General features: G+C 61.8%; 50 protein-coding genes and 1 pseudogene (2 of these 51 running past the window's edge). 26 read left to right on the top strand and 25 right to left on the bottom strand.

The window, feature by feature from the left end:
* Nucleotides 1-28 carry the beginning of a sulfite exporter TauE/SafE family protein gene (locus tag H9642_RS07090; RefSeq protein ID WP_251835718.1) on the bottom strand. 755 nt of this gene lie to the left of the window's left edge, so the window shows 28 of its 783 coding nt (coding positions 1-28); it begins with the start codon at nt 26-28; its stop codon lies off the left edge, out of view.
* Between the two features lie 157 nt (nt 29-185).
* On the opposite strand from H9642_RS07090, the gene H9642_RS07085 reads away from it, so the two are divergent.
* The 3 genes from H9642_RS07085 (at nt 186) to H9642_RS07075 (ending at nt 2,815) form a co-directional block, all read left to right on the top strand.
* Entirely contained in the window at nt 186-932 is a 747-nt protein-coding gene (locus H9642_RS07085; RefSeq protein ID WP_251835717.1) for an NRDE family protein, read from the top strand.
* A gap of 227 nt (nt 933-1,159) precedes the next feature.
* Nucleotides 1,160-1,441, top strand: coding sequence for a hypothetical protein (locus H9642_RS07080; protein ID WP_251835716.1), 282 nt, complete (start codon nt 1,160-1,162; stop codon nt 1,439-1,441).
* Between the two features lie 168 nt (nt 1,442-1,609).
* Entirely contained in the window at nt 1,610-2,815 is a 1,206-nt protein-coding gene (locus tag H9642_RS07075) for a GGDEF domain-containing protein (RefSeq protein WP_251835715.1), read from the top strand.
* Here H9642_RS07075 and H9642_RS07070 read toward each other — a convergent pair.
* The 7 genes from H9642_RS07070 to hslO all read right to left on the bottom strand — a co-directional run bounded on the left by H9642_RS07070 (nt 2,812) and on the right by hslO (nt 12,453).
* The gene (locus tag H9642_RS07070) at nt 2,812-4,122 is read right to left on the bottom strand and encodes an NTP/NDP exchange transporter (RefSeq protein WP_251835714.1); all 1,311 of its coding nucleotides are present in this window, start codon (nt 4,120-4,122) and stop codon (nt 2,812-2,814) included. The genes H9642_RS07075 and H9642_RS07070 overlap by 4 nt on opposite strands.
* A gap of 40 nt (nt 4,123-4,162) precedes the next feature.
* Nucleotides 4,163-5,083 (bottom strand): aldo/keto reductase, encoded by a 921-nt coding sequence (locus tag H9642_RS07065; protein WP_251835713.1) that lies wholly within the window; start codon nt 5,081-5,083, stop codon nt 4,163-4,165.
* 125 nt (nt 5,084-5,208) lie between these two features.
* A complete protein-coding gene (gene dsdC / locus H9642_RS07060) occupies nt 5,209-6,150 on the bottom strand; it encodes a DNA-binding transcriptional regulator DsdC (protein WP_251835712.1) in 942 nt (313 codons plus the stop codon).
* Between the two features lie 64 nt (nt 6,151-6,214).
* On the bottom strand, nt 6,215-7,567 hold the full coding sequence (gene dsdA, locus H9642_RS07055) for a D-serine ammonia-lyase (protein ID WP_251835711.1): 1,353 nt from the start codon (nt 7,565-7,567) through the stop codon (nt 6,215-6,217).
* Nucleotides 7,568-7,779: 212 nt separating this feature from the next.
* The gene (locus tag H9642_RS07050) at nt 7,780-9,714 is read right to left on the bottom strand and encodes a RecQ family ATP-dependent DNA helicase (RefSeq protein WP_251835710.1); all 1,935 of its coding nucleotides are present in this window, start codon (nt 9,712-9,714) and stop codon (nt 7,780-7,782) included.
* A gap of 115 nt (nt 9,715-9,829) precedes the next feature.
* Nucleotides 9,830-11,371 carry a phosphoenolpyruvate carboxykinase gene (locus H9642_RS07045; RefSeq protein WP_251835709.1) on the bottom strand — a complete coding sequence of 514 codons (1,542 nt, stop codon included), beginning with the start codon at nt 11,369-11,371 and terminating at the stop codon, nt 9,830-9,832.
* Nucleotides 11,372-11,559: 188 nt separating this feature from the next.
* On the bottom strand, nt 11,560-12,453 hold the full coding sequence (hslO, locus tag H9642_RS07040; protein WP_251835708.1) for an Hsp33 family molecular chaperone HslO: 894 nt from the start codon (nt 12,451-12,453) through the stop codon (nt 11,560-11,562).
* Between the two features lie 336 nt (nt 12,454-12,789).
* Between hslO and H9642_RS07035 the strand changes: the two genes are divergently transcribed.
* From H9642_RS07035 to H9642_RS06970, 14 genes are read left to right on the top strand one after another with little or no spacing between them, the layout of a single operon-like run.
* Nucleotides 12,790-14,142 (top strand): UDP-glucose dehydrogenase family protein, encoded by a 1,353-nt coding sequence (locus tag H9642_RS07035; protein WP_251835707.1) that lies wholly within the window; start codon nt 12,790-12,792, stop codon nt 14,140-14,142.
* Entirely contained in the window at nt 14,139-15,209 is a 1,071-nt protein-coding gene (locus tag H9642_RS07030) for an NAD-dependent epimerase (protein WP_251835706.1), read from the top strand. The genes H9642_RS07035 and H9642_RS07030 overlap by 4 nt, the downstream gene beginning before the upstream one ends.
* 14 nt (nt 15,210-15,223) lie before the next feature.
* The gene (locus tag H9642_RS07025) at nt 15,224-15,970 is read left to right on the top strand and encodes a sugar transferase (protein ID WP_251835705.1); all 747 of its coding nucleotides are present in this window, start codon (nt 15,224-15,226) and stop codon (nt 15,968-15,970) included.
* 37 nt (nt 15,971-16,007) lie between these two features.
* The gene (locus H9642_RS07020; RefSeq protein WP_433962678.1) at nt 16,008-16,679 is read left to right on the top strand and encodes a CpsD/CapB family tyrosine-protein kinase; all 672 of its coding nucleotides are present in this window, start codon (nt 16,008-16,010) and stop codon (nt 16,677-16,679) included.
* 23 nt (nt 16,680-16,702) lie between these two features.
* Nucleotides 16,703-17,701 (top strand): polysaccharide biosynthesis/export family protein, encoded by a 999-nt coding sequence (locus H9642_RS07015; RefSeq protein WP_251835704.1) that lies wholly within the window; start codon nt 16,703-16,705, stop codon nt 17,699-17,701.
* 2 nt (nt 17,702-17,703) lie between these two features.
* A complete protein-coding gene (locus H9642_RS07010) occupies nt 17,704-19,296 on the top strand; it encodes a GumC family protein (RefSeq protein WP_251835703.1) in 1,593 nt (530 codons plus the stop codon).
* Nucleotides 19,269-20,375 carry a glycosyltransferase family 4 protein gene (locus tag H9642_RS07005; protein WP_251835702.1) on the top strand — a complete coding sequence of 369 codons (1,107 nt, stop codon included), beginning with the start codon at nt 19,269-19,271 and terminating at the stop codon, nt 20,373-20,375. Before H9642_RS07010 ends, H9642_RS07005 begins: the two co-directional genes overlap by 28 nt.
* A gap of 2 nt (nt 20,376-20,377) precedes the next feature.
* On the top strand, nt 20,378-21,748 hold the full coding sequence (locus H9642_RS07000; RefSeq protein WP_251835701.1) for an O-antigen ligase family protein: 1,371 nt from the start codon (nt 20,378-20,380) through the stop codon (nt 21,746-21,748).
* The gene (locus H9642_RS06995; protein ID WP_251835700.1) at nt 21,745-22,710 is read left to right on the top strand and encodes a glycosyltransferase; all 966 of its coding nucleotides are present in this window, start codon (nt 21,745-21,747) and stop codon (nt 22,708-22,710) included. Before H9642_RS07000 ends, H9642_RS06995 begins: the two co-directional genes overlap by 4 nt.
* The gene (locus H9642_RS06990) at nt 22,703-23,839 is read left to right on the top strand and encodes a glycosyltransferase family 2 protein (RefSeq protein WP_251835699.1); all 1,137 of its coding nucleotides are present in this window, start codon (nt 22,703-22,705) and stop codon (nt 23,837-23,839) included. The genes H9642_RS06995 and H9642_RS06990 overlap by 8 nt, the downstream gene beginning before the upstream one ends.
* 9 nt (nt 23,840-23,848) lie before the next feature.
* Nucleotides 23,849-24,853 carry a polysaccharide deacetylase family protein gene (locus tag H9642_RS06985; protein WP_251835698.1) on the top strand — a complete coding sequence of 335 codons (1,005 nt, stop codon included), beginning with the start codon at nt 23,849-23,851 and terminating at the stop codon, nt 24,851-24,853.
* Nucleotides 24,850-26,172 (top strand): lipopolysaccharide biosynthesis protein, encoded by a 1,323-nt coding sequence (locus H9642_RS06980; RefSeq protein WP_251835697.1) that lies wholly within the window; start codon nt 24,850-24,852, stop codon nt 26,170-26,172. The genes H9642_RS06985 and H9642_RS06980 overlap by 4 nt, the downstream gene beginning before the upstream one ends.
* Nucleotides 26,151-28,073 carry a hypothetical protein gene (locus H9642_RS06975; protein ID WP_251835696.1) on the top strand — a complete coding sequence of 641 codons (1,923 nt, stop codon included), beginning with the start codon at nt 26,151-26,153 and terminating at the stop codon, nt 28,071-28,073. Before H9642_RS06980 ends, H9642_RS06975 begins: the two co-directional genes overlap by 22 nt.
* Nucleotides 28,070-28,744, top strand: a complete 675-nt coding sequence (locus H9642_RS06970) for a GNAT family N-acetyltransferase (RefSeq protein WP_251835695.1) — start codon at nt 28,070-28,072, stop codon at nt 28,742-28,744. The genes H9642_RS06975 and H9642_RS06970 overlap by 4 nt, the downstream gene beginning before the upstream one ends.
* 13 nt (nt 28,745-28,757) lie before the next feature.
* On the opposite strand, the gene H9642_RS06965 is transcribed toward H9642_RS06970, so the two are convergent.
* Nucleotides 28,758-29,927, bottom strand: coding sequence for a GNAT family N-acetyltransferase (locus H9642_RS06965; RefSeq protein ID WP_251835694.1), 1,170 nt, complete (start codon nt 29,925-29,927; stop codon nt 28,758-28,760).
* A 358-nt stretch (nt 29,928-30,285) separates the two neighbouring features.
* Between H9642_RS06965 and H9642_RS06960 the strand changes: the two genes are divergently transcribed.
* Nucleotides 30,286-31,410 (top strand): GNAT family N-acetyltransferase, encoded by a 1,125-nt coding sequence (locus H9642_RS06960; protein WP_251835693.1) that lies wholly within the window; start codon nt 30,286-30,288, stop codon nt 31,408-31,410.
* Entirely contained in the window at nt 31,407-32,177 is a 771-nt protein-coding gene (locus H9642_RS06955; protein WP_251835692.1) for a ChbG/HpnK family deacetylase, read from the top strand. The genes H9642_RS06960 and H9642_RS06955 overlap by 4 nt, the downstream gene beginning before the upstream one ends.
* Here the strand turns inward: H9642_RS06955 and H9642_RS06950 are convergent.
* Nucleotides 32,171-32,563, bottom strand: a complete 393-nt coding sequence (locus tag H9642_RS06950) for an RNA-binding S4 domain-containing protein (protein WP_251835691.1) — start codon at nt 32,561-32,563, stop codon at nt 32,171-32,173. The two genes, H9642_RS06955 and H9642_RS06950, sit on opposite strands and share 7 nt — an antisense overlap.
* 253 nt (nt 32,564-32,816) lie before the next feature.
* On the opposite strand from H9642_RS06950, the gene rimB reads away from it, so the two are divergent.
* Both rimB and rimK read left to right on the top strand, forming a co-directional pair.
* Entirely contained in the window at nt 32,817-33,284 is a 468-nt protein-coding gene (gene rimB, locus H9642_RS06945; RefSeq protein ID WP_443198328.1) for a retropepsin-like aspartic endopeptidase RimB, read from the top strand.
* Nucleotides 33,281-34,186: a 30S ribosomal protein S6--L-glutamate ligase gene (gene rimK / locus H9642_RS06940; protein ID WP_251835690.1), complete on the top strand. Its 906-nt coding sequence runs from the start codon at nt 33,281-33,283 to the stop codon at nt 34,184-34,186. Before rimB ends, rimK begins: the two co-directional genes overlap by 4 nt.
* 14 nt (nt 34,187-34,200) lie before the next feature.
* Here the strand turns inward: rimK and H9642_RS06935 are convergent, their stop codons facing one another.
* Nucleotides 34,201-35,514, bottom strand: coding sequence for an ATP-binding protein (locus H9642_RS06935; protein ID WP_251835689.1), 1,314 nt, complete (start codon nt 35,512-35,514; stop codon nt 34,201-34,203).
* 85 nt (nt 35,515-35,599) lie between these two features.
* Complete coding sequence (gene ompR / locus H9642_RS06930; protein ID WP_251835688.1) at nt 35,600-36,337, bottom strand: osmolarity response regulator transcription factor OmpR; 738 nt, start codon at nt 36,335-36,337, stop codon at nt 35,600-35,602.
* A gap of 219 nt (nt 36,338-36,556) precedes the next feature.
* Between ompR and H9642_RS06925 the strand changes: the two genes are divergently transcribed.
* The 4 genes from H9642_RS06925 to putA all read left to right on the top strand — a co-directional run bounded on the left by H9642_RS06925 (nt 36,557) and on the right by putA (nt 45,185).
* Nucleotides 36,557-38,875 carry a Tex family protein gene (locus H9642_RS06925; RefSeq protein WP_251835687.1) on the top strand — a complete coding sequence of 773 codons (2,319 nt, stop codon included), beginning with the start codon at nt 36,557-36,559 and terminating at the stop codon, nt 38,873-38,875.
* A 2-nt stretch (nt 38,876-38,877) separates the two neighbouring features.
* Nucleotides 38,878-39,267, top strand: coding sequence for a PaaI family thioesterase (locus H9642_RS06920; RefSeq protein ID WP_251835686.1), 390 nt, complete (start codon nt 38,878-38,880; stop codon nt 39,265-39,267).
* A 153-nt stretch (nt 39,268-39,420) separates the two neighbouring features.
* Nucleotides 39,421-41,004: a glutamate--cysteine ligase gene (gene gshA / locus H9642_RS06915; RefSeq protein WP_251835685.1), complete on the top strand. Its 1,584-nt coding sequence runs from the start codon at nt 39,421-39,423 to the stop codon at nt 41,002-41,004.
* Nucleotides 41,005-41,213: 209 nt separating this feature from the next.
* Nucleotides 41,214-45,185, top strand: a complete 3,972-nt coding sequence (gene putA, locus H9642_RS06910; protein WP_251835684.1) for a trifunctional transcriptional regulator/proline dehydrogenase/L-glutamate gamma-semialdehyde dehydrogenase — start codon at nt 41,214-41,216, stop codon at nt 45,183-45,185.
* Between the two features lie 201 nt (nt 45,186-45,386).
* Here putA and H9642_RS06905 read toward each other — a convergent pair whose 3' ends face one another.
* The 4 genes from H9642_RS06905 to H9642_RS06890 form a co-directional block, all read right to left on the bottom strand.
* The gene (locus H9642_RS06905; protein WP_251835683.1) at nt 45,387-46,013 is read right to left on the bottom strand and encodes a LysE family transporter; all 627 of its coding nucleotides are present in this window, start codon (nt 46,011-46,013) and stop codon (nt 45,387-45,389) included.
* Nucleotides 46,014-46,165: 152 nt separating this feature from the next.
* Nucleotides 46,166-46,927 carry a TerC family protein gene (locus H9642_RS06900; protein ID WP_251835682.1) on the bottom strand — a complete coding sequence of 254 codons (762 nt, stop codon included), beginning with the start codon at nt 46,925-46,927 and terminating at the stop codon, nt 46,166-46,168.
* A 4-nt stretch (nt 46,928-46,931) separates the two neighbouring features.
* Entirely contained in the window at nt 46,932-47,510 is a 579-nt protein-coding gene (locus tag H9642_RS06895; RefSeq protein ID WP_251835681.1) for a mechanosensitive ion channel family protein, read from the bottom strand.
* A complete protein-coding gene (locus tag H9642_RS06890; protein WP_251835680.1) occupies nt 47,507-49,414 on the bottom strand; it encodes an ATP-binding cassette domain-containing protein in 1,908 nt (635 codons plus the stop codon). The genes H9642_RS06895 and H9642_RS06890 overlap by 4 nt, the downstream gene beginning before the upstream one ends.
* 197 nt (nt 49,415-49,611) lie before the next feature.
* Between H9642_RS06890 and H9642_RS06885 the strand changes: the two genes are divergently transcribed.
* Complete coding sequence (locus H9642_RS06885; RefSeq protein WP_251835679.1) at nt 49,612-50,094, top strand: TIGR02444 family protein; 483 nt, start codon at nt 49,612-49,614, stop codon at nt 50,092-50,094.
* A gap of 20 nt (nt 50,095-50,114) precedes the next feature.
* Here the strand turns inward: H9642_RS06885 and H9642_RS06880 are convergent, their stop codons facing one another.
* From H9642_RS06880 to H9642_RS06840, 9 genes and pseudogenes are all read right to left on the bottom strand, one after another.
* Entirely contained in the window at nt 50,115-50,774 is a 660-nt protein-coding gene (locus tag H9642_RS06880) for an AlgP family protein (RefSeq protein WP_286010240.1), read from the bottom strand.
* Between the two features lie 117 nt (nt 50,775-50,891).
* On the bottom strand, nt 50,892-51,368 hold the full coding sequence (gene rsd / locus H9642_RS06875) for a sigma D regulator (protein ID WP_251835678.1): 477 nt from the start codon (nt 51,366-51,368) through the stop codon (nt 50,892-50,894).
* Between the two features lie 257 nt (nt 51,369-51,625).
* Nucleotides 51,626-52,117, bottom strand: coding sequence for a disulfide bond formation protein B (locus H9642_RS06870; protein ID WP_251835677.1), 492 nt, complete (start codon nt 52,115-52,117; stop codon nt 51,626-51,628).
* A gap of 123 nt (nt 52,118-52,240) precedes the next feature.
* Nucleotides 52,241-53,464, bottom strand: a complete 1,224-nt coding sequence (locus H9642_RS06865) for a heme biosynthesis HemY N-terminal domain-containing protein (protein ID WP_251835676.1) — start codon at nt 53,462-53,464, stop codon at nt 52,241-52,243.
* Nucleotides 53,461-54,585, bottom strand: a complete 1,125-nt coding sequence (locus tag H9642_RS06860) for a uroporphyrinogen-III C-methyltransferase (protein ID WP_251835675.1) — start codon at nt 54,583-54,585, stop codon at nt 53,461-53,463. The genes H9642_RS06865 and H9642_RS06860 overlap by 4 nt, the downstream gene beginning before the upstream one ends.
* A gap of 16 nt (nt 54,586-54,601) precedes the next feature.
* Nucleotides 54,602-55,363 carry a uroporphyrinogen-III synthase gene (locus H9642_RS06855; protein WP_251835674.1) on the bottom strand — a complete coding sequence of 254 codons (762 nt, stop codon included), beginning with the start codon at nt 55,361-55,363 and terminating at the stop codon, nt 54,602-54,604.
* Nucleotides 55,360-56,298, bottom strand: a complete 939-nt coding sequence (gene hemC, locus H9642_RS06850) for a hydroxymethylbilane synthase (protein ID WP_251835673.1) — start codon at nt 56,296-56,298, stop codon at nt 55,360-55,362. Before hemC ends, H9642_RS06855 begins: the two co-directional genes overlap by 4 nt.
* A gap of 226 nt (nt 56,299-56,524) precedes the next feature.
* A complete protein-coding gene (locus tag H9642_RS06845; RefSeq protein WP_251835672.1) occupies nt 56,525-57,271 on the bottom strand; it encodes a LytR/AlgR family response regulator transcription factor in 747 nt (248 codons plus the stop codon).
* Nucleotides 57,268-57,671: pseudogene (locus H9642_RS06840) on the bottom strand (sensor histidine kinase); it runs 666 nt beyond the window's last position. The gene H9642_RS06845 and the pseudogene H9642_RS06840 overlap by 4 nt, the downstream one beginning before the upstream one ends.

Below are 57,671 nucleotides of genomic sequence, written 5' to 3'. Positions count from 1 at the left end.
CAAGTACGAGATAGAGCGCGAATACCATGACAGCCCCCACGACGAAAGCGGCATGGTAGCGAACCCATGACGGGCTGACCACGCGAATGAAGAGATAGAAGGTTAATCCGCCCTGAGCGCGAACGCGCTTGCCGGCACGCCTCGGCTGCCATAGCGTGTAGGCGTCTCTCACACTGGAACCTGTCATGTGCCTGATCGTATTCGCCTGGCGCCCCGGCCATGCCTTGCCGTTGCTGGTCGCGGCCAATCGCGACGAATTCCATGCTCGTCCGAGCCTGCCGCTGGCCCGCTGGGAAGACGCGCCGAGCGTGTACGCCGGGCGCGATCTGGAAGCCGGTGGCACCTGGCTGGGGATCGGCGCTGGGGGTCGCTTTGCCGCGCTGACCAATATCCGCGACCCCGACCAGCCACAGGGGCTGCGCTCGCGCGGCGAATTGACCGCCACCTTCCTGAAGGGCGACCAGTCGCCGCTGGACTATCTGAACGGCTTGGCACGCCAGGCCACCCAGTACTCCGGCTTCAATTTGCTGGTCGGTGATCCCCGGCAATTGTGCTATTTCAATTCCCGCGAGGGCGAACCCCGTGTGTTGCCGGCCGGCATATACGGCCTGTCCAATGCCCGCCTGGACACGCCCTGGCCAAAACTGCAGCGTGCCAAACAAGCCCTGACCGAGTGCCTGGATGCTGCCGATAGCGAGCAGCTGTTGAAATTGCTGGCCGATCCACAGCCCGCTGCCGACGCCCAGTTGCCAGACACCGGTGTCGGCCTTGCCACCGAACGCTTGTTATCCAGTGTGTTTATCGCTGGCGCTCACTACGGCACGCGGGCCAGCACCACCTTGCTGGTAGCTGCCAACGGCCAGAGGGAAATGCGTGAGCGCAGCTTTGGGCCGGCTGGCGCTCACCTGGGTGAAGTCCGTCTCCAGCTGTAGGCCCCCGCGCAAGAAGCCTCAGCAGTTACCAACAGTTTTCCGGGAGAAATCTGTGGATAAGCTGTTGGATAAGCCCTTCAGGGCAGCGCTCATGCGGCCTCGCTGGCCTTAGGTCTTTTTCAGCCAACCCGTTGGTGCGTATGTTTCTCCATACCTGGGCAAAAAGCTGTGGGCCAGCGGTCAGCGCAGCGCTGTAGCCCTTGACTCCATCGGGTTACGACGGTGCGATGAGTTTTGACCAAGGTGGCGATTATCCCCTCGCATCCGTGATACAGGCCCGGTACGCGCCTGTTGGCAAGCCATCCCCAGAAGCCGTGGATCACCCTGTGGATAAGCTGTTTGTGGGCGGGCGAAATGCAGTCGTCACGCAGTCTGGCAGTCACTGGTGGGGAATTGACCAGCCGCTCGACCAGGCCCGGAACACAGTTGAACAACATAACCGTCAAGCGCTCGCCGGATTAACCGCGAAGAAGCCAATGGCGGATGGTTGCAGTAATTATCAGTATTGATCTGGAGCAGTAACCGGCCCGCACAAACATGCCAAGGTTCTCCCCCTCTTCCACGTAGACCGGGCAACGCGGAACGTTCGCGGCATGCGCACCTGCAATTGAGCAGCATGCTTTGGGCAGGCTCCGGCAGCCCACATTACCTAGGGATACCTCGGGTCAATAACAACAATGACGACTCTTTTTGTGGCGCTTAGCAAGCGCTTGTCTTCGCTACTTCCCAGCGAGCTTCATGCGAGCGAAATGCCTCAGTTGCTCCTGCCACAACGGCATTCGCTGTTACTCAGCCAGCGCCGAGCGATGATGATCATCAATCGGGTGCGGTTATTCGCCTTTCTGTTCGCGGTACTCACGCCATTGTGGAGCATCGTCGACTTCATGGTCTTCAGTTACCCGTTATGGACCGGCCTGGCCATGTTCCGCCTCCTGGCCTGCGGGGCCTTTGCCAGCGTGTTGTTTATGTATCGGCCCAGCGGCCGTCTGACAGATGCCTACCTGGCCATCGCCATTCTGTTCGCCATCCCCACCTTGTTTTACATCGCCTCGCATACGTTGCTGCGCGGACACGAGCTGACCCAGTTCTCCGCAGCAGTGGCCACCGGCTACGCATTCTTGCCCTTCGTGCTGATGGCGGGATTGGCAATATTCCCCCTGACGCTGCTGGAAAATCTGCTGCTTGCCACCCTGCTGCTCATCGCCCAGGGGGTGGCCGGCTATATGAACTGGTCGACGTTGAACTGGCCGTCGTTTGCGGGTGGTTTCTGGCTGCTGATATTGATCGCCGGGGTGACGGCCTTGGCATCCATGAGCCAGTTGGCCTTCATGATCGCCCTGGTGCGTCAGGCCATCCGCGATCCGCTGACCGGCATCCTGTCCCGCGGCAGCGGAGAAGAAATTCTCGACCTGCAATGGAACCTCGTTGATCGCAGCAATGGCACCCTGGCGCTGGCCTTCATCGACCTTGACCATTTCAAGAGCATCAATGACACCTATGGCCATGAAGCCGGCGACCGCACCCTGCGCAACTTCACCGAGACCTTGACCGCCAAGCTACGCAGCTCCGACAGCCTGCTTCGCTGGGGAGGTGAAGAGTTTCTACTGCTCATGCCCAATACTGACCTTGCTCAGGCCAACCGTGCCTTGCAGCGCATCGTGAGCAACGGCCTTGGTCAGCGACCCGATGGCAAGCCGCTGACCGCCAGCATCGGGTTGGCCGAGCGCTGTCATGACCGTATCCGGACGCCTCAGGAGTTGCTCGAACGGGCCGACCAACGCATGTACTTGGCCAAAAGCAACGGGCGCAATCAAGTGGTGTGCAGCGACTCGCCAGAGACACAGCAGGCAACCGACGCACCTGCGCTCACCGCCAGCGTCTAACGGGCTACGGTTACAGCCGCCTTGCCCGCCGTGCGATCGGCACGCCCACCCAGGTACCAACCCAGCACGCCCCATACCGCCGCACACACCGCACCGACCAGGGCGATCAGTGTCGTGCCCTGGCCCAGCGTATCCAGCGCGCTCTTGACCCAGGCACTGAGCACGTCACCGCCGCGATAAACCACGGTGTCGATGACGTTTTTCGCCTTGTACTTGCTCTCGGCGTCCAGCGGTGCGAAGAGCATTTCCCGACCGGGTCGGATAAAGGCGTATTCGCCGATGCGCCGTACAATCATCAGCCCCGCCAGCATGGCAAATACCGGCGCCAGCGCCAGACCGAGAAACCCCAGGCACACCAGTGCCGGCACGGCCGTCAGCAGCACCCTGATGCCCAGCTGCTGGGCAACCCGTCCGGTAACGAACAGCTGTGCCAGTAATGCACCGGCCTGGACAGTGAAATCAATGGCGCCGAACACCCGCACTTGGGTATCCCGCTCAGGGAACAATTCAGCCACCAGGCGTGCCTGCTCGAAATACAAAAACGTGGTGACCGTGGCCAGCAGGATCACGAAGCTAGAGATACCCAGCAAGTAGCGCGAGCCAAGCACGCGAGTCAGGCCACTGAACGGATTGCCCGGCACCGGCTTGCGGGTATGTTCCGTCTGGGGCGCACCCGGGCGCCCGGCGCCGCCGCGCTCTCGCCACCCCATCAGGTAATGCTTGAACCCCACCGCCAGGAGCAACAACGCGGCAGCCAGGGCCATCAGCCCGGCTTCGCCCAGCGCGCCGATCAGCAGCGCGCTGAACGCCGGCCCCGCCAGCCCGCCGACACTCGCCCCCGCGGCAATGAACGCAAACAGCCGCTTCGCCTGGCGAGCGTCGAACACATCGGCCATCAGGCTCCAGGCCACCGACACCACGAACAGGTTGTACACCGAGATCCACACGTAAAAGGCGCGCGCCAGCCAGACGCTGTCGCGCAGCACGGCGAACAGCCCGGCAAACAGCAACAGGTTCAGGCCGAAGAAGCCGTACACCCAATCGATGTAGTGAATGCGCGCCACCGTCGAGTTGAGCCAGGCAAACACCGGCACCGCCAGCAACATGGCCACGAAGGTGGCGGTAAACAGCCATTGCAGGTTTTCCACCCCACCCTGAATGCCCATGGATTCGCGGATCGGCCGCAGCATGAAATACCCGGCGAACAGGCAGAAGAACAGTGCAAAACCCGCCAGCGCCGGCCAGAACTCACCCGCTTCGGCGTTGATCAGACGCGCCAGGCGTGATGGTGACGTAGCGTCAGGCATGCAGTCGCTCCCAAAGCCCTAGCGGTCAGTGCGTGGCACCTTATGCAAACGCCTCGACGATCCGCGCCCGCTGCTGTGCATCCGGCAAGCGGCCCTGGCCGGCCAGCAGGTTGTCGGCCATGTAGCGCGGAGTGGACGTGGCCGGGATGACCGCGGTGACCGCCGGCTCGGCAAGGATGAATTTGAGCAGCAGCTGCGCCCAGGAGGTAGCATCGATCTCGATTGCCCAATCCGGCAGCGGACGGTCCTTGACCCGCGACAGCAGATTGCCGCGCGTAAAGGGTCGGTTGATCAGCGTGGCGATGCCATGGTCCGCGCAATACGGCAGCAGGCGCTTTTGCGCATTGCGCTCGGCAACTGAGTAATTGACCTGCATGAAATCGATACCCGGCTCGCGCTGCAGCACGGCCAACAGCTCATCATGGGCCGACTCGCTGGAATGGGTAATGCCCACATAGCGCACGCGGCCTTGCTCTTTGAGTTCGCGCAGCATCTGCAGCTGAGTGGTAGTGTCCTGCAGGTTGTGAACCTGGATCAGGTCGATCTTATCGGCCTGCAAGGCCTTGAAGCTTGCCTCGACCTGGCGGCGCCCCGCTTCGCGCCCCGTTGACGACACCTTGGTGGCGAGAAATACCTTGTCGCGCGCCGCCATTCGCTGCACCAGCTCGCCCGTCACGCGCTCGGCGTTGCCGTAGCTGGGCGCCGTGTCAATCACCCGCGCCCCGCCGTTGACCAGGGTTTGCAGCACCTCGATCAAGGGCTGCAGATCATCATCGTCGAGACCCACGTTATGGGTACGCGAGGTGCCCAGGCCGATCACTGGCAGCATCTCACCTGACGAGGGAATCTTGCGCTGCAGCAGGCCCTGCTCGGCCACTGTAGCGGCTGACAGCCACGGCGGCAGAGCGGCCAGCGCTGCGGCAAGGGCGCTGTACTGGAGAAAGTGACGACGCTTGTGCATGGAAACCTCCGGTGTGTGGCCCACGGACTCCTCGCAGCCCGTCCAATACAGCACCGACACACGTGCGCGCGTAGCGTTCCGTGAGCCGTTAACTCACCGGAAAAACACCCGACCCGTTGCGCCATTTATGCAGTAGCTTCTGCGCATTTCTTCAGCCAATCAATTACCACCTGCACCCGCTTGGGCATGGGTTCGCGGTGCGGGTGGACGAGGAAATACTCGTAGCGGCCCGGCTGGGTAAAACCGCCCAGCGGAAGCACCAGCTCGCCGTGATCCAGATGCCGTTGCACCAGGCGCTGTCGGCCCAGTGCGATTCCGGCACCCTGCATGGCGGCGCTTACGCACAGGTCGGAGCGATCAAAGGTCAGGCTTTTGGCAGGCAACCCATCCAGCTGGCCGTTATGGTGTGCCCATAAGCGCCACTCTGCATCGAACGCCGCATTTTCCCAGGCCTGAGAATCGTGCAGCAGTGTGCAGTCACGGAGATTTTCGGGTTGTTCCAGCAAGCGGTGCTTGCGAGCGTAGGCCGGGCTGCAGATCGGCGCGATACGCTCATCCATCAGCCTCTGGCTGACCAGGCCTGGGAACTCGCCGTTGGCATACAGCAAAAGTAAATCGACCGTCTGCGTACGGAAATCAATGCGGTCGTTGCCGACACGGATATCCAGTGCGATCTGCGGGTAGCGCTCGTGAAAGTCGGCCAAGCGGGGAACCAGCCAGCACGCCGCGACCGACGGGTGGGAATACAGCGCGACCGAACCGGACACCTCGGAGCCCGGGGACTGCTGCACGGCCTCGCTCAGCTGGTCGATGACCCCTTGCAGGATCAAGAAGACGCGCTCCCCTTCCTCGGTGAGCCGCACCTTGCGTGTCAACCGCTCGAACAGGCGCAGCGACAGGGCCTGCTCTAGCCGACGGATGCGGTGACTGACAGCGCTTGGCGTAAGACACAGCTCCCGGGCGGCCAACGCGAAACTCAAGTGTCGTGCGGCCACCCAGAACGTATGCAGGTTGGCAAACTGCGCACTGTTGAGACTCGCGCCCAATCGGGGAGGCAGGTTCAGCATCGCTTGAATTCTCCGCTAGCGGCACGTGCGATCCCGTACGCAGGGGCCAAGCCGGACGATGAAGTTACCGCTCAGCCAGAAGTGCTCGGCCCTTTTCCAGGTAGGCGTTCATTTCCTCGCGAGGCACCATGCTGCCCCCGGTTCCCCAGATCAGGTGAGTGGCATTGGCCAGACGGCGCTCGGATAGCTGCAGGCGTTCCCGGTAGCCCTGCCGCTCCGTTAAAACCCGAATCATTCCCGGCACGCCGGCCACCGCAGAAGGCTCCAGCCTGATGCCTTCGGTCGACTCGAGCAACGCCAGCAGGCGGTACAACTCATCGTCGTCAACGGTGTAGTAGCCATCGATCAGGCGCTGCATGGATCGGCCCACGAAGCCGGAGGGGCGGCCCACCGCCAGACCATCGGCAGCCGTGAGGTTATCGATGCCGAAATCGTACACGGACACGGCATCATGCAACCCGGTATAGACGCCCAGCAGCATGCAAGGCGAGTGGGTCGGCTCAGCAAAGATGCAGTGCACGGCGTCGCCAAAAAGGTGCTTCAAGCCGAAGGCGACGCCTCCCGGGCCGCCACCGACACCGCAGGGCAAATAGACGAACAACGGGTGCTCTTCATCGACGCGTACGCCTGCGGCCGTCAGTTGCTGCTGCAGACGTTCGGCCGCGACCGCATAGCCGAGAAAGAGGTTGACCGAGTTTTCGTCATCCACAAAGTGGCAACGCGGGTCGGCTTCGGATTGCTTGCGGCCCTGTTCAACCGCCACGCTGTAGTCGGACTCATATTCCATGACGGTCACGCCGCGCGCGCGCAGTTCGTCCTTCTTCCATTGTCGCGCGTCAGCCGACATATGCACCGTGGCCTGAAACCCCAGGCGCGCACTCATGATCCCGATCGAGAGCCCGAGATTGCCGGTCGACCCGACCGCAACGCTGTACTGGGAAAAGAAATCCCGCGCTTGCTGGCTGTCCAGTTTCGCGTAATCGTCGCCAGGTTTGAGCAGGCCGGCGGCCAGTGCCAGATCCTCGGCGTGCTTGAGCACTTCATAGATACCCCCGCGCGCCTTGATCGAGCCGGAGATGGGCAACTGGTTATCGGCCTTGAGCCACAGCGCGCCACCTGACGGCACGTCATGGCCGGTCGTCAGCGCGGCCTGCAGCGTGGGCAGCGGAACCAACAGGGATTCGATGATGCCCTGGTGTTCACGGGTTTCCGGAAATACGGAACGGATATAAGGCGCGAAGCGTTTCAGCCGAGCGCTGGCGTCTTCGATATCGGCGGCGCTTACCGGCACATCGGCCAAGGCATCGGCGCTGGCTGCCAGTGCGGGGTTGAACCACGTGGTTTCTTGCAGGTTGATCAACTCGGCGATCAGGGGATGGCTTTGGCACCATTGAGCAATCGTTTTATCCAGGATCATGAGGGGTACTCCAGACAATTGAGTTGGCCTTCATATCACCGGGCCGGAAACGTTATTCTGGCGCAGGATTTCACCCGGTGACGGTCGATGCAGGCGATTAAGCACCGCGGACTCGCCCGTTACAAACGATGTTTTTAGACCCCTATGGATGATCCAGCGTCATCCGTAGACCTGATTGCCCAAGGAAATGTTCTACCGTTTCAGGCTGACGTTTAATCCCACTGCAGCTTTTCTACCGCTTCCCGCACTTGCGCGTAGGGGTAGTTCTCCAGTGCCCCGAAGCCCGCGATCCCCTTGGCCTTGAGCGTGGTAAACAACGGCACGCTGATGCCGACGAGAAAGCGGGTCAGGCATTCGCTGCTGGGCTTACCGCCTTTCGCGGCCTGATAGCGCATGCGGAACGGGCCGCTCACACTGGGCAGCGCGTAATCGCTCAGCGGCTGCAACGGCGGCGGCTCCGGCAACTGCGCAATGTGCCCCTGACACACTGAACAGTGCCCACAGTGGTGCGGTGCGGCCAGATCGCCAAAATAACCAGCCAGACGCTGGCTCAGGCACTGCTCGCTGGCGAACAGATCGAGCATGGCGCGAATACGGTCGATTTCGCTGGCTTCGTGTTGTTTGAAATAAGCATGCAGCTCGCCACTCAATGCAGCGGTATCGAAACGGCTGTCGAGCACGGCGTAGACCTCGGTCATCTGCTTGCTTTCCAGCTCGATCCAGCCCTTCTCCTGAAACCAGTCCAGCGCCTTGACCACCCGACTGCGTTCAGCGCGATGTTGGTTGTAGAGCTGCTCGAAATCCACCGTGCACCAGGTTCGTGCCCGCTGCGAGGTGCTGATGATGGCCTCGACGAATTGCCGGCGCTCGCCGTCGAAGTTGGCCAGCAGCGCCTCGGCGTCGATCAAGTACTTGAACCGGTAGTCGGCAAAGTAGGCGTAACGCGGGGTAATGATGCCGCGCAGCTCCAGCTGAACCAGCAAGGTTTTCAGCGGCAGCAGGCGGATATTGCTCTGGGTGGAAAGCGTGTTGAGCATCAGCTCCCACTCGCCGTCCGACGCAGCGCGGCGAATCTCTTCCAGCACGAACTGAATGCCCTCGCGCTCCGGCGTATCGCCATAGACGAAGTTCTCCAGCACGTTCAGGCTGTCGCGGTTGGCCAGTACCAGGCACTCGGACGGCAAACCGTCGCGCCCGGCGCGGCCGATTTCCTGGCTGTAGTTTTCGATGGATTTGGGCAAGTCGAAATGCACCACGTTGCGGATATCGCTCTTGTCGATACCCATGCCGAACGCGATGGTGGCCACGATGCAGCGGCTCTGTCCGGCCATGAAGCCGCGCTGAATCGCCTCGCGCCGCTCGTGGGGCAGGCCCGCATGGTAAGCCTGGGCTGTGATGCCTTGCTGGCTCAGGAACTCGGCCACCTGTTCCGCGGTTTTTTGTTGAGTGACGTAGACGATACTCGCTTGTTCACGACGTGCCGACAGCCAGTGGCCGAGCCAGGACAGCTTGGCGCGGCCGGCCAGTGGCTCGATGCGCAGGTTGAGGTTGGGTCGGTAAAAACCGGTGGTGACCACGTCCGCCTCAGCGATGGCAAATTTGCCACGCATGTCGGCAATCACCGGTGGCGTGGCGGTGGCGGTCAGCAGCAGCACCTGGGGTATGGCGAACTGACGCTGGTAGTCCGGCAATTTGAGGTAATCGGGGCGAAAATTATGGCCCCATTCGGAAATGCAGTGCGCCTCGTCGATGACCAGCAGGGAGATCGGCACCTGCTGGATAAAACTACGGAAGCGCTCGTTCTTGAGCCGCTCGACCGAAATCATCAGGATCTTCAGCTCACCGGCCTTGGCCTTGGCCATGGTCTCGCTGACCTGTTCGCGGCTTTGCGCCGAATCGATGCTGGCCGCACTGATGCCGTGCCTGCGCAAAAAAGCCAGTTGGTCCTGCATCAGGGCCAGCAAGGGCGAGACCACCAGGGTCAGGTGCGGCAGGCGCAACGCCGGCAACTGGTAACACAGCGATTTACCCGAGCCTGTGGGGAAGATAGCTGCCGCCGAGCGACCTGCCAGCACCGCACCGATCGCAGCTTCCTGGCCAGGGCGAAATTGCACATAACCGAACACGCGCTCAAGCGTTTGATACATAGCTGTCACTCCGAGGACTCAACGAGGCCGATGACCATAGCCCAGGGTGGGGTCCTGAGAGGCTGAAACGCAAAAGCCGCCCGAAGGCGGCCTTTGCGGAGCGCGAAAATCACGCTTAGAGCTGCGGACCCGCTGCCTTGATGGCGTCGCTGACGTCGAACTTCTTGAAGTTCTCGGTGAACAGCTTAGCCAGGGACTTGGCAGCTTCGTCGTAGGCAGCCTTGTCAGCCCAGGTGTTGCGCGGGTTGAGCAGGGCGGTTTCGACGCCGGCGACAGCCTTCGGCACGTCCAGGTTGATGATCGGCAGGTGCTCGGTCTCGGCATTCACCAGCGCACCGCTCTGGATCGCTGCGATCACCGCACGGGTGGTGGGGATGTTGAAGCGCTTGCCAACGCCGTAACCGCCGCCGGTCCAGCCGGTATTGACCAGGTACACCTTGGAGCCGAAGGCCTGGATACGCTTGATCAGCAGCTCGGCGTAGACGCCGGCCGGACGCGGGAAGAACGGCGCGCCGAAGCAGGTGGAGAACGTCGACTTGATGCCGGCGCCCGAGCCCATTTCGGTGGAACCGACCAGGGCGGTGTAGCCGGAAAGGAAGTGGTAAGCCGCCTGCTCGTTGTTGAGGATCGACACCGGCGGCAGCACGCCCGTCAGGTCGCAGGTCAGGAAGATCACTGCATTGGGCTCGCCGCCCAGGTTCGCTACAGAACGCTTCTCGACGTGTTCCAGCGGGTAGGCGGCGCGGCTGTTCTGGGTCAGGCTGTCGTCGGCATAATCCGGCTCGCGGTTTTCGTCGAGGACGACGTTTTCCAGCACGGCACCGAACTTGATCGCCTTCCAGATCACCGGCTCGTTCTTCTCAGACAGGTCGATGCACTTGGCATAGCAACCGCCTTCGATGTTGAACACCACACCTTCGCCCCAGCCGTGCTCGTCGTCGCCGATCAGGAAGCGGCTTTCGTCGGCGGACAAGGTGGTCTTGCCAGTGCCCGACAGACCGAAGAACAGGGTGACGTCTCCCTCTTCGCCAATGTTGGCGGCGCAGTGCATGGGCAGCACGTCTTTTTCCGGCAGCAGGAAGTTCTGCACGGAGAACATGGCCTTCTTCATCTCGCCGGCGTAACGCATACCGGCGATCAGCACTTTTTTCGCTGCGAAGTTGATGATCACGCAACCGTCGGAGTTGGTGCCGTCACGCTCGGGCACGCACTCGAAGTTGGAAACGTTCAGCACCTGCCACTCGGCTTTGCCGGTCGGGTTGTAGGTTTCCGGGTTGATGAACAGCTGGCGGCCGAACAGGTTCTGCCAGGCAGTGGCAGTGACCATCTTCACCGGCAGGTAGTGCTCTTCGGCAGAGCCGACATGCACATGGGATACGAAGTGATCCTGGGCATTGTTGAAGGCTACAACGCGGTCCCACAGGGCATCGAACTTGTCGGCCGGGAACGGACGGTTGATGGCGCCCCAGGCAATCTGGTCCTGGGTGCTCGGCTCTTCAACGATATAGCGATCAGCCGGGGAACGACCAGTACGGTGACCGGTGCGGACAACCAAAGAACCATTGGCGGCCAGTTCACCCTCGCCGCGGCGAAGGGCTTCTTCGACCAGCTGCGCAGTACTAATGGCGGTGTACACGGTATTGTTGGTTTGCGTCATGTGTCTTTGTCGGCAAGCGCCGAGCCCTCTCTATGCATTATGTAGTGGACCCCGAGACCCACTACAGAGAAAAAAGTGCGGTGGATTATGCCAGACATGCAGCATTTTAGGGAGCGCCCAGCTGTGCACGCACTCCTGCGACCCTGGCTGACAAGATCCCCAACACCAGCCTGGCCTACCTGCCCCAATCAGTGACGAGTATCTGACGGCGCCTGACTGCCTCCGCCGGCAAACAGCTGGGCGAGGTCGGCGGCATCGAAGACATAATGCTGGTTGCAAAACTGACAATCGATCGAGACCTGTCCGCCCTGCTCCTCGATCAGCCGGCGCAGATCCTCTTCGCCCAGGCTGATCAGTGCCTTGGCCGAACGCTCACGCGAGCAACTGCACTCAAAGCGCAACGCGTTTGGCTCGAACACGCGCACGGTTTCCTCATGATAGAGGCGATGCAGCAAGGTTTCGTTGTCCAATCCGAGAAGCTCCTCGGTGGTCAGTGTATCCGCCAAGGTGGTCAGGTGCTGCCAACTGTTGGTCCGTGCCTCCGGATCCTTCAAGCGGTCGGCCGGCAGTGCCTGCAACATGAATCCGCGCGCACGGCGTGTATCGGCCTTGAGCCAAAAACGGGTCGGCAACTGCTCAGAATTGGCGAAATAAACGCTCAGGCACTCCGCCAGATCAGCACCTTCAAGGGCAACGATCCCCTGATAACGCTGACCTTCGCGGGGGTCGACTGTCATGGCCAACACACCTTCAGGCATCAATTCGCGCAGGCCCACATCAGGCTCGATCTGATCGGCGTGAAAACGTGCAATACCGCGTATCTCGCGCTCGCTGGAGCACTCCACCATCAGCAGCGGCACAGCGCCGGAAGAACGCGCCTGCAGCACCAGCAAGCCGTCGAACTTCAAAGTACCCACCAGCAGTGCCGCCGCTGCCATCAGCTCACCGAGCAGGAGTGCAACCGGCTCCGGATAGGCATGCTTGGCCAGCACATGCTGATAGCTGTCGTTCAGGGCAACCATCTCGCCGCGAACATCGGTGTCATCAAACAAAAAACGTTGACTGAAATCTGGATCGTGCATACGGGCCACGCGAAAAAGGGCAGCGACCAGCGCTACGCGATGAACTTGAATCAACAGCAAAGTCACGCCGTTGGAGAAACGTGAATTCTAGGGAGAAATTCCCATGCTTCCAAGCGGACGCCGACCCGAGATCGCTCGGTTACCGCCTGTCGGAACTCAATTCGAGAAAATACGCCCCAAATCGGGAACTGACTGGCTAGATCCGGCTTTTTTGCGTCCCAGTCAGCCTGCGAGGAGAAATTTAAGTGCGCGAAACCCAGGGGCTTCCTTGACAGGTTCAGGGACCTATCGCCTATACCTGTACACGCAACAAACCTGCCGAAGGGGCGCTCTAACATGGATGTAAGCGTTTTCGGTACCGGCTACGTGGGATTAGTCCAAGCCGTTACCATGGCCGATGTCGGCCACCGTGTCGTATGTGTCGATATCGACGCGAACAAAATCAAACAGCTGCAACGCGCTGTTCCCACCATTCACGAACCCGGCTTGTCCACTCTGCTCGAGGACAACCTGAAGGCTGCTCGCCTGTCCTTTACCACTCAGGCCAGCGACGCGGTCGCCCATGGTTCGCTGATCTTCATCGCTGTCGGCACGCCTCCAGACGAGGACGGCTCAGCGGATTTGCATCATGTCCTCGACGTAACACGCACCATCGTCGGGCTGATGAACGAAGACCGCACATTGGTGATCAAGTCCACCGTGCCGGTGGGCACCGCACGGCAAGTTGAACAAACTGCACGCGAAGAGCTCTCCCGCCTGGGCAAGGCGCACCTTTGCGTGCGCGTCGTTTCCAACCCCGAATTTCTCAAGGAGGGCAGCGCAGTCAGTGACTGCATGCGTCCCGACCGGATCATCGTCGGCACCGAGGACGAGCTTGCGCGAAGCCAACTGGCTGAGCTGTACGCCCCGTTCTGCCGTAATCACGACAAGCTCATGCTGATGGACAACCGCAGCGCCGAGCTCACCAAATACGCTGCCAATGCGATGCTGGCGACCCGCATCAGCTTCATGAACGAGCTGGCCAATCTGGCCGAGATACTCGAGGCCGACATCGAAGCGGTGCGCAAGGGAATAGGCTCCGATCCGCGCATCGGCTATCACTTCATCTACCCCGGCTGCGGCTTTGGTGGTTCCTGCTTCCCCAAGGATATACGCGCCTTGCTGCACACCGCCGAGCACAACGGTCTACCGCTGCGCCTGCTGCAGACCGTCAGCGACATCAACGACGCTCAGCGCCATGTGCTGTTTCGTAAGCTGCAGCAGCACTTCCCAGATGGCCTGGCCGGCAAATCCATCGCCGTTTGGGGGCTGGCCTTCAAACCCAACACCGACGACATGCGCGAGGCGCCCAGCCGCTACCTGATGGAGGCCTTGTGGCGCGAAGGTGCCACCGTGCGCGCCTATGACCCGGAAGCCATGTCTGAATGCCGCCGTCTCTATGGTTACCGCGAGGACCTGGTGCTCTGTCCGACGCGCGATGACACCCTGCTCGATGCCGATGCCCTGGTGATCTGCACCGAGTGGAAAACCTTCCGTGTGGTCGACTTCGACTGGCTGGCCAGCAAGCTGCGCGCTGGCCTGGTCATTGATGGACGCAATCTGTACAACCCGCAACAGCTCGCCAATGCCGGACTGCTCTACCAGGGCATCGGTCTGCCGCAGATTGCGCCGCAAGCGAGCCAATCATGAAAATCCTACTGACAGGCGCCGCCGGTTTCATCGGTGCGCATTGTGCCTTGCGCTTACTGCGCGAGGGACACCGGGTAATCGGCGTAGACAATTTCAATGACTACTACGATCCGACTCTGAAAGAGGCGCGGCTTGACTGGGTACGCCAGGAGGCAGGCGACTTTCCGCTGCTGCGCCTTGACCTGGCTGATGCTGAGGCCGTGACGTCGGTCTTTGAAGACAGTCGGCCCGACGTCGTCATTCACCTTGCAGCGCAAGCCGGTGTGCGCTATTCGCTGAGCAACCCGCGCGCCTATGCCAGCAGCAACATCGACGCCTTCTTGAATATTCTCGAAGGTTGCAGGGCTTACCCGGTGCAACACCTGCTGTACGCCTCGTCCAGCTCGGTGTACGGCGCCAACCAACGCACCCCGTACTCGTTGCGCGATAACGTCGACCACCCACTGTCGCTTTATGCCGCAACCAAAAAAGCCAATGAACTGATGGCTCATACCTATAGCCATTTGTTTGGTATTCCCTGCACGGGGCTGCGCTTTTTCACGGTATACGGCCCTTGGGGCCGTCCGGATATGTCGCCCATTCAATTTGCCCAGGCCATCGTCACGGGAGAGCCGCTGCAGCTGTTCAATCATGGTCAGCATCAGCGCGACTTCACCTACATCGATGACATCGTCGAAAGCCTGGCCCGCCTGCTGGACAAAGCTCCACTGCCCAACCCGGACTGGGATCGCGAACACCCTGATCCGGCTACCAGCATGGCGCCTTGGCGTCTGTACAACATCGGCGGGCAATCCCCGGTGGAGCTGCGTGACTATCTCGCCGTGCTGGAAAAGCACCTCGGCCAACGGGCGCGAATCGAGTTGTTGCCTCTGCAGGCCGGCGATGTATTGGCTACCTGCGCGGACGTCAGCGACTTGCAACGAGACATCGGTTTCCACCCCCGAATTAGCCTGGACGAAGGCATTGCCCGCTTCGTTGCCTGGTTCCGCGATTACTACCACAGGGATCCATCAGCGGCGCAACAGGAAGTATTGCCCATGCAGATGACCTTCCCCCTACCCAGCTAAGGAGATTGATCGGCATGACCGCTTCTCATAGCAACTCGTTCCAACAGGGAATGACACGGGAGAAACGCCTGGACCCGCTGCTGCGGGGCCAGATAGGTGAGCATTTGTGGGTGCAAAATCGAGGTTGGATAACCAAGCGGCCTGGCGGACGGCCCTGGAATCTGTCGCGCAGCAAACGTTGCCTGGATGCCATCGGTGCCCTTTGCTTACTGGTCATCCTTTCGCCGTTATTGCTGGGTATCGCGCTGCTGATCAAGCTCGCCAGTCCCGGGCCTGTGCTGTTCGTCCAACAGCGCACCGGCTATCGCGGCCGCCGTTTTGGCATGTACAAATTCCGCAGTATGGTGACCAACGCCGAAGCGCTCAAGGAATCGCTACGCCACCTGAACAAGCACGGCGCCGACGCGGTGGATTTCAAAATCGACAACGACCCTCGGGTCACGCCTATAGGTCGCTGGCTGCGGCAAACCAGCCTGGATGAGTTGCCCAACCTGATCAATGTCGTGCTCGGTGACATGCGTCTGGTCGGCCCTCGTCCCACCTCCTTCAATGCCGCGCGCTACCGCCCCCATCACCTGGGGCGCCTAAGCACCTATCCCGGAATGACCGGCCTCTGGCAGATCTCCGGACGCAGCGATGTCGACTTCGACGATCGCGTCACGCTGGACATGCAGTACATCAAGCAACAGGGGCCGCTGCTGGATCTGATGATCCTCATCAAAACCCCCGTCAAAGTGCTCTCCGGCCACGGGGCCAGCTAATCCTGGCAATGACCTCTTTCTATTTGGAGTAGCCGTAATGAACATGTTCCGCGTCAACCAGATCGGGCTTCTCCTGGAGCGCGACAAACAGATTCTTGAGGCCAGTGAGAGCAATCTCACCACCACGGTTCTCAACCCGGAATGCCGCACCCTGCTGATTACCGGTCCCAGCAGTGGATGCGGCACCAGCACCAGTGCCCTGTCACTGGCCCGGCAACTGACCCTATCGAGCGCAGGCAAGGTCTTACTCGTGGATGCCAGCCCCTCCCCGCAGGGTTTGACCGCTTCATACAAGATGGGTGGCGCTCCGGGATTGCTCGACCTGCTGGTCAGCTCAACCCCCCACGAACAGCTGTCCGAATGTGTACAACAGCACCCCGACCTGCCCTTTGATCTGCTGCCGCTGGGCCTTCCGAGCAGCCAGAGCAAATACTTGCTTCATGAGCAGATCCAGCGGCTCTTCGAAGCCCTCGGCCATCATTACCGCTTCATCGTGATTGATGGCGAGGCCGTCTATTCGAGCAGCTATAGCCTCAGCTTGGCGGCCATGGTTGACGGCGTGATCTTGGTGGTGCGCGGCGAACAGACCCGCTGGGAAGTTGCCCAGGCCGCGGTGCAACGTTTGCGCCAGGCCAACGCCAACTTGCTCGGCAGCATATTCAACGCGCGCCGTTACTACACGCCAAAATGGCTCTACCGCTACCTCTAATGGAACGACCAAGGATGATTGCCATGAGAAGCCTGACCCTTCTGTTGCTGGCGGTTCTGGCGGGTTGCAGCAGCAACTCTGAACGCTCCATACCTGCCCGCATTCTGACCGCGCCGGACGCTCTGGCCGGACGCACCGAAATCCTGCCGGTCCAGCAAGTGCTGCGGCCCATGGATGTGCTGGAAGTGATCTATCACATCGATCTTGACTCGGACGCCGCCTACCGAATCCAGAACGGCGACCAACTGGAGCTCAACTTCGTCACCGCGCGCGGCCTGAACAGTTCCAAGACGGTCATGCCCGACGGGACCGTAAACCTGGAATATGCCGGCACGGTGAAAGTAGCCGGCCTGACGGTCAAGGAAGCCGAACAGAAAATCACCGAGTTGTATTCGCAGACCCTGCGCAACCCGATCATTTCCGCTTCGGTACCCCGCGCCCAAAGCAATCTGCAAAGCCTGCGCGATACCTTGTTCAGCCCGGGCGGCGGCATGAGCAGGGACATCACTATTGGCCCCGATGGCCGCGCCACCTTCCCGATGCTCGGCAACATGCCGCTCACGGGCGTCACCCTGCAAGAACTGGAAAAGGCCCTCAACCAGCGTTATGCCAGGGAAGTGGGGCCTCTACGAGTCGATGTGCTGCTCAAGAGCAGCATGCCAAACGAAGTGTTCATCCTCGGTGAAGTGGGCCAGCCGGGCGCTTATCCAGTGCGCCGGCCAATTTCGGTCCTTGAGGCACTCACTCTGGCGCGCGGCCACACCCCGCGCTCGGACTTGCGTGAGGTCATGATCGTCAACCGTCAGGGCGATCAAGTTGTCGCCCGCACCTACAACATCAAGGCCGTACTTGACGATGACGCCAGTAGCCTCGCCTACCTGCAACCGGATGACCTTCTTTTTATCCCCAAGACCGGGCTAGCCAAGGCCGGCGACACCATGAAGCAACTGGCTGATGTAATTCTCTTCGGCGGCTTCAACTTCGGCTTCAGCTATCAAGTCGACAGCAAGGACAGCAATTGACCATGAACCAGAGCGAAAATTACCTGCATGAGTTTTTCCGAATTTTTTTCGCCAATCGACAGCTGATCAAGCGAGTCTTCTTGCTGTTTGCCGTACTTACATTGCTGATCCCCGTGTTCGCCAAGCAGACCTTTGAGATCACTGCAGAAGTTCTCGTGCAATCCAAAAAGTTGCCCCAGGTGGATGCCAGTGGTGGGGCATTGGCTCCGCTGAACGACGTCTTCGTGCCGTTGACACTGATCGACATGGAGACCGAAAGCAACATCCTGCGCTCGCCCGCGCTCATTCGGCGCACCGTTGAGCAACTGTATGCGGAAGGCTTTTGGCAGGCCGAAGAAACCTTTCTGCAACGCATGATCACCACGCCACTGCGGATCCATGTCATCGACCCACTGCGTGAACATGTGATCTATCCGGCCCGCGAACTGCTCGGTCTGGAAGTCAAGCCGGTGCGCGACACGACGCTCGATGCCCTGACCCTGCAGATTCTTGAAGACCTGGAGATCCAGACGATTCCCGGCTCGAACGTCATCTCGGTGGTGTACACGGCCAAGGACCCGGCCCAGGGCACCTTGCTGACCAACCGGCTGCTCGATACCTACCTGGTGCATCGCCACGACTTGCAGTCCAACGATCTGCCCGAGGGCTTTTACGAACAGAAGAAAGCTCAATATCAGGAACGCCTGAACACCCTGGAACAACAACGCCTATCGCTGCTGGGAGGGGCCAAAGCGGCCAATCCCGATGAGGAAATCACGTTTCACTTGAACGCCATCAATCAGGAAGAACAGGCGCTCAACCAGTACCGGGACCGTGAACTTGAAGGCAGGCGCTGGTTGGAATACCTGCATAACAGCCTGGAGGTGGCACGTAATGCCAAACTCAACGACTACAGCTTCCCCTATACCTTTTCCAGCACGTTGGAAAACACCACATACGATGACCGCGAGATTCGTCAATTGGGTGATCGACTGATCGAACAGGTCAGCCAGTACGGTCTGGAAAGCGATATTTTCCAAGCCGACAGCGCCCCAATGCAGACGCTGCGGGCGCAAATTCAGCGTACCCGGCAGCAGTTTTTGCGCGTAGTGGGCAATCGCATCAGCGAGCGGGAAAAATCTCAGGAAATCATTGCCGGCGTGATCGCACAGAAGTCCGCGCGCATCGACGAATACAAAGAGCGCATTCGCCAACTCCAGGGCATCCAATCAACGCTGCGCCAGCTCAATACCGAAACTGAAGCCCTGCACCAGGCATTTTTTGCCTATACCCAGCGCTTCGAGGAAAGCCGCTCCAGCGACCTGCTCGGCGCCCTGTCCAACGCACGCATCCTCAGCCGCCCTATCGAACCCACAACGGCCAGTTTCCCCGTGCCCAGCAAGGTAATTCCTCTGGGTCTGCTCACGGGCCTGCTGCTGGCCATAGCATTGGGTTATATCCGGGAATTTTTCGATCATCGCTTCAAGCATCCGGCCCAGATCTCCCAACAGCTTGGTCTGCCGGTACTCATGACCATCGACGCGGATAATCCCGACCTCGCCAACCCGCACAAGACAGGAAGTCTGCCATGGATTCGGCACTGGGCTACCAACTGACGGGAACCCAGGAAACGCCGCTGCAAATTCTTCATCTACTCAGCAGCGGCGGCTTCTACGGATTGGAAAGAATGCTGCTTGATCATTGCCAACACACGCCCGGCCACCATCAGGTGCTCCTGCTGGATGGCCCGCAGAGTCTTGCCGACCGATTCCTTGACGCCGGCGTGCAACTGCACCGCAGCCCGGACCGACGCAGCCTGTGGCGGCGTCTTCAGTCTGCTGAAGGTCCGCTGCTGATCAATGGGCATGGTTTCAAGGGACTCGTCTTGGGCTGGCTGGCGGCCTTGCGCTTTGGCGTGCCGATGATCACCACACAGCATGGTTTCACGCCAAGCAACCGCAAGCAGCGCCTGTATACCTGGCTCAGTCTGCAACTCTGCCGCACACCCCAGGTGCGCGCCGTAGCGTGTGTCGCCGAAAGCATTGCCCGCCTGCATCAACAGGCCGGCGTGGCCCGGCACAAGTTGCATGTGCTCCCCAATGGACTGCCGCCAGCGCAGGTGCCCACCCTTGTGCGCCCCGCCTCAGCCCCGGCGGCGCCAGTGATCGGTTTTGTCGGCCGCCTCAGCCATGAAAAAGGCCCGGATCGGTTTGTGGAGCTGGCCATTCAATTGTGTCGCCGGCATCCCGAACTCTCAGCAGTGATGCTCGGTGAAGGGCCTATGCGAACCGAGCTGGCCGCTCGCATCGAGGCCTGCGGCCTGCAGGAAAAAATTCTCCTGGCTGGTTACCAGGCGCAAATGGATGGCTGGTTGCGCAGTCTCGATGTCCTGGTGCTGAGCTCGCGCACGGAAGGCACCCCCATGGTGCTGCTCGAAGCCATGCAGGTCGGCACGCCGATTGCCAGCTTCGCCGTGGGCGGCATTCCCGATGTGCTTTGTCATGAAGACTCCGCCTTGCTCAGCCCTGCTGACGATCTCTCCTGCCTGACCCTTCAAGTCGAACGGCTGCTGTTGGATCCAGCCCTGCGCCAACGGCTCATTATGCGGGCGCAGCAGGTACAGCTCGGGCGCTATCACTTGCCATCCCAGGCCGAACACTGGCGTCAGCTTTATTGCCGTGTGGCAGGAGATTAACCATGCCGCTGATCATTCCCTTGTCCCTTCTGCTGGGGCTCGCCGGGCTATTGCTCCTGGCCAGTCCGCTTCCTTACCTTGCGCCGTTGATCGCACCCGCCATCATTGCTCTAGGGGTGCTTTACCGATATCCCGCCTGGGGGATCCTGGGCATCCTCGCCATGGTGCCGGTTGAGGGCTTGTTCCCCGCCGGCAGCGCCATCACCGGCGCCAAGCTGCTGGGCTATGCGCTGATTGGTGTGGTCGCCCTGCAATTACTGTTGCGCCAACTTCCGGAATACCGTTTGCGCAGCAACCTGTGGAAATTTTTGCTGCCTTTTCTGCTGTGCTACCTGCTGAGCATGATGTTCAGTCGCCACGTTCCGCTGTCATTTCACGATCTGCGCCAGTTGGCTGTCGGCCTGTCCCTGTTCGGTCTGACCCTGTTGCTGTACCGCGAGCTCAGCCTGCTCTGGTTAGCTCGGCTGCTGGTTCTGGCCGTGGCCTTCAGTGGCGTGATCGCCCTCGACAATATCGATGCCACCACCGGCCGCTCCATGGGCTTGCTCGCGGATCCCAACTATTTCGCCATGCTGTTGACCGCTGTGATCCCCCTGGCGTTTTGGCTGGCCTTGCAATCTCGCGGCTGGTTGCTGCGTCTGTTCTGGCTCGGCATGCTGGGCTTTCTAATGTTCGGCGTGATCAAGACAGGTTCGCGCTCCGGTTCCGTGATTGTGATGGTGTGCATTGCCGGCACGCTCTGGCACTTTCGTGACTATCGCAAACATTTGCAGCCGCGGCATTTCGGTTTCGTGCTACTCAGCCTGATCATCGGCCTGCCCGTGCTCTTCGCCGCCCTTCCGGATGAATACGTGGCTCGGGTGCAGTCATTGGTGATTCTCAAGGAAGGGGCCCGCAATTTTGAAGACCCTTCCCTGGGACGACGCTCCTCCTATGTGGTGGTCGGCACTGACATCATTAAAAATTCCCCGCTGTTCGGCTCAGGCCCCGGCACTTTCCCCCTTGAATACGCACAACGTCCGTATTCGGTGGCCTATTCGCTGAGCGCCAACGACCCCAATCTATTTCGCGTGGCGCACAACACCTATCTGGGCATGCTCAGTGAAACAGGCCTGCCTGGGGGCCTGCTCTTTATAGGGCTGGTGGTCTTGGGCCTGAAAAATTATCTGGCCAGCCGCGCCATTTGGCTTAACCGCGGCAATGAACGACAAGCCCAACTGGCGGCTTTTTTCGGCCTGTCCTATGCAGCCGTCGCTCTGTTTCTGCTGTTCCTGAGCATCCCCAACAGCAAACTGCTGTGGATCATGCTGGCCATATCCAGCGGCATGCGCCTGCAGGCCGAAGAGCAACCAGCTCTGGAGACACGCCCATGACGCGTATCAGCGTGATCATTCCCATGTACAACGAGGCACGCCACATCGGCCGCACCCTGGAATCGGTGCGACGCGCAGCGCTTCGCGCAGGCTGTGACTGGGAAATCATCGTGCCGGACAATGGCTCCGACGACGCCGGCCCGCAGATCGCCCGCGAACACGGCGCTCAGGTGCTGCACTGTCCCGGCATCAGCATCGGAGCCCTGCGTAACCGGGGTGCCGCTCAAGCGCGGGGTGAATGGCTGGCCTTTCTCGATGCCGACATGCAGGTGCCCGAAGACTGGTTGGAAACCTGGCGCCAGGTACACGAGCAAAACCGCGCCGAAGTCCTCGGCCTGGCCCACCTGCCCCCGCCCCAGGCGCCCTGGTATGCGCGCGCCTGGCTGCAGCGTGTCGGGAACACGCGCGACCAGACCGGTCTGCGTGACTGGCTGCCCACCGCCAACCTGTGCATGTCACGCAGCTGGTTTGAGCGCGTCGGCGGGTTTGATGAGAGTCTGCGTACCGGCGAGGACAAGGATCTCAGCCTGCGCCTGGGCCATGCCGGAGCACGCCTGCTCAGGCTGTCGCGCCCCACTGTCTGGAACTGGGGCTTCGAGGACAGCTGGGGAGAATGGCTGGGCAAAGAGCTGTGGCGCCAGTGCAGTCATATCCAATTGCTGCGCAAGAACGGCCTGAGTCTGCGGTTGCTGCGCTTCCCCTTGCTGGCCTGCGGGATCTGGTTAGCCGACCTGCTGGCCCTGCTCGCGCTGGCTCAGCATCAGTGGCCTGTCGCCCTCGCCCTGTTCGCCCTGGGTCTGGCGCCAGCCCTGGGCCTGGCCCTGCGCGAAACCTATCGTCGCTTTACGCCGCGCCTGACCGTTCAGCTGTGGTTGCTGCACTGGCTACGCCTGCATGTGACCGGTGCCGGCCTGCTGTTTGGACTGTTCAATTTCACCCCACGGAGGCCCGCTCGTGGCTGAGTTCGTTTTTTGGCTGTGCCTGTTGCTGCCCGTCTATGCCTACCTGGGCTATCCCTTGCTGATTGGTCTGATCGCCCAGTTCAAGCCAGCTCCTTTGCGACCGGCAGAACAGACACCGAGCGTCACCATCATCATCGCCGCGCATAACGAGGCCGAACACATCGGCGCAAAACTGCAGACGTTGTTGCAGCAGGATTACCCCTCCGAACAGTTGCACATCATCGTAGCCAGCGACGGCTCCTCCGATGCGACCGTGGCCGAGGCACAGGCCATCGCCGATCCACGCATCGAGATTCTCGACCTGCCCCGCCAGGGCAAGGCTCACGCCCTGAATGCCGCCGCAGCGGTCGCCCGTGGCGACATCCTGGTGTTCACCGACGCCGATAACCGCTGGGCCAAGGATTGTTTGCGTGAATTGTTGCGAGCCTTCACCGACCCACAGGTCGGTGCGGCCGGCGGGCACATCGACATTCCCCACAGTGGCGCGCACCTTGGGCTCGGCGATCAGTTGTATCGTCGTTACGAATCCTGGCTGCGCCGGGCGGAAAGTCGTGCCGGCTGCCTGGTTTCGGTAGATGGAGCCCTGCTGGCGCTGCGCCGCGAGCTGTTTCAAACGATTCCGGCAGACGTCACCGATGACTTTTACATCAGTACCAGTGCCGCCGTGGCGGGCCAGCGCATTGTCTTCGTCGACACCGCCCAGGTTTTCGACCAAGGGGTAGACGATGCCGACAAGCAATTCCGCCGTCGGCTGCGGGTCACGGTGGGTGGCTTACAAAGCCTCGCTCAGCGTCGTGAGCTTCTTAATCCCCTACGGTACGGCAGCTACGCACTGGCCTTGATCAGCCACAAACTGATACGCCGTCTGGCCCCGTTGCTGTTGATTCCGCTGCTAATCAGCAATTTCTGGTTGTGGCCGGACAGCGCCTTTTACCGCTTCACTTTGCTCGCCCAGCTGGCTGCCTACCTGCTCGCCTTGGCCGGCTTGTTCGACCGCCAACGCCGCTTGCCCAAACCGTTTCGCCTCGCAGCCTTCCTGCTGGTCACCCTGGCCGGAATGAGTCTTGGGCTTTGGCAATTTTTGCGCGGGCAGCGTTACAGCCTGTGGAACCCCCAACAGAATCGCTAAGGGCTGGACATGAAACTGAAACAGGCCTTAAAGGCAGGTGCCGGCTGGCTTTACCTGCACACCCCCGTACCGCACCGCCTGCATGCCGAGGGCGTTATCCTCATGCTGCACCGGGTCATCGCCGATGACCGGGCCGCTGCCCTGCCACACCGCAACGAGCTGTGCCTGGGCAGTGCCGCGTTTGAACGACTGTTGCGCTGGCTGCGCCGCAATTTCGACTGCGTGCCGCTGATGGAACTGCTGGATCCCCATGCCGCTCCCGGCGACCGCTTGCGCGTGGCACTAACCTTTGATGATGGCTGGCGCGACAACGCCACCCAGGCCTTCCCGCTGCTGCAGCGTTACCAAATGCCGGCCAGCATTTTCCTCTCCACCGATTTCATTGGCAGCCAGCGTTCATTTTGGTGGGAAAGCATCGGTGAAACGTTGTGGGGCACATTTGGCCCCACCGCCCGCGACGCTCTATGCGCACAGCTCCTGGAAGCCGGAGCCGAAGTCCCGGCGGCTATCTTCGGCAAACACGACCCCTACCGTCGCAGTCTTGTCCTGGCGCAGTATCTGCAGCGCCTCAAACAGCTGCCGGCCGGGCTATTGCAGGCCTTGGCAGATCAGTGCCCCGACAGCGCCGAGCCCCAAGCCCTCGATTGGCAACAGGTACGCCAGTTGGAGGATTCCGGCCTGGTGCGCTTCGGCCCCCACGGCGCCAGCCATGCGATTCTGACTGGGCTCGACCACGCGCAGCTGGAGCGTGAGCTGCACGACAGCAGCCGCTTGCTGCGACAGCGCTGCCGACGGCCCCTGCCGGTGTACTGCTACCCCAACGGCGACCATGACGAGCAGGTGCGCCGGCAACTGGCCCAACACCATTATTACCGCCACGCCCTGAGCACCCGGCCAGGCCTGTTCCGCGGCCGTGGCGACAACCTGGCCTTGCCGCGCATCGGCGTCAGTCAGCATACGGCCCAGCGTCCGGAGCTGCTGGCCTGGCGGATGCTGTCGAGTGGCAGCCAATGAGCCGTTCAAGTTTTATGCGCCATATGCTGCAAAGCGTGGGCACCAGCCTGGCGATGCTGGTGCTGCGCCTGTTGCGCAACATATTGCTGGCTCGCATTCTCGGCCCTGCCGACCGTGGACTGTTCGCGCTGCTCAGCGCCATGCCGGAAATGATCAGCGCGGCCACCAGCGGCGGCCTGAACACTGCGCTGAGTTATCAGTCGGCCCAGCAGCGGCCCATGGGAGCCCTACTGTCCCAAGTGCTGATCTACGGCTGCCTCTTCTCGGCCGTGGCCACCTGCCTGGGCGTTTTTTTGCTGCAGCAGTTCGGCCAGAGCCTGGAAATTACTCAGGAACTCGGCTCGCTCGCCTGGCTATTGCTATTGGTGGTGCCGCTGTTCGTCATGAAGAGCGCCCTGCTCAATCTGCACAATGCCGACGGCAAGGTCGGCGCGTTCAACAGCCTGCGCCTGATTGAGTCGCTGGTGCCGCTGTTGCTGTTTCTAAGTTTATTTTTGATGTGGCAACGCTTCGCCTTGGAAGCGGCGTTGATCAGCTGGATCGGCGGCTTGCTGCTGGTGGCCGTCGTCGGCCTGTGCCTGCTGGGCCGTTATCACAGCATCCGCCTGCGCTGGGACCGGGACAGCCGCAGCGAGATGCTGCGTTTTGGTGGCAAAAGCCATCCAGACATCCTGTTTCAGCAGATTCTCATGCGCTCGGATTACCTGTTGATCGGTTTGCTGCTCGACAGTGAAGCGCTGGGTTATTACGCCATGGCCAGTGCCGCTGCCGAATTGCTGATCATCGTCCCCGAGGCGGTGACCACTCCACTGATGAAGCGTTTGCTACAACAGGGTGAAGGCATTGATGAACTGACCCCACTGGCCCTGCGCCTGACCGGAACCGCCATGCTCGCCGCCTGCCTGAGCATGGCGGTGGTCGGCGAGTGGCTGATCGTGCTGCTGTTCGGCAGTGCCTACCAGCCCGCTTATCCGGCCCTGGTGGCCTTGCTGCCGGGCATCTTCAGCCTGTGTTACGCCAGCATCCTCCATCTTGACCTGCTGGGCAAACGACGTCCCGGGGCCCTTTCAGTGATGGCCGGCGTGGCCGCGGCAATCAACCTGAGCCTGACGTTCTTCCTGATTCCCCACTGGGGCATCGTCGGCGCGGCCTATGCCTCATCGCTGGCCTACAGCCTGCTGGCGCTGGGCATGTTGTGCTTGTATTGCCGCCTCAGCGGCGTGGCGTTCGCCAACACCCTATTGATCCTGCCCAGCGATCTGCGTTTTCTGTTCAATCACCTGCGACGGAGACCGGTATGCGAAGCCGATGGGCTCTAGCCTGGCTACTGATTGCCAGCCTGCCACCTCTCGCCCACGGCCTGGAATGGTCGGGCATTCGAGACGGTGCGCTGCACCTGAAACCTGCTGTGGACGAGCCTCTGCTGATCGCCTGGGAACCGGCCTGGCAGGCAGATGCCAACGAGGAACGGCTGTATTTGCAGGACAGCAGCGGCCAGTTGTTACAACGCTTCGAGATTCCCGCCCGCGAGCAGCGCGGCACGCGACAATGGCCGTTACGCGCCGCAAGCAGCGGCTATCGTCTGGAAATCCCCGGCTACAGCTTCCGGCTTTACCAGGTCCGGCATGGCGATAAAACCGCCTCGCTGTTCGAACCGGTAAAAACGCATTTCAGCATCGAGGCCAGCCGGGATCAGACACTGTATTTTCGCGTCCCGGCCGGGGTTAACGCGCAGCTGGGAGGCAAACACCATGGCGGTGTCCATGCCCTGACCGCCGAGCGGCTGAGCGACAGGCACCAGGTGCACTTGAAATTGCAGCGCCATACCCTGTATCCGCGCAGCGACCTGGTCAGCCTGCCGGTATCGGCTGAGGAACAGATCTGGCGCTTGCACCTGCAGGGCAAAGGCAAGGCCGCCTTCTGGCTGGACGGCACCGACAATCTCTTTGCCCAGCGCCCGGAGCATCTGTACCAGCCCATCCAGAAACCGGGCCGGGTCGGCCTGTCACTGCACGACAAGGTGCTCGGCCCTACGGCAAAACTCGGCGTGGCGCTGCCTTACAGCCTGCCGGAGGACGCCACCTTGCTGGGCACGCTTAGCCCTCAAGCAGGCGGCCATTACAGTTTCGTCAATGTCATGGCCCGCAACCCGCAACATGAACAACGCTTTCGCCCACTGTTTCGGCACAAATACGGCATTGCCCACGACATCACCTTATTGGCGAAAACAGGGCGGGTGGCTGATCTGGACTTTGATGCCACCAGTCGCGCAGGCCTGCAGGCCTGGCTGGACAGCACGTCGAGCCTGGGCGCCGGCGGCATTCATTATTTGTCCATGGCCGACGAACCCAATCTCAACTACTCCAGTTATCCCCGTTTTGCCGACTACTTCCGCGCCATGGCCGAACGGGTACGCGCTCACCCTGGCGCCCACGCTGCCGGTATCCGCATCGCCATTCCGGCCTCCTCGCGGTTGGTCAATGGCCCGACTATGACCGATGCCCGAAACCGGCGAGGGATTGACTGGGCAAAACGCCTGTTGGACGAGCATGAGCCCCTGATCGACGCGCTGGCCTGGCATGAATGGATGATTCGTGACCTGCGGGCTACCGACTGGTATCGCTACAGCGTGCGCCAGGCTGCCGACCTGGTGGGTCTCGACAAACAGGGCCGGCCGCGCAAGGCGCTGCTGATCGATCAGACCAACCTGTCCAGCGGTAACACCATCAGTCATTACGAGCAGGACACGCAATTCGCTGCGCTGTGGTGGGCATCCGTCGCCATACAGTCTTCTGCGGATGGGTTGCTGGACATGCTCAACTGGTTCCTGTTGGCCGATGACGACGGTCATTTCAAGGGCATGCTGCGCCTTGATTCTGCCGGTAATTACAGCCTCAGGCCGGTGGGGCACGCGATGAATTTCATGCAGCGCTACTGGGGCGAGGATGTCCTGCTGCTAGACAACGATGCGTTTGAAGTCGATGCATTGGCCAGCCGCTCCGGCAAGCATCACAACCTGCTGGGCGTCAACAAGGTCGATCGCCTGCAGCAGATACGCTTTACAGCCGCCAATACGACCTGCTCCGGGCTCGACCCTCCCCAGCTGGATTTATTCAGCGCTACGCCCATTTTGCCTGGGGCGGTGAACTGCGTGTCAGGCGCCTGGCAGTTCGAGGTTCCCGCAGAGTCGCTGTTCGCTCTCACTTGGGAGCAGCCATGAGCATTCGTCAGCTATACAGCAAACTTCAGCGCAAGGGATTGATGGGAAGTCTGCGCTTGTTCACCGAGCGTTACCTGTATGCCCATCATCAGCTCATCTGGTTTGCCCGTGAGCTGCATGGCAATCCGCTGTCCTTGCCCCGTCGACACGCCTGGGAGTATGTGGATACACGAAGCGAGCTGCTGCCGGCGTTTGCAAAGCATTTCCCCGGGCAGATCGGCGTGATGCGTGACCTGCTGGCCCAGCCCGACCTGCACGGCTATGTCGCGCTGAACCAGCAAGGCGAGGTGTGCGCCTACATGTGGATCAGCCCACGGGATTATTATGACGCTCATTACTTCCGTGGCTGGTTTCCAGTCGCTGCCGGGGATGCCTACCTGTTCGCCCTGGAAGTGGCGATGGCCCATCGTGGCAGCGCGGTGTTTCTCGGCGGCCAGAACCATCTATGGCAACTGTTGCAAAAGCGTGGCTATCGACGGGCGGTGGCAGTGGTCGACGCCCACAACCACCTTATGCTGCGCCTGATCCGGCGCCTCGGTTTTCAGCCGGATGGACGCATTGTGCACGCTTATACCTTGTTCGGCTGTATCCGCTACACGCGCCAGCCTGCTGTTCCAATCCTGCATAAACAGGCCGCTGGGAGCGAGCCAGGGTTGGCCCGCTCCAAGTGATATCGCGCGTCGTTCAGAGGCGTTTTATGCGTTGCTGCAAACGCTTCAGCCAAGGCAGGCGCGCCACGTACAGATTGGCCAAGGCATGCCCGCTACTGATGGTCAGATTGCACAATGTGCGGCGTTCCAGATACAGCCGATTGAGCAGCTCGTTATCCGGTGCCGAGCAGGAATCCAGCCAGCGCAGGCCGCGGGCCTGGCGGGCATGGGCTCGACAGATATTTTCCAGCTCCAGCAGCACACCGGGCGCATAGCGCGCATAGGCTTCGTCATAAGCCGATTTGAAAGCGAAGGACCCTGGCGAAGCGATAAGATCACACACCATGGCCACCGGCCGGCCATCGAGGGTCATCGACAGCATGGCCAACTGCCCGCGATGATGAGCCTCATGGGCGATCTCCTCGAAGAAACGCCGGCAGCTTGAGCGGCTACCCAATGCGGTTTGTTCCTTGCCTTTCCAGCCCTGGAGTTCCAGCTCGACGAACGCATCGAGCCAGGATAGCAGGTTCGCATCCCCCGGCTGTAATTCGTGGATTTGCAGATTGCCTCGCTCCGCCAGACGCTCGCGTAGACGGCGGTACTCCTTGCGTTTTTTACTTGGCAGAGCACGTTGCAGATAATCCTCAGGATCATCGCCATGCACCAACAGCGCGCGCTGTACCAGGGACGTCTGCTGAAAGCGCATGCCGCGCAGCGGCAACTGTCGGCGCAACGCCTGTACCCATGCACTATCAGCGGTTACGGTGTTCAGCATAAGCAGCGGATAACGATAACGATGGCTCCGCAGCCAAAGGGCGAAGCTGCAGGCCACGTCAACCTCACGCCCACTTTTTAGCCAGGGGGCGGTAGAAAAACAGTACCGATGCCGCAGGTTTTGCAGGCCGAAAATCGGCAGGTAGTGGCAGGCACGCTTGACCAGTAACGGCAGAACGCCATCCAGATCGCTGCCACCTTCACGCACAAAAAATAACAACTTGATTGTCTTGTCCCGGCACAAATGTTCCAGCGCCGGACGCAGGGCCCAGGGAGCGTAAAACACATTGGCCTCGGAGGGGTTTTCCGCCAACCGCTCCCAGCGCTCAAGAAAAGGTTCGGCCTGTGAAAATGATGAGACTTCGACGACACGGTGACTGACCGCTGTGGAGAGCGGCATGGCTGCAGAAAGTGAAGCGAGGTTATCCATGTGTGCATCCCTGCAAAAACCAAAGCGGAAGCTGCCCAAGGGGACAGAAGAGTGAGTCGGCCCCGGTTCGCTTGATGACATGCCTGTCACCGGCCTAACCACTCCTTTGGTTAGGGGGCGCTCGATGCTGTTGCGAACTTTAGCCGAAGAAACAAACCCGACCCGGCAAACGGACCAATGCCCGCCTACTCTTGGCCATCAATATGTTTCTTGCTTTGTCAGTGCGCCAGCCTTGGCAAAGCCTGCTATACATCCCTGCAGTCAATGCGGCAGCAGGACGTCGCCGCACTGGTAAAAACCCCGCCAAGTGCGCCCTGGTGCGCGATTCGTCTTACCTTTCAGCCTGAGCGACTCGGTCATGGATTACCGCTTCCAATGGTGTCATTCCCTTTCCGCCACCGAATTTCCACTGCATGCCTACAACCAACTGTGCAACCGGCTGCCGCATTGCACCCCGTTCAATCACATCGGTTGGCTGATTGCCGCCGAACAAGCCCTGGAGCCGAATCAGCAACTGCTTATTTTGCTGGCTTGGGAGGGTGATCAGCTGCGTCTGTGCCTCCCGCTGATGCAAATGCGCGACGCACGATTTGGCTTTTCCTGGCGCGTACTGCGCCACCTTGGCTATCCGCTGAGTGACCGCTTGGCACTGGTCTGCCAACTGGATGAAACCGGGCTAACCCGAGCATGGAAGGAAATCGGCCGGCGCCTACCCCATAGCGTCATGCAGCTTAACGAGCTGACCACCGATCAGAACACCCAGCGCAGCATGCAGCATTGGGCACGCCTGAGCTCAAGCCATCATTGTCATTTGAGTTGCCGCGCGCCGTTTCATCGGATTACACCCGAGGATCACAAGGAACCTAACCGTGACCTGCGTTACAAGTTGCGCCGGGCTCGCAAGCGCAGTGACGAACGCGGCGCAGTAATCCGCCGCGTGGTGCCAGACGCCACCAACATCGGTGCTGTGCTGGACAGCCTTGCCGCCGTGGAGCAGGTCAGCTGGAAAGGCCAGGAAGAAGTCGGCATTTTCTCCGGCACGCGCCGCAGCTGGATGATCCAGGCATTTACCGCATTGGCGGCCAATGACCTGGTCCGCGTGGTCATGCTTGAACACGAAGGCCGTTGCATCAGCTACCGACTGGCCCTTTTGCATAACGGTCGCATTTATGACTACAACTTGGCGTTTCTGCCGGAATACGCTGACCTGGGCAGCGGTCGCCTGTTGCTGGATGAGTGGATACGCTGGGGCTTGGAAGAGGGCTGGCAGTGGATCGACGCCTCGCGCGTCAGCCGCAGTGGCTCAACCCACCAGTTGCATGAGCGCATGAGCGGACAGGTCGAACACCTGCGCTGGAGCTTCTATTCCTGGAGTCCTACGGGAATTTTGCTCGGCCTTGGCCATCGCCTATGGGAGTGGCGCAAGCAACGCCAGGTTGTCCCGGCTTCAAGCTCCGGCAAGTTGCAGGAGGTAAGCCGATGATTGCGCGCGTCATTATCAATGCCGATGATTTCGGCCTCAGTTCTGAAGAAAACCACACCATCATCAGCGCGTTCGAACAAAACCTGATCAGCTCGGCCACTCTGATGGCCAACATGCCCGGTTTTGTCGAGGCCTGTGAGCTGACCCAGCAACACCGCCTACAAGGCAAGATCGGGCTGCATTTCAACCTCACTTATGGTCGTCCGCTGAGCCAGCCGATTCAGGCCGAACGGGGAGTGTGCAGCCCGAGTGGCGACTTTGACCTGCAGTTTCGGCAGCATCAGCTGTGGCTGCCAAGGCGCACCCGCCAGGCCATTGAAGAGGAGTTGCGCAGTCAATGGCAGCGCTGCCTGGAGCATGGCCTGCGCCCTAGCCATATCGACTCGCACCAGCATGTGCACAACATCTGGCCAATCGGCGAAGTGGTGGCCCGCTTTGCTCGCCGCCAGGGCGTGCCGCTGCGCCTGGCACGCAATTTGGGCCGCAACCTGACCTTGCCCAAGCGCGTCTACAAGCGCTTGCTCAACTGGCGATTGCGCACGCTTGGCCACGCCAGCGCCGACCATGTGTGCACACCGCTGGACTTGCACCACGGCGCGTTGCCCAGCGGCGGAATACTTGAGGTCATCGCGCATCCCAGTCGTCTGGACGACGATTTCGGCGATGCCTACCTGGAGCCGGACCAGTCATTGACCGAACTGCTGGCGCGGCGTCTGGCCGACGTGCCGCGCATCGCCTATTCCGCGCTGCCGGGCGTCATTCAGTAATCGTCATGCAGACGATGAATTTGCCGGCGCTGCTTCTTGCTCGGCCGCCCCTCGGTGGTGATGCCCAGGGCGCCCGCCTTGCGCAACGCCGCCGCCTGCTCGCGCTTGGCAATGCTTTCGTCGGTTTCCCGATACAGCGCTTGCGCTTCAGTCGCGCCGCGACGCACCGCGGATAGGGCCAAAATGACCACGGTGCGCTCATCGAAGCCGGTGCGCAGAGTCAATTCATCACCGCATTTAGGCTCCTTGGCAGGCTTGCAGCGTTCGCCGCGGCAATGCACCTTGCCGCCTTCGATCGCCGCCTTGGCCAAGGCACGTGTCTTGAAAAAACGTGCAGCCCAGAGCCATTTATCCAGGCGGATCTTGTCAGTGTCTTTGTCGTTCATCAGTCTCTCTTCCAGGCCCGGTCGGGGATCGTGCCTTCTCAGCGTACAACAGATGCAGTTATTGCCGGGGCGCTCTAGAATGCGCGCCGCGCGGCCCGCTCCGAAGAGCGGCAGCGCCGTCGAGTTCCAACAGACTCACGACGTACGCACAACGGCCCCCCGACTGAAGCTGTTTATCCTTCATATCAACAGTTGCGAGGCGCGCGGCCAGACACCTATAACGGGGAAAGCCCACATTCGGGGAGCGCCCGCCTTGAAAACCTTTGACGACCTGAGCGCGATCGGCCTGCGCGAGTGGATTGCCTTGCCCGAACTGGGGTTGAGCGGCCTGCGTGCCAAAATCGACACGGGCGCCGGAACCTCCGCCCTCCACGCCAGCGATATTGAGCCGTTCCAGCACGAAGGCGAGGACTGGGTTCGCTTCACCGCCCATCTGGGCGCGCTCATGCAGCGCCGTCGGCGGTGCGAAGCACCCTTGGTCGCGGTGAAAAAAATCAAGAGTTCCAACGGCCTGACCCAGCTGCGTTACATGATCCGAACTGATTTGACGCTGGGTGATCGCACCTGGCCGGTGAACTTCACCCTGACCTGCCGCAAGGCCATGCGGTACCGGGTATTGCTCGGCGCCAAGGCGCTGATCGACGGTCAATTGGTCGTCAATCCGGCTCTTTCCTATATCCAGGACAAACCCGTGCTCGCCAACCTTGAAGGTGAATCATGAAGATCGCCATTCTGTCGCGCAACCCGCGCCTGTACTCCACTCGCCGCCTGGTTGAGGCCGGTCAGCAACGCGGCCACGAAGTGGTAGTGATCGATACCCTGCGCGCCTATATGAATATCGCCAGCCACAAGCCGCAGATCCATTATCGCGGCAAGCCGCTGGAAGGCTTCGATGCGGTGATTCCGCGTATTGGCGCCTCGGTGACCTTTTACGGCTGCGCGGTGTTGCGCCAGTTCGAAATGATGGGGGTGTTTCCGCTCAACGAATCGGTGGCGATCAGCCGTTCGCGGGACAAGCTGCGCTCGCTGCAGCTGTTGTCGCGCAAGGGCATCGGCCTGCCGGTCACCGGCTTTGCCCACTCTCCGGACGATGTGCCCGACCTGATCCAGATGGTCAGCGGCGCGCCGCTGGTGATCAAGGTGCTGGAAGGTACTCAGGGTATCGGCGTAGTTTTGTGCGAAACGGAGAAGGCCGCCGAATCGGTGATCGAGGCGTTCATGGGCCTCAAGCAGGACATCATGGTGCAGGAATACATCAAGGAAGCCGGCGGCGCCGACATCCGCTGTTTTGTGGTCGGCGATAAGGTGATTGCGGCGATGAAGCGCCAGGCCAAGCCTGGCGAGTTCCGCTCCAACTTGCATCGCGGAGGCTCTGCCAGCCTGATCAAGATCACCCCCGAGGAGCGCATGACCGCCTTGCGCGCCGCCCGAGTCATGGGCCTGAATGTCGCCGGGGTGGATATCCTGCGCTCCAATCACGGCCCACTGGTCATGGAAGTCAATTCCTCACCCGGCCTGGAAGGCATCGAAACCACCACCGGCAAGGATGTGGCCATTCTGATCATTGAGTATTTGGAAAAGAACGCCGCCCATGGCCTGACGCGCACCCGCGGCAAGGGTTAATTCAACCTTTACGGTTAGGCCGCGTCTCGCGGCAACAACAGCCCCAGCGGCAAGCAGACACGCGCTTCCAGGCCGCCGCCCTCGCGGTTGCGCAACTCGACGCTGCCGCCATGCAGCGCCGCGATGCGCTTGACGATTGCCAGGCCCAGCCCGGTGCCGGTACCGCCACGGGCACGATCGCCACGGATAAAGGGATTGAAGATTTCCTGCAGCTCCGACTCCGCCAACCCGGCGCCCCGATCCAGCACGCTGAGCACCACATAAGGCGCGCCCTGATCACCGGCCACGCTGGCAGCCACCTCGACCTCGCCACCGCCATAGCGCAGGGCATTTTCGATCAGATTCACCAGCAGGCGCTTGATCGAGATGCGCCGCAAGGGCATTGGCGGAATGTTCTCGAGATGCAGAAATACCCGCTCGTGCTGCTGGTTGTACGGCACCGCCACGTCCCGCACCAATGCGCCGAGGTCCAGGGCCTCCACCGGCTCGTCGCGGCCATCGCGGATGAACGCCAGGAACTGATCGAGAATTGCATCCATGTCCTCAATGTCGCGGATCATGTCCTCGGTCAGCTCGGCATCGCTGGGCAGCAGCTCAAGGGACAGGCGCAAGCGCGTCAGCGGCGTGCGCAGGTCATGGGACACGCCGGCCAGCATCAGCTCGCGCTCGCGCGCTGCCTGTTCGACGTCCTCGGCCATCTGGTTGAAGGCCCCGTAAACTTCCGTCAGTTCGCTCGGGGTCTGGCTCACCGGCAGGCGCACGCTGCGCCCCAGGCCCAGTTGCCGTGTAGCCAGAACCAGGCGATTGAGCGGCGCATTGAGCATGCGCACGAAAATCCAGGCCGCCGCGGTGGACAGCAAACCAATGCCGAGGAACCAGCCGAGCACGCTCCAGATGCGCTGGCCGCGCAAGGGGTAGGGGTACATTGGTACACGCAGCCAGTCATCGCCAAGGCTCGGCGCATATACCCACAGCGCGGGGGAATTCAGTGCGCGCAGGCGCACCTCGGTTTCCGGCCCCAGTTCATCCTGCATCTGCCGGGCGAAGATATCGCTGTAGGGCCAGTGGTACTCACCCGAAGGCACCCGCTCGCGCGCCTCGACGCGCAGCCCGGCCGCCTCGGCAATGCGCGGACGGTCTTCTTCGGGCGCCGCCCAATAGGCGCGCACGGTGAGTGCTGCGCCGTGACTGTATTGACGATCGAACAGCACGTCCTCGTTCATCATCAGGTACACCAGGGTCAGCACCTTGGAGAACAGCACGACGATGAGCACCATCCACAAGGTGCGGGCGAAGAAGCTTTGCGGGAACCAGAACGGGGTCTTCATAATTAAAAGCCGAAATAAAGCGCTGGAGGCTGAAAAGCTGGACGAAAAAGCGTAAAGCCTCCAGCTTTAAGCGCTTTATCGGCCTTCAGCCCTTATTCCCATCCGGTACGAACACATAACCCACGCCCCACACCGTCTGGATGTAGCGCGGCTTGGACGGGTCCGGCTCGATCAATCGGCGCAGGCGCGAGATCTGCACATCGATGGAGCGCTCCAGGGCGTCCCATTCGCGGCCGCGGGCCAGGTTCATCAGCTTGTCGCGGGTCAACGGCTCGCGGGCATGCTGGACCAGCGCCTTGAGCACGGCGAACTCACCGGTGGTGAGCATCTGTACCTGATCGCCCTTTTTCAGCTCACGGGTCGCCAGGGACAGCTCATAGTCGCCAAAACTCACCGTTTCGTCCTCGCTACCCGGCGCGCCGGGTACCAGGGGCGCCTGACGACGCAGCACCGCCTTGATGCGCGCCAGCAGTTCGCGAGGATTGAACGGCTTGGCCAGGTAATCGTCGGCGCCTCCTTCCAGGCCCTGGATCCGGCTGCCCTCGTCGCCCTTGGCGGTGAGCATGATGATCGGCACCTGGTTATTACCCTCGCGCAGCCGGCGGCAAGCGGACAGGCCATCCTCCCCAGGCAGCATCAAGTCGAGCACCACCAGGTTGAACAGTTCGCGGGCCAGCAGACGGTCCATCTGCTCGACGTTTTCCACGGTACGCACCCGGTAGCCCTGCTCATCGAGGAAACGCTCAAGCAAGCGCCGCAGGCGAGCATCGTCGTCGACCACCAGGATCTTTTCGCCTTCGCTGAGTGATGCACTGCTGGTCATGGAAACTCCCCGAAAAATGATGTCGCGCATTATCGCGCAGCGACCTTTTATACACTGCCAGGCATTGTTAGCAGATTTTTCGGCCAACGCCCTGCGCCAATGCGACCGCCAAGCGTTACCCGCGGTACGTGAAGCTTGCCGCTGGCCGCCTGGCGCTGCTTTAATCCCGCCCTTTCGCGCAGGCTCGGCCTGCATGGCTCGACTGACCCAGGTAACCACATGGACAGCATCAATTCCCGCATCGCCAACGAACTGGGCGTGCGCCCCCAGCAGGTGGCCGCCGCCGTGGCGCTGCTCGACGAAGGTTCCACCGTGCCTTTCATTGCCCGCTACCGCAAGGAAGTCACCGGCAGCCTGGACGATACCCAACTGCGCACGCTGGAAGAGCGCCTGCGCTACCTGCGTGAACTGGACGAGCGCCGCGCGGCGATCCTGGCCAGCATCGAGGAGCAGGGCAAGCTGACGCCGGAACTGGCCCGTGAGATCAACCTGGCCGACACCAAGACCCGCCTCGAAGACCTCTACCTGCCCTACAAGCAGAAGCGTCGCACCAAGGGTCAGATTGCCCTGGAAGCCGGCCTTGGCGACCTGGCCGACGCGCTGTTCGGCGACCCGACGCTGAATCCCGAGAGCGAAGCCGAACGTTTCGTCGATACGGAAAAGGGCTTTGCCGACGTCAAGGCTGTGCTCGAAGGCGCGAAATACATCCTCATGGAGCGCTTCGCCGAAGACGCCGACCTGCTCGCCAAGTTGCGCGGTTTCATGAAGGACAACGCCACGCTCAGCGCGCGTCTGGTGGCCGGCAAAGAAGCCGAAGGTGCCAAGTTCAGCGACTATTTCGAGCACGATGAAGTGCTCAAGAACACCCCCTCGCACCGCGCCCTGGCGATTTTCCGCGGCCGTAACGAAGGCGTGCTCAGCGTCAGCCTCAAGGTTGGCGACGAAGCGCCGGGCACCATGCATCCGGGCGAAGTGATGATTGGTGAGCGCTTCGGCATTGCCAACCAAGGCCGCGCCGCTGACAAGTGGCTGGGCGAAGTAGTGCGCTGGACCTGGAAGGTGAAGCTCTACACGCACCTGGAAACCGACCTGCTCGGCGAGTTGCGCGAAGCCGCCGAAGACGAGGCGATCAGTGTGTTCGCCCGCAACCTGCACGATTTGCTGCTCGCCGCGCCGGCCGGCCCCCGCGCCACCCTGGCGCTCGACCCCGGCCTGCGCACCGGTTGCAAGGTCGCCGTGGTGGATGCCACCGGCAAGGTGCTGGACACCGCCACCGTCTACCCGCACGCACCCCGTAACGACTGGGACGGCACTTTGGCGATCCTGGCCAAGCTGTGCGCCCAGCACAACGTCGACCTGATCTCGATCGGCAACGGCACCGCCAGCCGGGAAACCGACAAGCTGGCCGGCGAGCTGATCAAGAAACTGTCGAGCCTGAAACTCACCAAGGTGATGGTCAGCGAGGCCGGCGCCTCGGTGTATTCGGCCTCCGAACTGGCCGCTCGCGAATTCCCCGAGCTGGATGTGTCCCTGCGCGGCGCAGTGTCCATCGCCCGCCGCCTGCAGGACCCACTGGCCGAGCTGGTGAAAATCGAGCCGAAAGCCATCGGCGTCGGCCAATATCAGCACGACGTGTCGCAACTCAAACTGGCGCGCTCGCTGGACGCGGTCGTTGAAGACTGCGTGAACGCCGTGGGCGTTGATGTGAACACCGCCTCGGCCGCGTTGCTGGCACGCATTTCCGGCCTCAACGCGACCCTGGCCAACAACATTGTCCAGTACCGCGACGCTAATGGCGCTTTCAAATCCCGCGCCGAGCTGAAAAAGGTGCCGCGTCTGGGCGATAAGACCTTCGAGCTTGCCGCCGGCTTCTTGCGCGTGATGAACGGCGATAACCCGCTGGATGCCTCGGCCGTGCACCCGGAAACCTACCCGCTGGTGACCCGCATAGCCGCCGACACCGGCCGCGATATCCGCACGCTGATCGGCGATTCGAGCTTCCTGAAGAAGCTTGACCCCGCCAAATTCACGGACGAAACCTTCGGCCTGCCGACGGTGACCGACATCCTCAAGGAATTGGACAAGCCCGGCCGCGACCCGCGCCCGGAGTTCAAGACCGCCGAATTCCAGGACGGCGTCGAGACGCTCAAGGACCTGGTGCCGGGCATGGTGCTGGAAGGCGTGGTGACCAACGTCACCAACTTCGGCGCCTTCGTCGACATCGGCGTGCATCAGGACGGCCTGGTGCACATCAGCGCGCTGTCGGAGAAGTTCGTCAAAGACCCCTATGAGGTGGTCAAGGCCGGTGACATCGTCAAGGTCAAGGTCATGGAAGTGGACATCCCGCGCGCCCGCGTCGGCCTGTCCATGCGCATGTCCGACACGCCTGGCGAGAAGGCGGAAGGCGCACGCAGTGGCGGCGGCAAGCCACGCGGCAACTCGCCGCGCAGCGAGCGTCACTCCAGCCAGGACAAACCCGCACCGGCCAACCCCGGCATGGCCGCGCTGTTCGCCAATGCCAAGAGCCTGAGGAAGTAATCGTGAACGTGCAAGAAGAAGCCATCGGTAAAAGCAGCGCCTTCGGGCGCCTGCTCGGCCTGGAAATCATCAAAGCGGAAAAGGGCGAGGCGCTGCTGCGCCTGAGCATGCATGACGGCCTGCGCAACCTGCATGGCAAGCTGCACGGCGGCGCACTGTTTTCGCTGATCGACACGGCCATGGGCCAGGCCAGCCACAGTCTGTTCGACGGCGCCCCAGGCAGCGTGACGCTGGAGTGCAAGATCAACTACATCCGCCCCGTCTCCGACGGCGATATTCTCTGCCGCGCCTGGGTGGTACATGCCGGCCGACGCACGCAGGTGATCGAAGCGGAAGTGCACCAGGGTGAAAAACTGGTGGCCAAGGCGCAATCAACATTTGCCTGTCTATAAAAGCGGCCCCTCGCGTAACGCGGGAAGGCTGTTCTTGATCCTGAACCAGGCAGGCCACCCGGCTCGCCTGTTAGGCTGTAGCCTGCATCCCCCTTGTAGTCCGTGTTGTCCAACCCCATATTGGGGCGACTCACGCGCGTAGGAATTCTGAACTTGAGCGATCTTCTCACCCGCCGCCTGGCCTTGCTCGGCGAGCCCGTCCACCTTCCACTGCTCACCCAGACCTTGCACGGCATTGAGCGTGAAGGCCTGCGCGTCGATACCCGCGGGCACCTGGCACAGACCCCGCACCCTGCGGCCCTGGGTTCTGCACTGACCCACGCGCAGATCACCACGGATTATTCCGAAGCCCTGCTGGAGTTCATCACCGGCACCGCCAATGACCCGGCAGACACGCTGCAGGAACTGGAAACGATCCATCGCTTCACCAGCAGCCAGCTCGGCGATGAGCTGCTGTGGAGCCCGTCGATGCCCGGTCCGTTGCCGGACGAAGCGGACATTCCCATCGCGCGTTACGGCAGTTCCCATGTCGGCCAACTCAAGTACGTGTACCGCAAGGGCCTGGCTGTGCGGTACGGCAAGACCATGCAGTGCATCGCCGGCATTCATTACAATTTCTCCCTGCCGGAAGCCCTGTGGCCCCTGCTCAAGGCTGTCGAGGGCGACAGCCGCAGCGACCAGGATTATCAGTCGGCGCGTTATATCGGCCTGATTCGTAATTTCCGCCGCTACAGCTGGTTGCTGATGTACCTGTTCGGAGCGTCTCCTGCGCTGGATGCCAGCTTCCTGCGCGGCCGTTCGCACCAGTTGCAGCAACTGGATGCCGACACCCTGTACCTGCCGTGGGCCACCAGCCTGCGCATGAGCGACCTGGGCTACCAGAGCAATGCCCAGGCCAGTCTGACGCCCTGCTACAACGACCTGTCCAGCTACACCGAAAGCCTGCGCACGGCGGTGTCCACGCCGTACCCGGCCTACGAGGCCATTGGCACTAAACAGAACGGCGAATGGCTGCAGCTGAATACCAATGTGCTGCAGATCGAAAACGAGTATTACTCGAACATTCGTCCTAAGCGCGTCGCGCGCAGCGGCGAGCGCCCACTGCAAGCCTTGTTGGCCCGTGGCATTCAGTACGTCGAGGTGCGCTGCCTGGACATCAATCCCTTCCTGGCGCTGGGGATCGATCTCACTGAGGCCCGTTTCCTGGATACCTTCCTGCTCTACTGCGCATTGCAGGACAGCCCGCTGCTGGCCGATGGCGAATGCCAGCGCTGCACAAGCAACTTCCTGAAAACCGTCAAAGAAGGCCGCCGTCCGCAGCTGCACCTGCAGCGCGGCGAGGAACAGGTGCCGCTGACCCGCTGGGCTGCCGAACTGCTCGATGCTTTGGAGCCTGTCGCCAGGCTGCTTGACCAGGCCCATGGCGAGCCGGTCCACCAGGCTGCCTTGCAGGCCCAACGCGCCAAGGTCGATAACGTTGAACTCACGCCCTCCGCTCAGGTACTTGCCAGCTTGCGCGAACGCGGTGAATCGTACACGGCGTTCGCTCTGCGCCAGAGCCGTGAGCATGCCCGCTATTTTCGCGCGCACCCGCTGGAGGCCAGCGAACAGCAGCAATTCGAAGCGCTGGCCCGCCGTTCGCTGGACGAACAGGCGCAGCTTGAGCGTGAGAACGACAACGATTTTGACGCCTACGTCGCCGCCTACCAGGCGAGCCTGCTGAACCTGGCGGTCTGACAGCCGCAGGACTGCCGGGGGATCGTGCAACGCGATTTACCCGGCGAGTCCTGAGTCACCCCCTCGGCCGCTGGCTTGCACCCGAAACACTGCAAAACTTCCTCGCGGTCTCACCTGCTCAGGTCCCTCGCGGCCGTGCGCGAAACGGGAACAGACCCTAGTCTTATTCAGTATCTGTACACGATCCGTATCGGCAGAGGACTGCATCAATGGCGACCACCACCCTGGGTGTGAAGCTCGACGAAACCACCCGAGAGCGCCTGAAAAACGCTGCCCAGCAACTCGACCGCACCCCGCACTGGCTGATCAAGCAGGCGATCTATAGCTATCTGGAACATCTGGAAAGCGGCACTCGGCCGAACGAATTAGCGGGGCATGCAAGCAGCCCGACTCAAGAGGCTGCCGACGATGAACTGCTGGACGAACCCGTCCATCAGCCGTTCATCGAATTTGCCCAAAGCATTCTGCCGCAGTCGGTGCTACGCGCGGCGATCACTGCTGCCTACCGGCGTCCCGAGCCGGAAGTGGTGCCGATGCTGCTGGAGCAAGCCCGCCTGCCGGCGGAAACTGCCGCCGCGGCCAACAAGCTGGCCTACCGCCTGACCGAAAACCTGCGCAACCAGAAAACCACCATCGGCCGAGCCGGGCTGGTGCAGGGGCTGTTGCAGGAGTTTTCGCTGTCATCCCAGGAAGGCGTGGCACTGATGTGCCTGGCCGAAGCCTTGCTGCGCATTCCTGACCGGGGCACCCGTGATGCACTGATCCGCGACAAGATCAGCACCGGCAATTGGCAGCAGCACCTGGGTCAGAGCCCGTCGATGTTCGTCAATGCTGCCTCGTGGGGATTGCTGTTTACGGGCCGGCTGGTGGCCACCCATACGGAAACCGGGCTATCCAGCTCCCTCAACCGACTGATCGGCAAGGGCGGCGAACCGCTGATTCGCAAAGGCGTGGACATGGCTATGCGCATGATGGGCGAGCAGTTCGTCACCGGCGAAACCATCGGCGAGGCGCTGGCCAATGCCGCCAAATTGGAAGCCAAGGGCTTTCGCTATTCCTATGACATGCTCGGCGAGGCGGCGCTGACCGAGGAGGACGCGCAGCGCTATTTGATCTCCTACGAGCAAGCCATCCATGCCATCGGCAAGGCGTCCCACGGACGCGGCATCTACGAAGGGCCCGGCATCTCCATCAAGCTCTCCGCGCTGCACCCACGCTACAGCCGCGCGCAGTACGAGCGCATGCTCGACGAGCTGTACCCACGCCTGCTGAGCCTGACCCAACTGGCCCGCCAGTACGATGTGGGCATCAACATCGACGCCGAGGAAGCCGACCGCCTAGAAATTTCCCTCGACCTGCTCGAACGCCTGTGCCACGAACCCTCGCTCAAGGGCTGGAACGGCATCGGCTTCGTCATCCAGGCCTACCAGAAGCGCTGCCCCTACGTGGTCGACTACCTGATCGACCTGGCCCGACGCAGTGGCCACCGGTTGATGATCCGCCTGGTCAAGGGCGCCTATTGGGACAGCGAAATCAAACGCGCCCAGCTCGACGGTCTGGAAGGTTACCCGGTGTTTACCCGCAAGCTGTACACCGACCTGTCCTACATCGCTTGCGCACGCAAACTACTGGCGGTGCCGGATGCGATCTTCCCGCAGTTCGCCACCCACAACGCGCAAACCCTGGCCACCATCTACCAACTGGCCGGGCAGAATTACTACCCCGGCCAATACGAGTTCCAGTGCCTGCACGGCATGGGCGAGCCGCTTTATGAGCAGGTGGTCGGTAAAACCGCCGACGACAAGCTGAATCGCCCGTGCCGCATCTACGCACCGGTCGGCACCCACGAAACGCTACTCGCCTACCTGGTGCGTCGCTTGCTGGAGAACGGCGCCAACACCTCGTTCGTCAACCGCATCGCCGACCACTCCATCTCGATCCAGGAACTGGTGGAAGACCCGGTCGCCAGCGCCGAGACCATCGCCCACGCCGAAGGCGCTCTAGGCCTGCCCCATCCCCGTATCCCCTTGCCACACGAGCTCTACGGCAAGACGCGCGTCAATTCGCAGGGTATCGACCTGAGTAATGAACATCGCCTTGGCTCGCTGTCCAGCGCCCTGCTGGCCGGCAGCCATGTCAGCTGGCAGGCACGCCCGCTGCTGGGCTGCCCGGTCGAAGAAAGCATCAGCGAAGCGGTTATCAACCCGGCAGAGCACCACGACCAGGTCGGCCAGGTGCAGAACGCCACGCTGCGCGATGTGGGCAATGCCCTGCAAGCCTCATTGCAGGCCGCGCCGCTCTGGCAGGCAACGCCACCGACCGAGCGGGCTGCCGTGCTGGAGCAGGCCGCCAACCTGCTCGAAGATAACATCCAGACCCTGATGGGCCTGCTGGTCCGTGAGGCCGGCAAGACGTTTGCCAACGCCATCGGCGAAGTGCGCGAAGCCGCCGACTTCCTGCGCTACTACGCCGCCCAGGTGCGCGCCGACTTCAGCAACGACACCCACCGCCCACTGGGTCCGGTGGTGTGCATCAGCCCATGGAACTTTCCCCTGGCGATCTTCACCGGCCAGATTGCCGCTGCCCTGGCCGCCGGCAACACCGTATTGGCCAAACCGGCTGAACAGACCCCGTTGATCGCTGCCCAGGCGGTGCACATTCTGCACGAGGCCGGCGTACCGGCAGGCGTGCTGCAACTGCTGCCAGGCAGCGGCGAGGAGATCGGCGATGCGCTGGTGCGCGACGAGCGCGTCAAGGGCGTGATTTTCACCGGCTCTACCGACGTCGCTCGGATGATTGCCGGCAACCTGGCCGGCCGCCTCGATGCTCAGGGCCGACCCGTGCCGCTGATCGCCGAAACCGGCGGGCAGAACGCAATGATCGTCGACTCCTCGGCCCTGGTCGAACAGGTGGTCAACGACGTGGTAATTTCCGCCTTCGACAGTGCCGGACAGCGCTGCTCGGCGCTGCGCGTACTCTGCGTACAGGAAGATGTCGCCGAACGCGTGCTGACCATGTTGCGTGGCGCGATGGCCGAATACCGTCTGGGTAATCCAGATAACCTCAGTGTGGACATCGGCCCGGTGATCGATGCCGAGGCCAGGAGCAATCTTGAACAACACATCCAGGCCATGCGTGACAAAGGCCACAGCGTCTATCAGGTCGCGCGCCAGCCCGGTGAAAGCCTGCAACGCGGCACCTTCTTGCTACCGACCCTGATCGAGCTGGACAGCCTCGCCGAGCTCAAGCGAGAAGTGTTCGGCCCGGTATTGCATGTCCTGCGCTACCGTCGTGAGGAGCTGGATAAACTCATCGAGCACATCAACGCCACCGGCTATGGCCTGACCTTTGGTGTGCACACGCGCATCGACGAGACCATCGCCCAGGTGGTCGATCAGGCCCAGGCCGGCAACCTGTACGTCAACCGCAACATGATCGGCGCTGTGGTCGGTGTGCAGCCGTTCGGTGGCGAAGGGCTGTCCGGCACCGGGCCAAAGGCAGGCGGACCGCTGTATCTGCACCGCCTGCTGTCGAGCCGGCCTGACGATGCCGTGAATCGCACCCTGCAGCGTCTGGATGCGCACACCCCGGCCGATACCGAACTTCGCGACCTGTGGCAGGCCGAACAGGGCCAACCTCTGACGCAACTGCAGGCCTGGGCACGGCAGAATGATCACGCCGAGCTGGCCGAGCTGACCGAACGCTTTGCCAGCGCTTCGCAAAGCGGACTGAGCCGTGTGCTGTCCGGTCCGACCGGCGAACGCAACAGCTACCTGCTGCTGCCGCGTGAACGGGTGTTGTGCCTGACCGACAGCGACACCGACCGCCTCATCCAACTGGCTGCCGTACTGGCGGTCGGCGGACGCGCGCTCTGGCCGGACAGCGAAGCCAGCCGGCAGCTGCGCACCCGCCTGCCCCAGCCAGTGCAGGCACGCATTGAGCTGGTGACTGACTGGACGGCACAAGGCGTGGAATTCGATGCCGTGCTGCACCACGGAGATTCCGATCACTTGCGCAAGGTCTGTCAGCAGATCGCGACCCGAACAGGACCGCTGATTGGCGTGGTGGGCTTGCATCCGGGAGAAACTGAAGTCCCCCTGGAGCGCCTGTTGATCGAACGCTCGCTAAGCGTCAACACCGCAGCGGCGGGAGGAAACGCCAGCCTGATGACCATCGGATGAGAGTTTGAAATAACCCCGACACCACGTAATTGGGCGGCCTCGCCCGTTGCACGGTGTCGGGAGAAAAATTCCGGGATACACGGTCAGCCCGCCGTGCATGGCACCTGCGCGGCGGGGTGCTCGTGACGCTGTGCATCCAGCCCATCCGCCTGGTGCAAGCGGCGCCGCTTACAGCAACGGCAGCATCGCTTCCCTGTCGACCTACGCCCGGCGCACCGTGGCCAGTAGCCCGGCGGCCGCGATAAACAAGGCACCGAAGCTGCGATTGAGGATGCGCTGCTGGCGCGGCGAGCGCAGCAGGCGCAGCACCTTGGCAGCCAGCCCGGTGTAACCGGCCATCACCACCAGGTCGACGGTGATCATGGTTGCGGCCATGGCCAGGTACTGCACCAGCTGTGGCTGGCGGGGGTCGAGAAACTGCGGCAGCACGGCCAGGATGAAAACAATCGCTTTGGGGTTGCTGGCATTCACCAGAAAGCCACGCAGTACCAAGCTCAACGGCCGCCCCAACGGACGCGCCGTCGTGCCGCTGGCATAGTCGCTGGGTGGAGCTTGCCACTGCTTCCAGCCCAGGTACACCAAGTAGGCCACACCAAACCACTTGATCAGGCCGAACGCCAACTCCGAGGTCGCCAATACTGCGCCCAGCCCGGCGGCCACAATGCCGATCTGCGCCGCCAATGCCAGCTGCAATCCCATGGCATTCCAGTAACCGCGCCAAAACCCATAGTGCAGACCGCTGGACATCGAGGCGATGGCCCCGGCCCCGGGCGACAGGCTGATCACCCAGCAGGCGATAAAGAAAGCGAACCAGGTGTCCAGGCTCATGAACGGCTCCGGTAGAGAATGAAGGCTCGAAGTTTACGCCTGCATAACGCAGCGCGGCCAAGATTTCGACCCGCCAATCCGGTGATCCGAATCATCAGGTGACGCCTTGGCCGCGAGGAGCTGGATAGGTGTGGGGCAGCGCCCCGCACCACTCAGTCCGGCAGGTTTTTACCCAGTTTGAGCGGGTCCTTGAGCGTGCGCCTCATCGCCTTGCGCATGCGGATATTCAACGCCTCGACGCCCAGTGAGAAGGCCATGGCGAAGTACACATAACCCTTGGGCACATGCACATCGAAGGATTCAGCGATCAACAAGGTGCCGACCACGATCAGGAACGACAGGGCGAGAATCTTCAGCGAGGGATGCTTCTCGATAAAGTCACTGATGGTGCCTGCGGCAAGCATCATCACCAGCACGGCGATAACGATGGCTGCGACCATTACCGGCACATGTTCCACCATGCCCACGGCGGTGATTACCGAGTCTAGGGAGAAGATGATGTCGATCACTGCAATCTGCAGGATTACGCTCATGAAACCGGCCTTGGCCGCGCCACCGGGCGTTGCGTCGTCCTCAACCTCACCCTCGACGCTGTGCCAGATTTCCAGGGTGCTCTTGAACAACAGGAACAGCCCGCCGAAGAACAGGATCAGGTCGCGCCCGGAGACGCCCATCTCGAACACGGTGAACAGATCGGAAGTCAGGCGCATGACCCAGGCGATCGACAGCAGCAGCAGGATGCGCGTGCCCATGGCCAGGGCCAGGCCGAAGAAACGCCCCTTGGCCTGCTGCTCTTTGGGCAGGCGGGCGACCAATATCGAAATGAAGATGATGTTGTCGATGCCGAGAACGATTTCCAGGGCAGTCAGGGTTAAAAAGGCGACCCAGATTTCCGGGTTGGTAAGCCATTCCATACGATCAAATCTCGTTCTTGCTGAGTGGGGGAAGTTCGGTACCGCGCCAGCGACGCATCACTTTCTGGAAAAAAAGTGTGTTGGGGATCTGCACCAGGGCGCCGTCACTCTCTTCGGAAAGGTCTTCCAGAGTGGTATAGAGCATGTTGATCGACACAACACGGCCTTTGACCCCCGGCTTGTCGGCGGCGTCCAGCAGCTCCAGGCGATCGCCCAGGCGGAAAGGGCCAACCGTGAAGATCAGCAGCGCACAAAACAGGTTGGAGAGCACGCTCCAGGCGGCGAAGAACGCGACCGCAGCCACCGCCGCGAAGCCGGTAATTGCGGTCCACAGCACGGTGGCGGAAACGCCCAGACGCTCCAGTACCATGAGAATGGCGCTGCCCATGATCAGCCAGGTGAGCACGCCACGCAACGGAATCAGCACTTCCATGGGCAGGCGATAGCGCTCGCCAATGCGCCAGATGAAACGGCGCAACATGCGTTGCACCAGCCAGGCCAGAAACAGAATCAGCAAAATTTGCAGGCCAGGGACCAGAATGCCAAACCATTCCTGTGCCCACAGCGGCAACCACTCTTTCATTCGACGTTCTCCAATTCTTGCTGCAACTTCTCAAGCAGTTCGAGCTTTTCCAGCCAGTGTTCTTCCAATTGCGCTTCGCGCCCCTTGAGCGTTGTCTGCTCGGCAAGCAGTTGCTTGAGCTCATCCTTGCGCGAGCCGTCGTACAGACCACCATCACCCAGGCGGGTTTCCAGCGCAGCGAGCTTTTCCTGCACCTCACCCAGCTGCTTCTCGAGCTTCTCGACTTCGCGCTTGTGCGGGGCCAGTTGCTGGCGCAGCGCGGCAGCGGCCTGGCGCTGGGCGCGCTTGTCGGTCTTGTCGCCGGTTGAAGGCGCCGCAGCGGGCGCCTGCCGCAGGCGGTACTCGATCAGCCAGCGCGCATAGTCGTCCAGGTCGCCATCGAAGGCCTGCACGCGGCCATCGGCAACCAGCAGAAATTCATCGGTGGTGCTCTTGAGCAGGTGTCGGTCGTGGGACACCACCAGCACGGCGCCCTCGAATTCCTGCAAGGCCAGGGTCAGCGCCAGGCGCATGTCCAGGTCAAGGTGGTTGGTCGGTTCGTCGAGCAGCAGCAGGTTCGGCTTGCCCCAGGCAATCAAGGCCAAAGCCAGACGCGCCTTTTCGCCACCGGAGAAATTCAGCACGGGCTCATCGCAGCGGTTACCGCGAAAATCGAAGCCACCGAGGAAATCACGCAACACCTGCTCGCGCTCGCCCTCAGCGATGCGTTGCAGGTGCAGCAACGGGCTGGCCTTGGGATCGAGGGCACCCAGCTGGTGCTGAGCGAAATACCCTATGGCCAGATTCTCCCCGCGCTGCAGACGACCGCCCAAGGCCTGAAGCTCGTCGGCCAGCGTCTTGACCAGCGTCGACTTGCCGGCGCCGTTGGGGCCCAGCAGGCCGATCCGGCTGCCAGGGACCAGCTGCAGCTTGACCTTGTCGAGTACCGTCTTGTCACCGTAGCCGAGGCGGCCTTCGGCCAGATCCAGCAACGGGCTGGACACTTTATTGGCTTCGCGAAAACGAAAGCTGAACGGCGAATCGATATGCGCCGCCGCCAGCACTTCGAGTTTTTCCAGTGCCTTGATGCGGCTTTGCGCCTGGCGGGCCTTGCTGGCCTTGGCCTTGAAGCGGCGGATGAAGTCTTCCATGTGCGCGCGCTGCGCCTGCTGCTTTTCATACGCCTGTTGTTGCTGGGCCAGGCGTTCGGCGCGGGCGCGCTCGAAGGCCGAGTAGCCGCCGCGATACAGCGTCAGCGTCTGCTGGTCGAGGTGGGCGATGTGATCGACCACCGCATCGAGAAAGTCGCGGTCGTGGGAAATGAGCAACAGCGTGCCGGGGTAGCTTTTCAGCCAGCCTTCCAACCAAAGGATCGCATCGAGATCCAGGTGGTTGGTCGGTTCATCCAGCAGCAGCAGGTCGGACGGGCACATCAGGGCCTGGGCCAGGTTCAGGCGCATCCGCCAACCCCCTGAGAAGTCACCCACTGCGCGGCCCATCTGTTCGTTGGCAAAGCCCAACCCGGCCAGCAGCTTGCGCGCGCGGGCATCGGCACTGTAGCCATCGGCGTTGTCCAGCTCGGTGTGCAAACGCCCCAGCGCACTGCCGTCGTGGGCCGCCTCGGCGCGGGCCAGTTCGGCCTGGATACGGCGCAGGTTGGCATCGCCGTCGAGTACGTACTCCACCGCCGGCCGCTCCAGGGTATCGACTTCCTGGCGCATGTGGGCGATGCGCCAGTCGGCGGGTAACTGGCATTCGCCGGCGTCCGGGCTGAGCTCGCCGCGCAACAGCGCGAACAGGCTGGATTTGCCCGCGCCGTTGGCACCGATCAGCCCGGCTTTCTGCCCGGGATGCAGGGTCAGCTCAGCCCCTTCGAGCAGGCGCTGCGGGCCACGTTGCAAGGTGAGGTTCTGGAGTCGGATCATCGGCGGGCGTCACACTCTATCGACATCGTTGGGGCAAGCGGCGATATAGTCCGTGCGGGATCTGGGCCGGGCTGTGAAGACACGCCTGCCTGTTGCCGATCACCGGCTTCTCGGCTGCATCGCACGCGCTTGTCGGTGGCTTGTATGCGGCCGCGCAGTCTATCAGTTTCATTAAAAAGCAGCGCAAGGAGCTTGAGTTGACTGACCTGTGGGATTTCGCGCTACGCCTTTACGCGCAGCCTGGCGTAGAGCCCGCATGTCTGCGCTTGCAGGCCGGCGGTGCGGATGTCTGCCTGCTGCTTTGCGCCGCCTGGCTGGACCGGCGCGGAGTAGCCTGCGATGCGGCACGCGTGCAGCAGCTACGCAAGCAAGCGGAGCCCTGGCAGCGTACGGTGACCACTCAGTTGCGCCAACTGCGCCAAGAATGGAAATCTGCCGCCCAGGGCGATGCACAACTGACCGAGTTGCGTGAGCAGCTCAAGCGCCTGGAATTGCAAGCCGAGCAGGTGGTGTTGCAGCGTCTGGGAGCGATCGCGAGGGCCTGGCCGTCAATAGCAGGCGAGACGGATATGGTTTGGCTACGCGCCATTGCGGGCGAGACGGCCGATCCAGCGGCGTTGGCGAGCTTGCATCAGGCCGCAGCGTCCCTAGCGCGCGCACCCCATGACCGACTCCCTTAGGAGTCAGCCCGATGGCGGCGTTATGCGTCGGAAACAGGTGCTGCCGAAGCCGTTGCTGCCTTGCGCGCAACCGGCTTGCGAGACGCGGTGGGCTTGGCGGCGGGCTTGCGCGCAGTGGCGGGTTTGGCGGGTTTGGCGGGAGTGGTACTTTTCGCGATTGCAGGCGTGGCGGCAGCGGCGATGCTCTTTGCCTTGCTGGTCGCACCGGCCGGTTTGCGCGCCGCCGCGGTACGCGAGCGCGGCGCAGCAGCGGTGGTCTGGCGCGTCGCGGCAGCTTCGCGCTTGGCCAGCGCCTGGGTGGCAGCTTCTTTCACCTTGCCAATGCCCTGGGCGAGCTTGAGGCTTTCCTCGGCATCGGCTTGCAGTAGCGCAATATAGGCACGGGTTTCGTTTTGCCGCTGCTGGAGGGAATCGAACAGCTCCTCCAGTTCCTCGATACGTTTATGCGTCCTGGCCTGTGCCTTGGCCTTGCCGTTGGCAGCAGCGTCTTCCAGTTTCAGTCGCGCGTCGTGCAGTTTTTCCTGCGCCTTGCCACGTTGCTTTTCCAACTTGGCAAGCAATTTTTCAGCATCAATCTGCGCCTGGGCACAGGCTGCTTCCAAATGTTCGAGCAAGCTGCTCGAGAGTTGTTGCAACAGGTGCAGCGGGGTGTGGACAGTATTCTTTTTGCGGGCGGCCATGCTGCGCTCCTGCTTAGGCGTTGGCTTATGTTAGGCGAACCATTTTCACGGTGAAATTGCTGCAGGTGAGGTCGCGGGTATGACGAGCACGCCCGCAACCTGATAAAAGCCGACCTGTCAGCTGCTAAGCTGCTCAGCCGCTTGGCGATGGGCGTTGTGCAACACCTCGATCATGCAGTCTTCCAGTTCGAACCGCTCGTGCAGCAACTGCCCAAGATGCTGTAGCTCATGAGCCAACGCAGGGTCTTCGGCGCAGCGACCTTTCGGGCAGCGGTCATTGAAGGCCACCGCCTGTTCCGTGATGGCTTCAATGCGGGGATAAATCTGCTTGGCCAGGTCCAGGCCACGTTGGTCGTTGAAATCACTGGCCTGACGCAGCAATTGCTCGTAGACCTCAAAATGTCCGGTGGATACGTAGTCGAGCAGGTGTTGGCAAAAGGTTTGTAGATCCTTGGGGCGACGCTGCGCATCGTCTTCTTGCGCATGCAGGCTATCAAATACCTTGATCAGCTCATGGCGAGCTTGCAGCCAGCGATCAATCAGTTGGTGAACTCCACCCCAGCGCTCCTGGGCGTTTCGGCAGCTTTCTAACATGATGACCTCGCTTCCTTTGGTCTGTGACTTCGCGCCGCGCTCACACGACGAAATGATTCGCCGCGCCAAGCGCATTACTTAAGAGGCAGACAACGGATAAAGCACTTCCGCCGACGTCTTGAAGCCAATGTAGGCTTTCGTCGCGCGGCGTTTCAACCGGCAGGCGGAGAAATCTTCATACATGCGTTTGAGAGCAAGGGCTCGAAAAACCCTGCCCTTTGACGATAAAGACAGGATTTGGGAGGCGTGCGGGCCAGTCAGGTGCGGCGAAGAAGTTGGTACAGGGCGAACAGCAGCATGCCGATGAAGGCCAGCAGGCTCCACTCCGGAATGCTCATGCCGAACAGGGTCCAACTGATCTTGGCGCAGTCGGCTGTGCCGTGCAGGAGTAGACGCAAGGTTTCCTGGAACGGTAGGGCTTCGAGCATGTAATCCAGGCTGGGCAAGCACGCCGGCAGCTCATCGGCCGGTATACCCTGCAGCCAGATCTGCCGCCCGGCAATGGCGGCACCGCCGGCGGCGCTCAGCAATGCCAGTGCAGCGTAGATACGTCGCCCCAGTCGAGCCGGACCATGCACGGCGGCCAGCAGGCAGACCAGACCGAAGGCGATGACGGCAATACGCTGCACAACGCACAGCGGACAGGGCTCGAGCCCGACCACATGCTCCAGATACAGCGCGCCGCCCATGATCAACAGGCTGGCGACGAAGGCGAGAAGGAACATTAAACGCGGACTGGCCTGGGACATGGAGGCACCGGAAAACTGGAAAGGCGCTACGGTAGTAGAAAGCGCCAAGGTGTTTCAAGGCGTATTGCCACTTCATGCTGCTAAATGCCGCGCAACGAGCACCGGGCCCACCGCGCGGAAGGCTCAGCGCGGCGCGGGCAAGGGCGTGCGCGAATTAAACAAGCCCAGTCCTTCTTGAAACAGCTGATTGCTGCGCTCGGTCTCGCCCAGGCGGTTCAGCAGGCGGGCCAGTTCGGCGCAGGTTTGCGGATCACGGGAAAAACCCAGGCTGGCCTCGTAGTAATCCCGCGCCTTGCCCCACAATTGATGATGCAAGCTCATGCGGGCCAAGGCGCGCAACAGGACGGGGTCCTCGGCATGCTCGCTCAACCAGGCTTCGGCGCTCTGCAATTGGCGACCCGTATCGCTGCCACGTAGCTGCCCATACAGCTCCACCAGGCGCGGCTCGTAGTGTTTCTTCAACGCAGCGCGCAGCGTTTCCTCAGCCTGAGCCTCTGCGCCCGCCTGGCGCAACTGCTCGGTATAAATCAGCAACAACTCGGGATCGTTACGGTGCGCCTGGCCCATCTGCTGCCAAGTGTTATGCAGCGGTTGCAGCGTGTCGCCCTGTTCATGCCCATGCAGGCTTGCGTCAAGCAGGGCCGCGCGCCAGGCCTGACGCTCGATATCGCGCAGCTCGCTGTCCGCCAGCACCTTCTGCTTGCGCAGCTCGGGCAACAGGCCGACCACGGCCGCGCTATCGCCGCGCTGACGTTGCAGATCAAGCAAGCGGCGCAAGACTTCCGGGTGATGGGGGTGACGCTCAAGCATGGCGCTCAAGGTGTCATGGGCACCCTGCAAGTTGCCACGCGCCTGCTGCAGCTCCGCGTGGGTCAGAGCCACCGCCAGTTCGGCGCGCGGCTGACGGGTCAGGGCACGTTCGAGCAGGTTGTCGCTGCTTTCATAGTCCCCCAGCTGGTTGGCCGCACGGGCCGCGCCCAAGTAATACATCAACGGCTGCGGGTCCTGCTCGGCAGCCAGGCGCAAATGCTTGAGCGCCGGGCTCCAGCGACCCTCGGCGAGCTCCAGCAACCCTTGCTCGCTGGCCTTGCGGCCGCGCCGACTGCGGTGCCGACGCGACCAGGGATTGGCCAGCGCACTGGAAACACCCAGCACGCGTAACAGCACCCGAAGCAGATAAAACGCCAACCAGAGCACCAGCAACGCGGCCAGAAAGACCCACAGGCTGGACTCGTAGCGAAAGCCTTCATAGGCGATCAGCACATAGCCGCTGCCCCGGGCGATGCCCAACCCGACCACGCTGGCCGCCACCACCAGCAACGCAATCAGCAGTACGCCACGGATCATGGCGCAGCCTCCTGCTCCGCCTCGCCATTACGCGGGGTCTGACGTTGCTGCACATAGGCCTGCAGACTGAGCAGTGCCGGCCGCAACTCTGGCGTTTCTACTTCTACCGCCTGTTCGGCCAAGGCCGCGATCCGCTGGCGCAGACTCTGCACCGCCGGGTGGTCGACATCGAAATAGTTTTTCAGTACATCATCTGCCTGCCCCAGCGCGCTGCTATAGACCGGTGCTCGAGCATTCAGCGCGCCCCACTGCGCCTGTTCCAGGGCCAGCGCCAGTGCCAGGCGCACCTGAGACAAGCTTTGGCCGGCGAGCAACGGGCGAATGTTCTGGTCGGCATTCACATCGATGCGCACGAATTTTGAAAGAGTGTGCCACCAGCGTTGCCAGGCAGGCTGCGTCGTTTCTGCGGCTGCGATCGGCGCGTCATCAGGCCGAAACTCGGGAGCCAGACGCGTCAAACGTTCGGCCTGCTCGCGCAAAGCTGCCAGTTGCAGGAACAGGCCGTTGCGGTCCGGTTGCGGCAATGCACGCAACGCCTCCAGCGCCTTGATCAGCTCACCACGCGCCGCGAAGGCGAGCGGATCGTCCTGGGCGCGCAGGATATCGTCGGCTCCCTGCACCAGCGCCGTGGCGCTGGCCACATCCTGCAGTGCCGAAAGGCGCAGCATGGCCAGGCGCAGCAGGTGTTCGGCTTCGGCCAGGCGCCAATCTTCGCGGCTGGCACCCAGCAGCTGGTTCAGGCTACTGGCCAGCTGCTGCTGATCGCCCTGCACACTCATCAGCAGCTGACGCTGCTCATCCAGTTGCGCAACGCTGGGCAATTCGCCCAGCCGCGCCTGCAAGCGCTGCTCGGCTTGGGTGAGGCGTTGTTCGCTGGTTTCCTGACTGCGCTGCCACTGTGCTTGCAGTTGTTGCCAATCGGCCTGCTGGCGGTCTTGCTGCTGGTTTTGCTGATGCAGCTGCCAGGCACTCCAGCCGCCTGCACCGGCGGCCAACAGGGCGATCAGCAGGGCCAGACCGGCCAGGCCTGTGCCTGTGCGGCGATCGCTTGGCGTTGGCGAGGGCGCGACAGTAGCGTCGGGAGCCGGCAGGGAAGGGCTTTGCGCGTCAGTTTCGCTCACGTATCCATCCTTTGCTTCAAGGGGCGGGCTGCTGCAGCGCCGCCAGCAAGGCCGGGGCGCTGGCGCCACGGCAATCCACAACAGTCCGGGCACCGGCCTCACGGGCGATGTCGGCCACCCGCGGGCTGGGCACGAACAAGGGTAGACGAGCCAGTTCCGGCCAGTCATCACTGGCCAGTTGCAGCAGGTGCTCGAAGCCTTGCCCGCTGCTGACCACCAAGCCGTTGAGTGCTTCGTCCAGCACCCGCTGGCGTAACGTGCCGGGCGGGTATACAGGGAGTTGCCGGCGGTACAGTGGCAAAAAATCCACCTCGACGCCTTGGTTGCGCAACCGCTCGGCAAAGAAATCTCGGCCACCGTCGCCGCGCAGAATCAACACCTTGGGCTTGGGGACGGCAAGGGCCGAGGCCAGTTGCGGGAGTGCCAGCAGAGCCTCGCTGTCATCACCCATTTCCGGCCAGGCGACCGGCAGGCCGTAGTCGGCAAGAATGCCGCCGGTAGCAGCGCCGACGCTGAACCAGTGCTGGTTGATCGGCGGCTGTGGCCAATACTGATCAATACGCTCCAACCCCAGGCGCGCTGCAGGCTTGCTGACCGCCACCACCGCACAATAGCGGTCCAGATTGAGCAACAGACTGCGCTGTTCGGGCGTTTCTTGCAGCGGCTCGATTTCCAGCAGCGGCAGGCTGCTGCTGAAAATCCCCTGCACCGCGAGCGTCGCGGCGAGGGCTGCGCATTCCTCGGCGGGCCGGGTCAGCAGCAAACGCCATTCATTCACGGATGGCCGGCCTCGCCATAGACCGCCTGGAGAATCCCTGCGGCGCCCTGCTCCAGCAGCGCTTCGGCGACCCGTATTCCGAGAGTTTCTGCTTCGCTGACGTCGGCACGGCCTTCGGCGCGCAGCAGGCGACCGCCGTCCGGTTGGCCGACCAGGCCGCGCAGCCACAGCTGGTCGCCTTCCAGTTCGGCGTAGCAGGCGATAGGCACCTGGCAGCCACCGTTAAGGTGTTTATTCAATGCCCGCTCGGCAGTGACGCGCCATGCAGTCGGCTGGTCGTGCAGCACGGTCAGCAGCTGGTGGATTTCCGCGTCGTCGGTGCGGCACTCGATACCCACCGCACCCTGGCCGCCGGCCGGCAGGCTGTCGAGAACCTCGATGCGTGCGGCGATACGTGATTCGAAGCCCAGACGGATCAGCCCGGCGGCGGCCAGAATGATCGCGTCGTAATCGCCGGCATCCAACTTGGCCAGGCGAGTATTGACGTTGCCGCGCAGGAAGTGGATGTTCAGATCCGGACGGCGCGCCAGCAATTGCGCCTGGCGGCGCAGGCTGGAGGTGCCGACCACACTGCCGGCCGGCAGCGCATCGAGATCGGCGTAGGTATTGGAAACGAAGGCGTCACGCGGATCTTCGCGCTCGCAGATGCAGTACAGGCCCAGCCCCTCGGGGAAGTCCATGGGCACATCCTTCATCGAATGCACCGCGATGTCGGCCTCGTTCTCCAGCAGGGCGGTTTCCAGTTCCTTGACGAACAGGCCCTTGCCGCCGATTTTGGCCAACGGCGCATCGAGTAATTTGTCGCCACGGCTGACCATGGGCACCAGGCTGACCTTCAGGTTCGGATGGGCCGCTTCCAGGCGCGCCTTGACGTATTCGGCCTGCCACAGGGCCAGGGCACTCTTGCGGGTGGCAATGCGGATTTCGCGAGACATGGGTAATTCCAGAGTTGAACTGGCGGCGATGATAGCAGGCTCGGGCCGTCAGCTGGATTGCCGGGGATCAAGCGGCGCCGCCGTCCTGCGTAACGGATGTTGCGCACCTTGCTTGGCGGGCTGCCCCCGACGGCTCCGCGCCTTATCAATACAGCGTATTGAGGTTAGGCCGCCCGACTCGCTGGCAGCTTGCAGCGGCTGGGTAACAGGCCGTTAGTACGACCTGCTACAGCACCTGCATCAACTTGCGCACCCCGGCCACGTGCCGGCGGCTAACGGTCAGTGCCTCACCATCCAACCCACGTAGATACAGCTGGAAGTGCCCCAGAGGGGTACGCTGCAATCGTTCAATGCGCTCGCGTGCCACCAAGGCATTGCGGTGAATACGCACGAAGCGATCGCCAAACTCCTCTTCCAAAGCCTTCAACGGCTCATCGAGCAACACCTCACCGCCTTCATGGCGCAAGGTCACATATTTGTGATCAGCGATGAAATACACCACCTGTTCCAGTGGGATCAACTCAATGCCTCGGCGGGTGCGTGCGCTGATATGGCTGCGGGGCTCAGCGTTCGGGCCGCCGCTCGGACGTGTCAGAGCGGCCAATTGCACCCGGTTGGGGCGCTGGGCCTTTTGCAACGCATCGGCCAGCGCCTCCAGACGCACTGGCTTGACCACATAACCCACCGCGCTGACCTGAAAGGCATCCACGGCGAATTCGTCATGGGCCGTGCAGAAGATCACGGCCGGGGGTGACTCCCGCTCACACAGCCTGGCCGCTACCTGCAGGCCATCCAGGCCAGGCATGCGGATATCGAGCAGGACTACGTCCGGCTTCAGGCTGTCGATCAGGGTCAAAGCTTCCTCGCCATTGCTGGCGGAAGGTTCCAGGGCCCGGTAGCCGTCCAGTTCACCAATCAGGCGGCTGAGGCGTTCGCGGGCCAGGGGTTCATCATCGACAATCAAGACATTCATTTTGCTCTGGCTTCCTGCGTGAGTCTCAACAAGGATAGCGTAGACAGGTGACATGCCGTCCGTTACGACGTTCCACGCTCAGACTGGCATCGGAGCCAAAAAGTGCCGTTAGTCGAGCGCTTATGTTGCCTAACGCCTGTTGCGTACCCCGTGTCGCGGGCGCTATGCCGTCCTGACAGGGATTGTCGACCCGCAATTCAAACCACCCCTCGTCATAGCGTGCGTCGATCTCCACCAGCCCGCCTTCGACCCGAGGCGCCACCCCATGGATCAAGGCATTTTCCAGCAGCGGCTGCAGCGTCAGATGGGGAATCATTACCTGGGCAGGCACCCCGTCCACATTCCATTCCACCTGCAAGCGGTTCCCGAAGCGGTAGTGCTCAATGGCCAGGTAACGTCG

It is taken from the genome of Serpens gallinarum, assembly GCF_014836765.1.
Taxonomy (GTDB): Bacteria; Pseudomonadota; Gammaproteobacteria; order Pseudomonadales; family Pseudomonadaceae; genus Serpens; species Serpens gallinarum.
This window is presented reverse-complemented; position numbering and strand designations above follow the sequence as displayed.

Bases quoted from the DNA above. Each gene is read 5' to 3' on its own strand.
- H9642_RS07085 (WP_251835717.1), top strand. From the start codon at position 186: ATGTGCCTGATCGTATTCGCCTGGCGCCCCGGCCATGCCTTGCCGTTG.
- H9642_RS07080 (WP_251835716.1), top strand. From the start codon at position 1,160: ATGAGTTTTGACCAAGGTGGCGATTATCCCCTCGCATCCGTGATACAG.
- H9642_RS07075 (WP_251835715.1), top strand. From the start codon at position 1,610: ATGACGACTCTTTTTGTGGCGCTTAGCAAGCGCTTGTCTTCGCTACTT.
- H9642_RS07070 (WP_251835714.1), bottom strand. From the start codon at position 4,122: ATGCCTGACGCTACGTCACCATCACGCCTGGCGCGTCTGATCAACGCC.
- H9642_RS07065 (WP_251835713.1), bottom strand. From the start codon at position 5,083: ATGCACAAGCGTCGTCACTTTCTCCAGTACAGCGCCCTTGCCGCAGCG.
- dsdC (WP_251835712.1), bottom strand. From the start codon at position 6,150: ATGCTGAACCTGCCTCCCCGATTGGGCGCGAGTCTCAACAGTGCGCAG.
- dsdA (WP_251835711.1), bottom strand. From the start codon at position 7,567: ATGATCCTGGATAAAACGATTGCTCAATGGTGCCAAAGCCATCCCCTG.
- H9642_RS07050 (WP_251835710.1), bottom strand. From the start codon at position 9,714: ATGTATCAAACGCTTGAGCGCGTGTTCGGTTATGTGCAATTTCGCCCT.
- H9642_RS07045 (WP_251835709.1), bottom strand. From the start codon at position 11,371: ATGACGCAAACCAACAATACCGTGTACACCGCCATTAGTACTGCGCAG.
- hslO (WP_251835708.1), bottom strand. From the start codon at position 12,453: ATGCACGATCCAGATTTCAGTCAACGTTTTTTGTTTGATGACACCGAT.
- H9642_RS07035 (WP_251835707.1), top strand. From the start codon at position 12,790: ATGGATGTAAGCGTTTTCGGTACCGGCTACGTGGGATTAGTCCAAGCC.
- H9642_RS07030 (WP_251835706.1), top strand. From the start codon at position 14,139: ATGAAAATCCTACTGACAGGCGCCGCCGGTTTCATCGGTGCGCATTGT.
- H9642_RS07025 (WP_251835705.1), top strand. From the start codon at position 15,224: ATGACCGCTTCTCATAGCAACTCGTTCCAACAGGGAATGACACGGGAG.
- H9642_RS07020 (WP_433962678.1), top strand. From the start codon at position 16,008: ATGAACATGTTCCGCGTCAACCAGATCGGGCTTCTCCTGGAGCGCGAC.
- H9642_RS07015 (WP_251835704.1), top strand. From the start codon at position 16,703: ATGAGAAGCCTGACCCTTCTGTTGCTGGCGGTTCTGGCGGGTTGCAGC.
- H9642_RS07010 (WP_251835703.1), top strand. From the start codon at position 17,704: ATGAACCAGAGCGAAAATTACCTGCATGAGTTTTTCCGAATTTTTTTC.
- H9642_RS07005 (WP_251835702.1), top strand. From the start codon at position 19,269: ATGGATTCGGCACTGGGCTACCAACTGACGGGAACCCAGGAAACGCCG.
- H9642_RS07000 (WP_251835701.1), top strand. From the start codon at position 20,378: ATGCCGCTGATCATTCCCTTGTCCCTTCTGCTGGGGCTCGCCGGGCTA.
- H9642_RS06995 (WP_251835700.1), top strand. From the start codon at position 21,745: ATGACGCGTATCAGCGTGATCATTCCCATGTACAACGAGGCACGCCAC.
- H9642_RS06985 (WP_251835698.1), top strand. From the start codon at position 23,849: ATGAAACTGAAACAGGCCTTAAAGGCAGGTGCCGGCTGGCTTTACCTG.
- H9642_RS06980 (WP_251835697.1), top strand. From the start codon at position 24,850: ATGAGCCGTTCAAGTTTTATGCGCCATATGCTGCAAAGCGTGGGCACC.
- H9642_RS06975 (WP_251835696.1), top strand. From the start codon at position 26,151: ATGCGAAGCCGATGGGCTCTAGCCTGGCTACTGATTGCCAGCCTGCCA.
- H9642_RS06970 (WP_251835695.1), top strand. From the start codon at position 28,070: ATGAGCATTCGTCAGCTATACAGCAAACTTCAGCGCAAGGGATTGATG.
- H9642_RS06965 (WP_251835694.1), bottom strand. From the start codon at position 29,927: ATGGATAACCTCGCTTCACTTTCTGCAGCCATGCCGCTCTCCACAGCG.
- H9642_RS06960 (WP_251835693.1), top strand. From the start codon at position 30,286: ATGGATTACCGCTTCCAATGGTGTCATTCCCTTTCCGCCACCGAATTT.
- H9642_RS06955 (WP_251835692.1), top strand. From the start codon at position 31,407: ATGATTGCGCGCGTCATTATCAATGCCGATGATTTCGGCCTCAGTTCT.
- H9642_RS06950 (WP_251835691.1), bottom strand. From the start codon at position 32,563: ATGAACGACAAAGACACTGACAAGATCCGCCTGGATAAATGGCTCTGG.
- rimK (WP_251835690.1), top strand. From the start codon at position 33,281: ATGAAGATCGCCATTCTGTCGCGCAACCCGCGCCTGTACTCCACTCGC.
- H9642_RS06935 (WP_251835689.1), bottom strand. From the start codon at position 35,514: ATGAAGACCCCGTTCTGGTTCCCGCAAAGCTTCTTCGCCCGCACCTTG.
- ompR (WP_251835688.1), bottom strand. From the start codon at position 36,337: ATGACCAGCAGTGCATCACTCAGCGAAGGCGAAAAGATCCTGGTGGTC.
- H9642_RS06925 (WP_251835687.1), top strand. From the start codon at position 36,557: ATGGACAGCATCAATTCCCGCATCGCCAACGAACTGGGCGTGCGCCCC.
- putA (WP_251835684.1), top strand. From the start codon at position 41,214: ATGGCGACCACCACCCTGGGTGTGAAGCTCGACGAAACCACCCGAGAG.
- H9642_RS06905 (WP_251835683.1), bottom strand. From the start codon at position 46,013: ATGAGCCTGGACACCTGGTTCGCTTTCTTTATCGCCTGCTGGGTGATC.
- H9642_RS06900 (WP_251835682.1), bottom strand. From the start codon at position 46,927: ATGGAATGGCTTACCAACCCGGAAATCTGGGTCGCCTTTTTAACCCTG.
- H9642_RS06895 (WP_251835681.1), bottom strand. From the start codon at position 47,510: ATGAAAGAGTGGTTGCCGCTGTGGGCACAGGAATGGTTTGGCATTCTG.
- H9642_RS06890 (WP_251835680.1), bottom strand. From the start codon at position 49,414: ATGATCCGACTCCAGAACCTCACCTTGCAACGTGGCCCGCAGCGCCTG.
- H9642_RS06880 (WP_286010240.1), bottom strand. From the start codon at position 50,774: ATGGCCGCCCGCAAAAAGAATACTGTCCACACCCCGCTGCACCTGTTG.
- rsd (WP_251835678.1), bottom strand. From the start codon at position 51,368: ATGTTAGAAAGCTGCCGAAACGCCCAGGAGCGCTGGGGTGGAGTTCAC.
- H9642_RS06870 (WP_251835677.1), bottom strand. From the start codon at position 52,117: ATGTCCCAGGCCAGTCCGCGTTTAATGTTCCTTCTCGCCTTCGTCGCC.
- H9642_RS06865 (WP_251835676.1), bottom strand. From the start codon at position 53,464: ATGATCCGTGGCGTACTGCTGATTGCGTTGCTGGTGGTGGCGGCCAGC.
- hemC (WP_251835673.1), bottom strand. From the start codon at position 56,298: ATGTCTCGCGAAATCCGCATTGCCACCCGCAAGAGTGCCCTGGCCCTG.
- H9642_RS06845 (WP_251835672.1), bottom strand. From the start codon at position 57,271: ATGAATGTCTTGATTGTCGATGATGAACCCCTGGCCCGCGAACGCCTC.